This is a genomic window from Ensifer sp. 1H6, assembly GCF_001976035.1.
Taxonomy (GTDB): Bacteria; Pseudomonadota; Alphaproteobacteria; order Rhizobiales; family Rhizobiaceae; genus Ensifer; species Ensifer canadensis.
This window is the reverse complement of the sequence record NZ_MOAI01000006.1, coordinates 110,227-167,897: the sequence shown is the minus strand read 5'-3', so window position 1 is coordinate 167,897 and position 57,671 is coordinate 110,227. Positions and strand designations below refer to the sequence as shown.

At 62.5% G+C, this 57,671-nt stretch carries 48 protein-coding genes and 7 pseudogenes (2 of these 55 only partly in view); 25 read left to right on the top strand and 30 right to left on the bottom strand.

Annotated features, from left to right (window positions below; genetic code table 11):
• The 5 genes from BKP54_RS09520 to mutS form a co-directional block, all read right to left on the bottom strand.
• A protein-coding gene (locus BKP54_RS09520; RefSeq protein ID WP_025425702.1) for a universal stress protein crosses the window boundary here: on the bottom strand, positions 1-403 show its 5' portion. It extends 89 nt beyond the left edge of the window; the window shows 403 of its 492 coding nt (coding positions 1-403); its start codon is at positions 401-403; its stop codon lies off the left edge, out of view.
• 52 nt (positions 404-455) lie between these two features.
• Complete coding sequence (trpS, locus tag BKP54_RS09515) at positions 456-1,520, bottom strand: tryptophan--tRNA ligase (RefSeq protein ID WP_057204292.1); 1,065 nt, start codon at positions 1,518-1,520, stop codon at positions 456-458.
• 155 nt (positions 1,521-1,675) lie between these two features.
• Positions 1,676-3,280, bottom strand: coding sequence for a murein biosynthesis integral membrane protein MurJ (gene murJ, locus BKP54_RS09510; RefSeq protein WP_057204294.1), 1,605 nt, complete (start codon positions 3,278-3,280; stop codon positions 1,676-1,678).
• Positions 3,277-6,120, bottom strand: coding sequence for a [protein-PII] uridylyltransferase (locus tag BKP54_RS09505; RefSeq protein ID WP_025425699.1), 2,844 nt, complete (start codon positions 6,118-6,120; stop codon positions 3,277-3,279). The genes murJ and BKP54_RS09505 overlap by 4 nt, the downstream gene beginning before the upstream one ends.
• A 203-nt stretch (positions 6,121-6,323) precedes the next feature.
• Positions 6,324-9,068 carry a DNA mismatch repair protein MutS gene (gene mutS / locus BKP54_RS09500; protein WP_025425698.1) on the bottom strand — a complete coding sequence of 915 codons (2,745 nt, stop codon included), beginning with the start codon at positions 9,066-9,068 and terminating at the stop codon, positions 6,324-6,326.
• Positions 9,069-9,171: 103 nt separating this feature from the next.
• On the opposite strand from mutS, the gene BKP54_RS09495 reads away from it, so the two are divergent.
• The gene (locus tag BKP54_RS09495) at positions 9,172-11,454 is read left to right on the top strand and encodes an NADP-dependent malic enzyme (RefSeq protein ID WP_084814367.1); all 2,283 of its coding nucleotides are present in this window, start codon (positions 9,172-9,174) and stop codon (positions 11,452-11,454) included.
• Positions 11,455-11,802: 348 nt separating this feature from the next.
• On the opposite strand, the gene BKP54_RS09485 is transcribed toward BKP54_RS09495, so the two are convergent.
• The 5 genes and pseudogenes from BKP54_RS09485 to BKP54_RS09465 all read right to left on the bottom strand — a co-directional run bounded on the left by BKP54_RS09485 (position 11,803) and on the right by BKP54_RS09465 (position 17,635).
• The gene (locus BKP54_RS09485; protein ID WP_025425695.1) at positions 11,803-12,693 is read right to left on the bottom strand and encodes a GNAT family N-acetyltransferase; all 891 of its coding nucleotides are present in this window, start codon (positions 12,691-12,693) and stop codon (positions 11,803-11,805) included.
• Positions 12,694-12,814: 121 nt separating this feature from the next.
• A pseudogene (locus BKP54_RS09480) lies at positions 12,815-15,081 on the bottom strand (ATP-binding protein).
• A gap of 55 nt (positions 15,082-15,136) precedes the next feature.
• Positions 15,137-15,628, bottom strand: coding sequence for a signal peptidase II (gene lspA, locus BKP54_RS09475; RefSeq protein WP_084814366.1), 492 nt, complete (start codon positions 15,626-15,628; stop codon positions 15,137-15,139).
• Positions 15,625-16,485 carry an RNA methyltransferase gene (locus BKP54_RS09470; RefSeq protein WP_025425692.1) on the bottom strand — a complete coding sequence of 287 codons (861 nt, stop codon included), beginning with the start codon at positions 16,483-16,485 and terminating at the stop codon, positions 15,625-15,627. The genes lspA and BKP54_RS09470 overlap by 4 nt, the downstream gene beginning before the upstream one ends.
• Positions 16,485-17,635 (bottom strand): annotated as a pseudogene (locus BKP54_RS09465) (class I SAM-dependent rRNA methyltransferase). The gene BKP54_RS09470 and the pseudogene BKP54_RS09465 overlap by 1 nt, the downstream one beginning before the upstream one ends.
• Before the next feature lie 313 nt (positions 17,636-17,948).
• Between BKP54_RS09465 and BKP54_RS09460 the strand changes: the two are divergent.
• Positions 17,949-18,407: a carbon monoxide dehydrogenase subunit G gene (locus BKP54_RS09460; protein ID WP_025425690.1), complete on the top strand. Its 459-nt coding sequence runs from the start codon at positions 17,949-17,951 to the stop codon at positions 18,405-18,407.
• Positions 18,408-18,428: 21 nt separating this feature from the next.
• On the opposite strand, the gene BKP54_RS09455 is transcribed toward BKP54_RS09460, so the two are convergent.
• The 3 genes from BKP54_RS09455 to sppA all read right to left on the bottom strand — a co-directional run bounded on the left by BKP54_RS09455 (position 18,429) and on the right by sppA (position 20,248).
• Positions 18,429-18,773 carry a hypothetical protein gene (locus BKP54_RS09455; RefSeq protein ID WP_025425689.1) on the bottom strand — a complete coding sequence of 115 codons (345 nt, stop codon included), beginning with the start codon at positions 18,771-18,773 and terminating at the stop codon, positions 18,429-18,431.
• An 83-nt stretch (positions 18,774-18,856) separates the two neighbouring features.
• Positions 18,857-19,159, bottom strand: a complete 303-nt coding sequence (locus tag BKP54_RS09450; RefSeq protein WP_025425688.1) for an integration host factor subunit beta — start codon at positions 19,157-19,159, stop codon at positions 18,857-18,859.
• 129 nt (positions 19,160-19,288) lie between these two features.
• Positions 19,289-20,248 (bottom strand): signal peptide peptidase SppA, encoded by a 960-nt coding sequence (sppA, locus tag BKP54_RS09445; protein ID WP_025425687.1) that lies wholly within the window; start codon positions 20,246-20,248, stop codon positions 19,289-19,291.
• 262 nt (positions 20,249-20,510) lie between these two features.
• On the opposite strand from sppA, the gene lptC reads away from it, so the two are divergent.
• The 6 genes and pseudogenes from lptC (at position 20,511) to ptsN (ending at position 25,787) form a co-directional block, all read left to right on the top strand.
• On the top strand, positions 20,511-21,179 hold the full coding sequence (gene lptC / locus BKP54_RS09440; RefSeq protein WP_025425686.1) for an LPS export ABC transporter periplasmic protein LptC: 669 nt from the start codon (positions 20,511-20,513) through the stop codon (positions 21,177-21,179).
• A gap of 14 nt (positions 21,180-21,193) precedes the next feature.
• Positions 21,194-21,754, top strand: coding sequence for an LptA/OstA family protein (locus BKP54_RS09435; protein WP_025425685.1), 561 nt, complete (start codon positions 21,194-21,196; stop codon positions 21,752-21,754).
• Positions 21,755-21,767: 13 nt separating this feature from the next.
• Positions 21,768-22,586: an LPS export ABC transporter ATP-binding protein gene (gene lptB, locus BKP54_RS09430; protein WP_025425684.1), complete on the top strand. Its 819-nt coding sequence runs from the start codon at positions 21,768-21,770 to the stop codon at positions 22,584-22,586.
• A gap of 142 nt (positions 22,587-22,728) precedes the next feature.
• A pseudogene (gene rpoN / locus BKP54_RS09425) lies at positions 22,729-24,287 on the top strand (RNA polymerase factor sigma-54).
• Positions 24,288-24,580: 293 nt separating this feature from the next.
• The gene (raiA, locus tag BKP54_RS09420) at positions 24,581-25,150 is read left to right on the top strand and encodes a ribosome-associated translation inhibitor RaiA (protein ID WP_025425682.1); all 570 of its coding nucleotides are present in this window, start codon (positions 24,581-24,583) and stop codon (positions 25,148-25,150) included.
• Between the two features lie 172 nt (positions 25,151-25,322).
• Positions 25,323-25,787 carry a PTS IIA-like nitrogen regulatory protein PtsN gene (ptsN, locus tag BKP54_RS09415; protein WP_025425681.1) on the top strand — a complete coding sequence of 155 codons (465 nt, stop codon included), beginning with the start codon at positions 25,323-25,325 and terminating at the stop codon, positions 25,785-25,787.
• A gap of 20 nt (positions 25,788-25,807) precedes the next feature.
• Here the strand turns inward: ptsN and BKP54_RS09410 are convergent, their stop codons facing one another.
• A complete protein-coding gene (locus BKP54_RS09410; protein WP_025425680.1) occupies positions 25,808-26,614 on the bottom strand; it encodes a helix-turn-helix transcriptional regulator in 807 nt (268 codons plus the stop codon).
• 137 nt (positions 26,615-26,751) lie between these two features.
• Here BKP54_RS09410 and BKP54_RS09405 point away from each other — a divergent pair, with 137 nt between their 5' ends.
• The gene (locus BKP54_RS09405; RefSeq protein WP_025425679.1) at positions 26,752-27,519 is read left to right on the top strand and encodes an SDR family NAD(P)-dependent oxidoreductase; all 768 of its coding nucleotides are present in this window, start codon (positions 26,752-26,754) and stop codon (positions 27,517-27,519) included.
• A gap of 14 nt (positions 27,520-27,533) precedes the next feature.
• Positions 27,534-28,769: a D-arabinono-1,4-lactone oxidase gene (locus BKP54_RS09400; RefSeq protein WP_025425678.1), complete on the top strand. Its 1,236-nt coding sequence runs from the start codon at positions 27,534-27,536 to the stop codon at positions 28,767-28,769.
• Between the two features lie 72 nt (positions 28,770-28,841).
• Here BKP54_RS09400 and grpE read toward each other — a convergent pair.
• A pseudogene (gene grpE / locus BKP54_RS09395) lies at positions 28,842-29,462 on the bottom strand (nucleotide exchange factor GrpE); the annotation flags it as partial.
• A 154-nt stretch (positions 29,463-29,616) separates the two neighbouring features.
• Positions 29,617-30,696 (bottom strand): heat-inducible transcriptional repressor HrcA, encoded by a 1,080-nt coding sequence (gene hrcA / locus BKP54_RS09390; protein ID WP_057204296.1) that lies wholly within the window; start codon positions 30,694-30,696, stop codon positions 29,617-29,619.
• 159 nt (positions 30,697-30,855) lie between these two features.
• Here hrcA and rph point away from each other — a divergent pair, with 159 nt between their 5' ends.
• The 4 genes and pseudogenes from rph to hemW all read left to right on the top strand — a co-directional run bounded on the left by rph (position 30,856) and on the right by hemW (position 34,001).
• Positions 30,856-31,575: a ribonuclease PH gene (gene rph / locus BKP54_RS09385; protein ID WP_025425675.1), complete on the top strand. Its 720-nt coding sequence runs from the start codon at positions 30,856-30,858 to the stop codon at positions 31,573-31,575.
• A 17-nt stretch (positions 31,576-31,592) separates the two neighbouring features.
• A complete protein-coding gene (locus tag BKP54_RS09380; RefSeq protein ID WP_025425674.1) occupies positions 31,593-32,012 on the top strand; it encodes a VOC family protein in 420 nt (139 codons plus the stop codon).
• A 41-nt stretch (positions 32,013-32,053) separates the two neighbouring features.
• Positions 32,054-32,689 (top strand): annotated as a pseudogene (gene rdgB, locus BKP54_RS09375) (RdgB/HAM1 family non-canonical purine NTP pyrophosphatase); the annotation flags it as partial.
• Between the two features lie 130 nt (positions 32,690-32,819).
• Positions 32,820-34,001 (top strand): radical SAM family heme chaperone HemW, encoded by a 1,182-nt coding sequence (gene hemW, locus BKP54_RS09370; RefSeq protein ID WP_084814365.1) that lies wholly within the window; start codon positions 32,820-32,822, stop codon positions 33,999-34,001.
• A 141-nt stretch (positions 34,002-34,142) separates the two neighbouring features.
• On the opposite strand, the gene BKP54_RS09365 is transcribed toward hemW, so the two are convergent.
• The 8 genes from BKP54_RS09365 to BKP54_RS09330 form a co-directional block, all read right to left on the bottom strand.
• On the bottom strand, positions 34,143-34,757 hold the full coding sequence (locus tag BKP54_RS09365; protein WP_025425671.1) for a glutathione S-transferase: 615 nt from the start codon (positions 34,755-34,757) through the stop codon (positions 34,143-34,145).
• Between the two features lie 111 nt (positions 34,758-34,868).
• Positions 34,869-35,237, bottom strand: a complete 369-nt coding sequence (locus BKP54_RS09360; RefSeq protein WP_025425670.1) for a DUF1801 domain-containing protein — start codon at positions 35,235-35,237, stop codon at positions 34,869-34,871.
• A gap of 13 nt (positions 35,238-35,250) precedes the next feature.
• On the bottom strand, positions 35,251-35,673 hold the full coding sequence (locus BKP54_RS09355) for a DoxX family protein (protein WP_025425669.1): 423 nt from the start codon (positions 35,671-35,673) through the stop codon (positions 35,251-35,253).
• 41 nt (positions 35,674-35,714) lie between these two features.
• Entirely contained in the window at positions 35,715-36,581 is an 867-nt protein-coding gene (locus BKP54_RS09350; RefSeq protein ID WP_057204298.1) for a nuclear transport factor 2 family protein, read from the bottom strand.
• A gap of 63 nt (positions 36,582-36,644) precedes the next feature.
• Entirely contained in the window at positions 36,645-37,127 is a 483-nt protein-coding gene (locus BKP54_RS09345; protein ID WP_084814364.1) for an SRPBCC family protein, read from the bottom strand.
• Positions 37,128-37,204: 77 nt separating this feature from the next.
• Complete coding sequence (locus BKP54_RS09340; RefSeq protein WP_025425666.1) at positions 37,205-38,479, bottom strand: RNA polymerase sigma factor; 1,275 nt, start codon at positions 38,477-38,479, stop codon at positions 37,205-37,207.
• Entirely contained in the window at positions 38,476-38,850 is a 375-nt protein-coding gene (locus BKP54_RS09335; protein WP_025425665.1) for a YciI family protein, read from the bottom strand. Before BKP54_RS09335 ends, BKP54_RS09340 begins: the two co-directional genes overlap by 4 nt.
• Before the next feature lie 151 nt (positions 38,851-39,001).
• On the bottom strand, positions 39,002-39,937 hold the full coding sequence (locus tag BKP54_RS09330; RefSeq protein WP_025425664.1) for a DMT family transporter: 936 nt from the start codon (positions 39,935-39,937) through the stop codon (positions 39,002-39,004).
• Positions 39,938-40,106: 169 nt separating this feature from the next.
• Between BKP54_RS09330 and gcvA the strand changes: the two genes are divergently transcribed.
• Positions 40,107-40,991, top strand: a complete 885-nt coding sequence (gcvA, locus tag BKP54_RS09325) for a transcriptional regulator GcvA (RefSeq protein WP_025425663.1) — start codon at positions 40,107-40,109, stop codon at positions 40,989-40,991.
• Between the two features lie 61 nt (positions 40,992-41,052).
• On the opposite strand, the gene dnaA is transcribed toward gcvA, so the two are convergent.
• The 4 genes from dnaA to mutM form a co-directional block, all read right to left on the bottom strand.
• A complete protein-coding gene (gene dnaA, locus BKP54_RS09320; protein ID WP_081788833.1) occupies positions 41,053-42,600 on the bottom strand; it encodes a chromosomal replication initiator protein DnaA in 1,548 nt (515 codons plus the stop codon).
• Between the two features lie 938 nt (positions 42,601-43,538).
• Positions 43,539-43,805 (bottom strand): 30S ribosomal protein S20, encoded by a 267-nt coding sequence (rpsT, locus tag BKP54_RS09315; RefSeq protein ID WP_025425661.1) that lies wholly within the window; start codon positions 43,803-43,805, stop codon positions 43,539-43,541.
• A gap of 192 nt (positions 43,806-43,997) precedes the next feature.
• A complete protein-coding gene (locus BKP54_RS09310; RefSeq protein WP_025425660.1) occupies positions 43,998-44,771 on the bottom strand; it encodes an enoyl-CoA hydratase in 774 nt (257 codons plus the stop codon).
• 53 nt (positions 44,772-44,824) lie between these two features.
• Positions 44,825-45,715: a bifunctional DNA-formamidopyrimidine glycosylase/DNA-(apurinic or apyrimidinic site) lyase gene (mutM, locus tag BKP54_RS09305; protein ID WP_057204300.1), complete on the bottom strand. Its 891-nt coding sequence runs from the start codon at positions 45,713-45,715 to the stop codon at positions 44,825-44,827.
• 198 nt (positions 45,716-45,913) lie between these two features.
• Between mutM and ubiE the strand changes: the two genes are divergently transcribed.
• The 9 genes and pseudogenes from ubiE (at position 45,914) to BKP54_RS09260 (ending at position 54,444) form a co-directional block, all read left to right on the top strand.
• Positions 45,914-46,690, top strand: coding sequence for a bifunctional demethylmenaquinone methyltransferase/2-methoxy-6-polyprenyl-1,4-benzoquinol methylase UbiE (gene ubiE / locus BKP54_RS09300; RefSeq protein ID WP_025425658.1), 777 nt, complete (start codon positions 45,914-45,916; stop codon positions 46,688-46,690).
• Positions 46,691-46,694: 4 nt separating this feature from the next.
• Positions 46,695-48,269 carry a 2-polyprenylphenol 6-hydroxylase gene (ubiB, locus tag BKP54_RS09295; protein WP_025425657.1) on the top strand — a complete coding sequence of 525 codons (1,575 nt, stop codon included), beginning with the start codon at positions 46,695-46,697 and terminating at the stop codon, positions 48,267-48,269.
• A gap of 223 nt (positions 48,270-48,492) precedes the next feature.
• Positions 48,493-49,002 carry a GNAT family N-acetyltransferase gene (locus tag BKP54_RS09290; RefSeq protein ID WP_025425656.1) on the top strand — a complete coding sequence of 170 codons (510 nt, stop codon included), beginning with the start codon at positions 48,493-48,495 and terminating at the stop codon, positions 49,000-49,002.
• A gap of 161 nt (positions 49,003-49,163) precedes the next feature.
• Positions 49,164-49,421, top strand: a complete 258-nt coding sequence (locus tag BKP54_RS09285) for a hypothetical protein (protein ID WP_025425655.1) — start codon at positions 49,164-49,166, stop codon at positions 49,419-49,421.
• Positions 49,422-49,596: 175 nt separating this feature from the next.
• A pseudogene (locus BKP54_RS09280) lies at positions 49,597-50,374 on the top strand (SDR family oxidoreductase).
• Positions 50,375-50,684: 310 nt separating this feature from the next.
• On the top strand, positions 50,685-51,278 hold the full coding sequence (locus tag BKP54_RS09275; protein ID WP_025425653.1) for an ankyrin repeat domain-containing protein: 594 nt from the start codon (positions 50,685-50,687) through the stop codon (positions 51,276-51,278).
• A 13-nt stretch (positions 51,279-51,291) separates the two neighbouring features.
• Positions 51,292-51,762, top strand: a complete 471-nt coding sequence (locus tag BKP54_RS09270; protein ID WP_025425652.1) for a nucleoside deaminase — start codon at positions 51,292-51,294, stop codon at positions 51,760-51,762.
• Between the two features lie 282 nt (positions 51,763-52,044).
• A complete protein-coding gene (locus BKP54_RS09265; RefSeq protein ID WP_057204302.1) occupies positions 52,045-53,508 on the top strand; it encodes an MFS transporter in 1,464 nt (487 codons plus the stop codon).
• A gap of 33 nt (positions 53,509-53,541) precedes the next feature.
• Positions 53,542-54,444: a cation transporter gene (locus tag BKP54_RS09260; protein ID WP_084814363.1), complete on the top strand. Its 903-nt coding sequence runs from the start codon at positions 53,542-53,544 to the stop codon at positions 54,442-54,444.
• A 37-nt stretch (positions 54,445-54,481) separates the two neighbouring features.
• Here the strand turns inward: BKP54_RS09260 and BKP54_RS09255 are convergent, their stop codons facing one another.
• Entirely contained in the window at positions 54,482-56,095 is a 1,614-nt protein-coding gene (locus tag BKP54_RS09255) for an ABC-F family ATP-binding cassette domain-containing protein (RefSeq protein WP_025425650.1), read from the bottom strand.
• Between the two features lie 341 nt (positions 56,096-56,436).
• Positions 56,437-56,559 (bottom strand): hypothetical protein, encoded by a 123-nt coding sequence (locus BKP54_RS37090; RefSeq protein ID WP_255569781.1) that lies wholly within the window; start codon positions 56,557-56,559, stop codon positions 56,437-56,439.
• Between the two features lie 742 nt (positions 56,560-57,301).
• Between BKP54_RS37090 and coaBC the strand changes: the two are divergent.
• Positions 57,302-57,671 (top strand): annotated as a pseudogene (coaBC, locus tag BKP54_RS09240) (bifunctional phosphopantothenoylcysteine decarboxylase/phosphopantothenate--cysteine ligase CoaBC); it runs 850 nt beyond the window's last position.

Here is a 57,671-nt window from a genome sequence, read left to right as displayed (position 1 = left end):
ACGACACCAGCGGACCGGGGCCCTCCTTTGCCGAGCCTGCGGCCAGAACCAGGATGGCGATGTCGCGATCCTCTTCGATGGCCGAATGGATCTGCTCGGTTGCTGCCCCTTCGCGGATGACGATTTCGGGTTCTATCCCGATGCGCTCGCGGACGGACTGCGCCACCTTGGCGAGCGTCGCTTCCGCCTCGTCGCGCGCTTCCGCACGCATGATTTCCTCGACCCCCAGCCATTGCTGGAAGTCGCCGTCGGCGATGACATAGAGCAGGACGAGACCGCCATTGGAATTCTTGGCGCGCATGCCAGCATAGTGGACAGCGCGGCCGCATTCCGGGGTATCGTCGATCACCGCCATGAATTTGCGGCGGTGACCTTCAAGTCGTGAGAGTCGGGTCGAGACCATGCGGCGAACATTACACTCCAGATAAGCCGCCGCAAGGCCTCATTTTCGCCTTTTACTGCAGAAATCCGATGATTTCGCGAACCTCGCTCATGGTCTTTTCCGCCCGCGCCCGGGCACGCTCGCCACCATCGCGAAGGATGGCGTCGATGTGGGCCGTGTCGCCCATCAGGCGGCGCATCTCGCCAGTGATTGGCGACAGAACCTCGACCGCCAGGTCGACCAGGGCCGGCTTGAACACCGAGAACTGCTGGCCACCGAATTCGCCCAGCACTTCTTCCTTGGTCTTGTCGGAAAGGGCCGCATAGATGCCGACGAGGTTTTCCGCCTCGGGGCGTCCCTTGAGGCCGTCGAGCTCGCTCGGGAGCGCATCCGGGTCGGTCTTGGCCTTGCGGATCTTCTTGGAGATGGTTTCGGCATCATCCATCAGGTTGACGCGCGAAAGATCCGACGGATCGGACTTCGACATCTTCTTGGTGCCGTCACGCAGCGACATGACACGCGGCGTTGCGCCGCCGATCAGCGGCTCCACCGGCGGGAAATAGGCATGAACAGGCTCTTCGCCGACGACCATGTCGACGCCGTAGCCACCACGACGGATGTGCTCCATGAAGTCGATATTGAATTTCTGGGCGATGTCGCGCGTCAATTCGAGATGCTGCTTCTGGTCGTCGCCGACAGGAACATGGGTGGCGCGATAGACGAGAATGTCGGCGGCCATCAGGCTCGGATAGGCAAGCAGGCCCAGCGAGGCGTTCTCGCGGTCCTTGCCGGCCTTGTCCTTGAACTGGGTCATCCGGTTCATCCAGCCGATACGGGCGACGCAGTTGAAGATCCACGCGAGTTCCGCATGCTGCGGCACGGCCGACTGATTGAAGACGATATGCTTTTCCGGATCGATGCCGGACGCGATGAAGGCTGCGGCGATCGAGCGGATCTGCCCCTTCAGGTCCTCATGCACGAGCTGCGCGGTGATCGAATGCAGGTCGACGACGCAATAGATGCAATCGTTGTTTTCCTGCAGAGCCACGAACTTGCGGATCGCGCCGAGATAATTACCGAGATGGAGGTTGCCCGTCGGCTGCACACCGGAAAATACGAGCGGCTTGAATTCGTTCATGTCGTCCTCAATAGGCTGGTGGAGGGCCCCAGGGTTCATCACCCATGTTGCTAACGGCATGGCTTATGCACGTCGGGCGGGGCGCGATCAAGTGGTGCGAATCCGAGTGGGCGACGCCGATTAAAATAGGCATCGCCGCTTCATCACCGGATGGTTCAGGCGTCTGCGTCCGGCGCTGGAGCAGGGTCTGCCTTGGCCTTCGCCTTGCGCTTGATGTTGCGGCGGATCATGCCGAGATTAGCGCCGCCGATACCGAAGGCGATCGCGAAATAGATCGCCATGGCGACGGCCACCAGACCGCAGAGCGTGGTTGCGCGCACGATCAACGGCGCTGCCGACGACACTTCGTAGGCCAACCACTGAAGAGCATAATGCAAGGCGAGCGCCATGCCGGCCGCGGCAATGACGAGACGGGGAATGCGGGTCAGAAGCGGAATGTCGCGTCCCCAATGGCCACGCCAGACGAGCATGCCGAACAGCAGCACGGCATTCACCCAGCCGGCAACGATTTCCGCCGTCGCGATGCCGCTTGCGCCCAGCCGCGGAAACAGCGTCAGCGCCAGCGACACGTTCACCGCAACCGAAATGCCGGCAAAGACCATCGGCGTGCGCGTGTCCTCGCGGGCAAAGAAGCCGGGGATGAACGCCTTGATCAGCACGAAAGCCGGCAGGCCGAGGCCGTAGATCGCCAGGATATGGCCGACGACCACCGTCGACGACGCGGAGAATTCACCACGTTCGAACAGCAGCCGGACAATCGGCTCCGACATGACAAGCAAGGCCGCCGCCGCCGGCAACGTCAGAAACAGGGTGAATTCCACCGAGCGGTTCTGCAGGTTCGCGGCCTCGTTGACGTTGCCGGAGCGCAGCGCGCGCGCCAGTTCCGGCAAAAGCACGGTTGCGACCGCAATGCCGACGACGCCGAGCGGCAGCTGGTAGATACGGTCGGCATAGACGAGCGACGACACAGCACCTTCCTGCGCCGAGGCGATGTTGGTGTTGATCAGGAGGTTGATCTGGGTGATGCCGCCGGTGATCGCGGCCGGCAACGCCAGCACCAGCAGCCGCCTGACATTGGCCGTCAGCCGCGGGCGGCGAAAGCCGATCTTGATGCCGGCGTCGCGCACCGCGACCCAGACGATCGCCAATTGCACGAGACCGGCCGCCATCACGCCCCAGGAGAGGCCGTAGCCGACCGCAATCGGATCCTGGCCGATGTACCAGGCATAGCCGAGGATGCCGATGAGGATGATATTGAGGAACACCGGAGCGATCGCCGCGGCGAAATAGCGGTGCAGCGAATTGAGCATTCCCGCCATCATCGCGGCAAGCGACATGCAGGCGAGATAGGGAAACATGATCGTCGCGAAGACGATGGTATTGCCGAGCTTCGCCGGATCATTGGCGAAACCGGGCGCGATCAGGTTGCTGACGATGAACGGCATCGTCAGTTCCATCACCACCGTCAGGAACAACAGCACGGTGAAGAGAACGCCGAAGACTTCTTCGGAGAACCGCCGCGCCCCTTCCATGCCGTTCGCCTCGATCTCCCTGGCAAAAAGCGGCACGAAGGCGGAATTGAATGCGCCCTCGGCAAAGAGCCGGCGAAAGGTGTTGGGCAGGCGGAAGGCGGTGTTGAAGGCATCGGCGACCGGGCCGGTGCCGAGGGCCGCCGCCATGAAGGTTTCGCGGATGAAGCCGAACAGACGGCTGCCGAGCGTGGCGCCGCCGACGGTTGCAAATTTCTTGACCAGACTCATGTTTCGGCTTTTGTCGTTCTTTGAGCGGAGGACGTGCCTACGGCAGGCGCGATGATGCCGGATGGCATCCGGTCTCGAACCTCGTCGGCCTCGTCGGCCATGACGGCCTTGAGGCGGGCGGCGATGTTCATCTGGCGGTTTTCACTGGTGACCTTCTGGCCGACGAGATCGGTGATGTAGAAGGTGTCGATGACCTTCTCGCCGAAGGTGGTGATGTGCGCCGAGGCAATGTCGAGCGAAAGGTCCGACAGGACGGCGGTGATCTCCGACAGCAGGCCGGGACGGTCGAGACACTCGACCTCGATGACCGTGAACTTGTTCGACAGCGTATTGCTGATCGTCACCTCAGGCGTAACAGTGAAGGCCTTGTTGCGCTTCTTGACCTTGGTGCGGCTGGCGATCACCTCCGGCAGCCGCTTGCGACCGGACAGCGCGTCCTCGATCAACCTGCCGATGCTGGCCGCCCGGCGCGTCTCGTCGCCGTCGACGGAAAACTCGCGGTTGACCAGGATCGTATCAAGCGCCCGGCCGTCCGAAGTGGTGAAGATCTGCGCGTCGACGATGTTGGCGCCCGCCGCAGCACAGGCGCCGGCGATGACCGTCAAGAGCCGCGGATGGTCGGGCGACAGCACGGTGATTTCGGTGATCGCATGGAACTGGTGCGTGCGCACCATGGTCGACAGCGCCTTGCCGGCGGCATCCGCCTCGCGGATGAAGCGGGCGTGACGCACCTGATCCTCGAGCGCCACGGTCAGCAGATAGGGTTGATAATGCAGCCGCACATAGGCTTCGCGCTCGCTTGCCGGCCAGTCGGTCAGCGCGTCGCTCAGCATCGTTGCCGCATGGGCAGCGCGCTCCTTGCGCGACAGCTCGGAGAAGCCGCCCGAAAGCAGGAGTTCGGTTTCATAATAGAGTGTACGGAGCAGCTGCCCCTTCCAGCCGTTCCAGACGCCCGGGCCGACGGCGCGGATGTCGCAGACGGTGAGGATCAAGAGCATCTTCAACCGGTCGAGCGACTGCACCCGCTCGGCAAAGTCGACGATGGTCTTGCGATCGTTGAGGTCGCGGGTCTGGGCGACCATCGACATTGTCAGGTGCTCGTCGATCAGCCAGGCGACAAGCTCGGTTTGCTTCGGCGTCAGGCCAAAGCGCGGGCAGAGCCGGCGCGCCACCTTGGCACCGGCGACCGAATGATCCTCCGGCCGACCCTTGGCGATATCGTGCAGAAGCACGGCGACGTAGAGCACCTCGCGGTCCTCGATCCCCGGCATCAGTTTGGCGACCAGCGGGTGGGCGTCCTCCTCGATGCCGCGCTCGACGCGCGAGAGAACGTCGACCGCGCGCAGCAGATGCTCGTCCACCGTATAGTGGTGGTACATGTTGAACTGCATCATCGAGACGATCTTGCCGAAATCCGGAATGAACCGCCCGAGCACGCCCGCTTCGTTCATGCGGCGAAGGATCAGCTCCGGCTTGCGGCGCGAGGTCAGGATCGACAGGAACAGCCGGTTCGCCTCCTCGTTCTCGCGCAGCTGCGGCTTGATCAAGCCGAGCGAGCGCGTCACCTGCCGAAGCGCTGCCGGGTGGAACTCGAGATTGTTGATGTCGGCGATGTGGAAGAAGCGCAAAAGGTTGACCGGATCGCGCTTGAACACATCGGGGCTCGAAAGTGCTATGCGCCCGCCGTCATCGACGAAGTCGAGCGTGCCGGCAATCTTGCGGCTGCGATGGGTGAAGCGGCCGATGATGCCGGAAAGGCCGGGCGCGTCCTTGGCCTGCTGGTCTTCGAGTGCGGCGCAGAAGATGCGGGTGAGATCGCCGACATCCTTGGCCACCAGGAAGTAGTGCTTCATGAAGCGCTCGACCGCCGAAAGGCCGGGGTGGTCGTGATAGCCGAGCGCCTCGGCGATCTCGCGCTGAATGTCGAAGGACAGCCGTTCCTCGGCCTTGCCGGTCAAGAAATGCATGTGGCAACGCACCGCCCAGAGGAAATCCTCCGCCTTCTGGAACAGCTTGTATTCCGTGCGGGAGAGGACGCCGAGCTTGATCAGATCGGCCGAATCCTTGACCCGGTAAAAATACTTGGCGATCCAGAACAGTGTGTGCAGGTCTCGAAGCCCGCCCTTGCCTTCCTTGACGTTGGGCTCGACGAGATAGCGCGTGTCGCCGGCCTTGCGGTGGCGCTCGTCGCGTTCGGCAAGCTTGGCGGCGATGAAGTCCGGCCCGGTGTTGCGCACGATCTCATGGTCGAAGCGCGTTTCGAGTTCAGCCGCCAGCGTTTCGGAACCACAGATATAGCGGGTCTCGAGGATTGCCGTGCGGATCGTCATGTCGGCACGCGAGAGCCGGATGCAGTCCTCGATCGTGCGGGTGGCGTGGCCGACCTTGAAGCCCAGATCCCACAGGATGTAGAGCATGAATTCGATGGCGGGCTCGGCCCAGACGGCCTTCTTCACCGGCAGCAGGAAGAGCAGGTCGATGTCCGAGCCGGGTGCCAGCGTGCCGCGGCCGTAACCGCCAACGGCAGCGACAGCGATGCGGCTTGCCGGGGCTGCATTGGCGGCATCGAAAATCTCGTTGAGCACGAAATCATGCAGCACCGTGATCAGCTGGTCCTGAAGCCAGGAGATACGCTCGGCGCAAAGGATACCGCCGCCATCGCCAGCAAACAGTTCGCGCGCCTTGGCGCGGCCTGCAACATTTGCCTGTTTGAAGGCCGCAAGCAGTGCCTGACGCATCGGTTCGCGCTGCTCGGCGTGGGCCGAGGCGATGAAGTCGCATTTCGCCCGAAGCGCCGCGACGTCGAGAATTTCGGGAAAGGAAGTTTCGTGTCTGCCCATGAAGTGCCGAGGGGCGTCCTGTCCGACTGGTTGCGTGGTCCGCTGCATGAAGAGCATTCCTGCATGCTCCCATCCGATCAAGGCCGAACCGGGACGTTGCAGCATTTCAAAATTAATACAGGCTCATCGCCACGCCCTCGAAAGGCGCGCGGCGCTGTATAGCCTTTTTCACCGACGCATGCACAGGAAAAACGGTATGCCCGTCACCGGGCGCTCAGTTCCTTTTTCAGGGCGTAGAGTGCGTCCAGCGCCTCGCGCGGCGTCATATCGTCGGGGTTGAGTGCCTTCAGCGCCTCGTCAACCCTGGAGTTTCCAGCGGGCTTGGCTTCCTCGCGCCGGATCGCCACCTGGAACAACGGCAGATCGTCGATCAGCTGGCTTGCGGGGTTCTTGCGATCGGCGTCTTCGAGCTTGGCAAGCACGTCCTTGGCCCGAGCCACGACCGAAGCCGGCAGACCGGCAAGACGGGCGACCTGAATACCGTAGGAACGGTCGGCGGCACCCGGCCCGACCTCGTGCAGGAAGATCACGTCGCCGTGCCACTCTTTGACGCGCATGGTCGCATTCGAAAGCCGGCCGAGCTTTTCCGAAAGCACGGTCAGCTCGTGGAAGTGGGTCGCGAACAATCCGCGGCAGCGGTTCGCCTCATGCAGATGCTCGACGGCTGCCCAGGCAATCGACAGACCGTCGAAGGTCGCAGTGCCTCGGCCGATCTCGTCGAGGATCACCAGCGAGCGATCGGTCGCCTGATTGAGGATTGCCGCCGTCTCGACCATCTCGACCATGAAGGTCGAGCGTCCGCGGGCAAGATCGTCGGAGGCGCCGACGCGCGAGAACAGGCGGTCGACAATGCCGATATGGGCGCTTGCGGCGGGAACGAAGGTGCCCATCTGCGCCATGATCGCAATCAGCGCGTTCTGCCTGAGGAAGGTCGACTTACCGCCCATGTTCGGACCGGTCAGAAGCCAGATCGCCCCGCCCTCTTCGCCTGTTGGCGGCGACAGATCGCAGCCATTGGCAACGAAGGCGTTGGACGCCTGACGCTTCAAGGCTTGCTCGACGACGGGATGGCGGCCGCCTTCGATGGCGAACATGCGCGTGTGGTCGACGATGGGGCGAGCATAGTTCTGCTCTTCGGCAAGCGTCGCGAGGCCAGCCGAAACGTCGACGGTCGCAAGCGCCAGCGCCGCAGCCTTGATGATTTCGGCCGCCGCCACGACGTCTGATGTCATCGCCTCGAACGCGGCAAGCTCGATCGACAGCGCCCGGTCGGCCGCATTGGCGATCTTGCTCTCAAGCTCGGCAAGCGCTGTCGTGGTGAAGCGCATCGCGTTCGCCATGGTCTGGCGATGGATGAAGCGGGCGCGGCCCTCGTCGGTGTCGGTCATCGAGCCGGCATTGCCCGCCGTCACCTCGATGAAATAGCCGAGCACGTTGTTGTGCTTGATCTTCAGCGACTTGATGCCGGTCTCTTCGGAATATTGCAGCTGCAGCCCGGCGATAACCCGGCGTGACTGGTCGCGCAGCCCCCGCACCTCGTCGAGATCGGCACTTGCCCCTTCCCGCAGGAAGCCGCCGTCGCGCTTCAGAAGCGGCAATTCGTCGGCAAGCATCGTATCGAGGTGGTCGAGGACGGCCGATGGCAGGGCATCGATCGCCGCCCGTGCCTCGACAAGCTCCTCAGACAGATTGCCGGAAGCCATCAGCCGGGAGATCGTTGCCGCTGCCTTGAGGCCCGCCTGGATGGCGCCGAGGTCGCGCGGGCCGCCGCGGCCAAGCGCCAGCCGCGACAACGCACGCGGCATGTCGGGGGCGCGACGAAGAGAATCGCGCAGATCGCCGGCAAAGGAGGGCTGGCTGGCCAGAATCTCGATCGAATCCAGCCGCTGGTTGATGCGATCGGGATCGGTCAGCGGTGACATCAGCCGTTCGGCCAGGAGCCGCGCTCCGCCGCTCGTCACGGTTCGGTCGAGCGCTTTCAAAAGCGTGCCTTCGCGGGCGCCCGACAGGGTTTTGACGAGCTCGAGGTTGGCCCGCGTCGCCGGATCGATGAACAATGTCGAGGCAGCGCTCTCACGCTCGGGTGTGCCGAGAGCCGGACGTTCGGCAAGCTGGGTCTTTTCGACATAGGAGATGGCAGCGGATGCCGCCGCCAGTTCGGCGCGCGAAAAGCTGCCGAAACCATCGAGCGTCTTGACGCCGAAGTAGCGGGCGATGCGGCCCTCGGCCGTGGCGCTGTCGAACAGCACGCCCGGCTGCGGCACGGCCACCCGGCCGAGCACGTCGAACACGGGACGCAGTTCCGGGTCGTGGAAGACGGTGTCGGCGAGGATCAGTTCGCGCGGCTCGATGCGCAGGATGTCGGCGAGCAACCGGCTCTCACCGGTTTCGGCGAGCCTGAAGATGCCGGTCGAGATATCGATCCAGGCCAGCGCATAGGCCGGCTCCGAACCGCTCTTGATGCGGGCGAGCGCCATCAGATAGTTGGTCTCCGAGGGCGAAAGCAGCTTCTCCTCGGTGATCGTCCCCGGTGTCACCAGCCGGACGACGTCGCGGCGCACGACTGATTTGCTGCCGCGCTTCTTGGCTTCGGCAGGATCCTCGACCTGCTCGCAGACCGCGACGCGAAAGCCGAGACCGATCAGTTTCTGCAGATAATCGTCGGCCGCATGCACCGGCACGCCGCACATCGGGATTTCCTGTCCCATATGCTGGCCGCGTTTCGTCAGCGTGATGCCGAGCGCCCGCGAGGCTTCGACTGCGTCCTGGAAGAACAGCTCGTAGAAGTCGCCCATGCGGTAGAAAAGCAGCGAATCCGGGTTGTTCGCCTTGATCTCGATGAACTGCTCCATCATCGGCGTCGCCGTGGAGCGGCTCTCCTCGGTCGCCAGTTCGGCTGCAGAAAACACCTCGCCGGAGCGGCTCGATTGGTCTGTCACGAAATTCATGATTGTCCCGAAAAAAGAGATGGCACACTATCCGCAAGCAATTATAGACGACAACCATAAAGAGACGCCCCGACAGGGTCGCCCACAGGAGGATAGAGGAAACATGCCGGCCACCGACAAGACCGATCGCACTATGACGAGCGTCACCGCGCAGGAAGCGCTCGATTTTCACTCGCAGGGTCGTCCCGGAAAGCTGGAGATTTCCCCCACCAAGGCCATGGCCACGCAACGCGACCTGTCGCTCGCTTATTCACCGGGCGTTGCAGTGCCGGTCCTGGCGATCGCCGAGGATCCCGCCACCGCCTACGATTACACGACACGCGGCAACATGGTCGCGGTCATCTCCAACGGCACGGCCATCCTCGGCCTCGGCAATCTCGGAGCGCTCGCCTCCAAGCCGGTCATGGAAGGCAAGGCGGTGCTGTTTAAGCGCTTCGCCGACGTCGATTCGATCGACCTTGAGGTCGACACCGAGAACGTCGACGAGTTCATCAACTGCGTGCGCTTCCTCGGCCCCTCCTTCGGCGGCATCAACCTCGAGGACATTAAGGCGCCGGACTGTTTCATCATCGAGCAGAAGCTGCGCGAGGTCATGGACATTCCAGTGTTCCATGACGACCAGCACGGCACAGCGATCATCGCAGCCGCCGGCCTCATCAACGCGCTGACGTTGACCGGACGCGACTTCAAGACCACCAAGCTCGTCTGCAACGGCGCCGGCGCCGGCATCGCCTGCATCGAGCTCATCAAGGCGATGGGCTTCAACCCGGAAAACGTCACCCTCTGCGACACCAAGGGCGTGATCTTCCAGGGCCGCACCGAAGGCATGAACCAGTGGAAGTCGGCGCATGCGGTCAAGACCGACCGCCGCACGCTTGCCGAAGCGCTCGAGGGTGCTGACGTGGTCTTCGGCCTTTCGGCCAAGGGCGCGCTGTCGGAGGACATGGTCCGCTCGATGGCGCCGCGGCCGATCATCTTCGCCATGGCCAACCCGGATCCGGAAATCACCCCGGAAGAGGTCGCCCGCATCCGCGACGACGCGATCGTCGCGACCGGCCGTTCGGACTACCCAAACCAGGTCAACAACGTACTCGGCTTCCCCTATATCTTCCGCGGCGCGCTCGACGTGCGCGCCTCGACGATCAACGACGCGATGAAGATCGCCGCGGCGGAAGCGCTCGCAAGCCTCGCCAAGGAAGACGTGCCGGACGATGTCGCGGCCGCCTACCAGGGCAACCGCCCGCGCTTCGGCGCGCAGTACATCATCCCGGTTCCCTTCGACCCGAGGCTGATCTCGGCGATCCCGATGGCCGTTGCCAAGGCGGCGATGGAAACCGGCGTCGCACGCAAGCCGATCGTCGATCTCGAAGCCTATGGCCGCCAGCTTTCCGCCCGCCGCGACCCGATTGCCTCGACGCTGCAACGGATCTACGAGCGCGTCCGGCGCCAGCCGAAGCGCATCGTCTTTGCCGAAGGTGAAGAAGTGCAGGTCATGCGCTCGGCGATCGCCTATGCCAACCAGCAGCTCGGCACCGCGATCCTGCTCGGCCGCGAGGACCGCATGCGCGAGACCGCGGAGCGCGAGGGCATCGATCTCGACCGCCCCGGCATCCAAATCGTCAATGCCCGGGTTTCCAAGCGGGTCGGAGCCTATACCGACTACCTCTACGCGCGCCTGCAGCGCAAGGGCTCCCTGTTCCGCGATGCCCAGCGCCTGATCAACAACGACCGCAACCACTTCGCCGCGTGCATGGTCGCGCTCGGGGATGCCGACGGCATGGTCACGGGCATAACCCGCAACTATTCGACGGCGCTTGACGATGTGCGCCGCTGCATCGACCCGAAGCCGGGCCACCGGGTCATCGGCGTGTCGATCGCCCTCTGCCGCGGCCGCACCGTTCTGGTCGCCGACACGGCCGTACACGACATGCCGTCGTCGGAAGAACTCGCCGATATCGCCGAGGAAGCAGCCGGCCTCGCCAAGCGCCTCGGCTACGTGCCGCGGGTGGCGATGCTGGCCTATTCGACCTTCGGCCATCCCTCGGGCGAACGCTCGGAGCGGGTGCGCGAGGCGGTCAACATTCTCGACAAGCGCCGTGTCGACTTCGAATATGACGGCGAGATGGCCGCCGACGTGGCGCTCAATTCGCGGGTGATGGAGCAGTATCCCTTCTGCCGCCTTTCAGGCCCTGCCAACGTGCTCGTCATGCCGGCGTTCCACTCCGCCTCGATCTCGACGAAGATGCTGCAGGAACTCGGCGGCTCGACCGTCATCGGTCCCCTGCTCGTCGGTTTCGACAAATCGGTGCAGATCGTTTCGATGTCGGCGAAGGATTCCGACATCGTCAACATGGCGGCAATCGCTGCCTACAACGCCGGAATGTAGACTCGGTAATTGATGTCCGATTTCGGGACACACCCTGCTCCAGCGATGAACAGGGTGTGTCGAGCCGATGCAGAAACAGCATGGATCTGCATACAAAAGAAGAGCTCGACACCCTTGGGAAAGGGGTCGAGCTCAATACATGATGGAAGACTTACTTCCAGTGCGATGAAAATAATATGGAGACAGAGCGCAATATACGCCAATCTCATATGAAGCTGGCGGTTCTCTCCGTTATTTATTCTATAATTTCGTCATGAAACCAAATTACTTCTTGACAAGACTAGTCCATCTTTCGACATCGAAAGTCAAACCCATCCTTAATATCTGGTTAATTGCGTCAAGCGCCTGTCAGGATACAGACGTGGCAAACCGCCCGGCATCCGCACCGTAGTAATTGAGATAGCGGCCGGAGATGTTGCTGATCGGCAGAACGATCAGCACGTCGGTGGTGCGGAACGCATGGTCGACCACCGCGCCGTCGCCGACCATGGCCCCAAGGCGCATGTAGCCCTTGATCAGCGGCGGCAAGGCGGCCAGAGCCTTCTTCGGATTGATGGCCTCTACCGGCATCATGTCCATGGTCCGGTGCAGTTCGGGGCGGGCGCCGACGGCCCATTCGTCGCGAGCAAGGATATTGTGGTGAAGGAAGGAAAGCGCCAGCGCATGTTCGGCGGGGACGACGCCTGGAAACGATCCGCAGCCGAACATGGCATCGACACCGTATCTCAGAGCATAGGCCCAGTTACCCTGCCAGAGCAGTTCCACGGTGCGCTTCGTGCGGTAATCCGGCAGCACGCAGGAGCGTCCGAGCTCCATGAAGCGCTTGCTGGAGTGGCGGGAGAGAAGTGCTCCGACATCGAATTCCGAAGCGGAATAGAAGCCGCCGGCGCGCTCGGCCACGTCCTGGCGCAGCAGGCGGTAGGTGCCGACGATCTGGTCTTCCGGATCACCCTCGATCGCCGTGTCGAGCACAAGCAGATGATCACAGATCGCGTCCCAGCTGTCGACGTCGCGCTTGCGACGGTCGGCGTCCGGCCCGACCTGCGCCTTCATTTCCTCGACAAAAACCTTGTAGCGCACCGCCTGCGCCGCATCGATCTCCGATGCGCTGCGTGCAAGCCGGGTCTCAAGATTAGCTATTCGGCCGAGAACGTCGGTCGCCGGGGCGGTCATTGTCTTGCCGACGCAAGCTTGAGAAGTGTCTACCACGCTCGTCGAATCCAGAAGGTCGATCGTCATCCGCGTCATCCCGAATCATTCGTATCTGCCGGGCTTAGACCACGTTTCTGCAACAACATAGTGACATGAAAACGGAGCACAACCCCCCGCTCGGGCGTTGATACCGTTACGACTTGAGCGCTTACCGTATCTCGAGAAGGCGGCTTATTTCAGCCATCAACCACTGCGGATCCGCCGGCTTGGGCAGTACGACGTCGGCGCCGGCCGCGACAAGTCTGTCCCTGATCTCCAGCCGTGCATCGGACGTCAGCACGATCACCGGAAGGCGCCGGCCCGGCCGCATCGCTTCGTTCTCCCGCAGGCGTTTCAGCATCGAAAATCCGTCGCCGCCCGGCATGTTGAGATCGGTGACGACCAGTTCCGGCATCGCCTGGACCTGATCGCCGGTCCCGGAGAGGATCTGATCGACGGCGCCAAAATCCGTCACCAGCCGGACCGTCTGTCCGGCGCGCTCCAGCACCGTGCGCACGATCAGCGCATTGACCGGATCGTCCTCCGCCAAAAGGATGCAGCGCGGGCTCTGCCTGGCGGGCGCAATTGTCGGTTCCTCGCGAAGGATCGGCCGGTTGTCGTTGATGGCATCGCGCTTCTCGATACCCTTCAACCGTCCGAGCAGGACTTCGACCAGCGACTTCTCGCGCAACGGGCGGATCAGCCAAGCCTCGTAACCGTCCATCTGATCGACAGGGTGATTGTTGCGCTCCTCCGGGTTGATCAGGTAGGTCCGGCGCACGTCGAGGCGCGCGACGGCCGGCTGCAAGGCGAGAATCTGCTTGAACTGACCGGCGTGGCGGTGATCGACGATGATATCGGTCAATGGCGCGCCGCCGGAAAGAACATCCGAGATGACGTTCTGGGCGGCGGCCAGCGTCGTGCCCGATGGCAACGCCCGCCGAGCGTGGCGATGGTGGCAGAGAGTGCCGCGGATGCTGGCCCATCCGGCGCCATCACCAGGACATGCGATTGGGCGAGCCTCTGCCGCCGCTCCGGCGCTACCCGCTCGACTTCGGCGAGTGGCAGGCGGATCTCGAAGCGGCTGCCGCGGCCGGACGCGCTCGACGCTGTCAGGCTGCCGCCGCAGGCCTGCATGATCCGGCGCGAGATCGCCAGTCCGAGCCCCGTACCCTTGGCGCGCTGCTCGTGATTGCCGGCCTGTTCGAACTCTTCAAAGATGCGTTTCAGTTCGTCGCCCGACATGCCGGGACCGGTGTCGTCGATGAGGATTTGCACGCAATCCTCGACGATGTCGGCACTGACAAAAACACCGCCGACCTCCGTGAACTTCACAGCATTGCCGATGACATTGAACAGCACCTGGCGCAGGCGGGCTGCATCGAACTCCATCAGCGCCGGCACGTCGGCCGTCACGGTAGCCCCGATCTCGATGCCCTTTTCATGCGCGCGGTTGGAAAGCATCTCGACGACGCTCTCGATCACGCCGCGCGGATCCTGTCGCGAGGGCCGGAACTGGAAACGCCCTGAAGACAGCGACGAGAAATCGATCAGGTCCTCGACGAGCTGTACCAGGGCATGGCCGGACTGCTGCATGCCGGCAAGATAGTTCTTCTGCTCGCTCGACAGCCGGGTCTGGCCGAGCAGATGGCTCATGCCGAGGATGCCGGACAGCGGCGTGCGGATTTCATGGCTGACGGTTGCAAGCAGCCGCGATTTCGCCTGGCTCGCGTCCTCGGCGCGGCGGCGCGCGTCTTCACGTTCACGTGCAGCACGGGCTTCCTCCGTCACATCGCGCGCGATGCTGTGGCGCATCAGCCGACCGTTCGCCGGATCCCGGGCGATGACATCGTGCCAATCGTAGAGGCGCAGCCCTTCGGATGCGGCAATCAGCACGAGGTAGTGATTGGGTTCGATCTTCGGTTCGAAGTTCAGGCCGATGGCGGCACAAGTCAGCCCCCTGGCATCATCGATGCCGCAGGCGCGATGAAAGGCGGCATTGGCATGGACGATCTTGCCATCCATGCCGCGCATGATCGCCAGATCTCCGAGCGCATCGTGGATGGTCGAAAGCAGCGCCGAAGTTTCCTGGCGATCCCAGTCGCCATCGTGCCTTGCCTCCACGCACTGTCTATCGCTGTCGGCGGCCCTGATGCCATCGGCGATCAGGAGCAACACGCCCGCAAGGCCGGCCGCCGCAACCGCCGCGGAAAACAGATAAAGACCGGCGGCGATACCGAGCGCAAGCACGAGGCCAGAGGCGATGACCCCCAAAGATGCCAGCGAAAGACGACGCAGGGAGTAGGCCGATGCCACGGGCTTCGACACCGATCCGATGCCGTCCGCCCTGCCGGCAGCGGACATCGCACCGCTGGTTCGGGCTTGTGCACCGAAACCGGATTCGATCTGCTCTAGCAATCGTGACGGCTCGCTCATGCCATTCAGCTAACACGGCAAGCGTTCCGAATGGCTTCAGCGCATCGATAAAATCTTAGCGGTTTGCCTTTTTCGCCTGCAGCAGCTCGTCGAGAATGATCGCGCCGGCGCCAACGGTGATGAAACTGTCGGCCAGGTTGAAGACCGCGAAAGACCACGTCTGCGTATGGAAGAGGATGTAGTCGATGACGTAGCCGAAGATCAGCCGGTCGACGAGGTTGCCGAGCGCACCGGCAATGATCAAGGCGTAGCCGAAATGCGCGAAGAACCTGTCCTTCGGCGTGCGCCGCCACAGCCACAGAACGAAGGCAACGACGACAAGGCGCATGCCGACGATGAACCAGCCTTCCATGCCCGACAGCATCGAGAAGGCGACGCCGTAATTGTAGGTGCGGTAGAGCGCCAGCATCGGCAAGACCGGAACCGCCTCATTGAACGGCAGATAGGATTCGACCAGATATTTGATCAGCTGGTCGGCGGCGAGCGCGAGGGCGATGAAGACCGCGATCGGGAGCGGCCGCGAAAACAATACCTGCTTTTCGCTCATGCGCCGGCATCCAGCGCCAGCAGATGACGTCGCGCCTCAAACAGCATGATGCCGGTGGCGATCGCCAGGTTGAGGGAATCGGCACGCCCCGCCTGCGGAATGCGGGCCAGCGCTCCGGCCTCACGGGCAAGCTCTTCCGGAAGGCCAGCCTGTTCGTTGCCCATCAGCAACACGACCGGTTTCGACTTGTAGTCGATCGTCCGGTAGTCGACCGAACCGGCCAGATGCGTGGCGACGACCTTTACACCGGCCTGCTTCTGCCATTTGACGAAGTCATCGGCGCTGGCGCGCACGACCGGCATGGCGAAGACCGAGCCCATCGTCGCCCGCACCGTCTCGAGCGAGAACGGATCGGTCGTTTCCCCGACGAGAATGATGCCGGAGGCACCGGCCGCATCGGCCGTGCGGATAATCGTGCCGAGATTACCCGGATCGCGAACACGGTCGAGCGCCACATAGGTTTCGCCGAGCTGCGGGCGGATCTCCTTCAGCGCCCGGTAGCGCTGCTCGAAGATGCCGACGACCATCTGCGGATTGTCGCGCCGGGTGATCGTCGAGAGCACCTTTTCGCTGACCTCGAGCACCAGGCCGCCCCGGGCAAAGGTCTTTGCTGCGACCTGTTCCACATGCGGCTTGCCCTTGGCCGCCTTGGCGTAGATCAGCGTCTTGATCTTCCAGCCGAGATCGAGCGCATCGATCACCAGTTTCAAGCCTTCGGCCATGAAGGACCGTGTCTCGTCGCGGTGCTTCTTCTGCGCCAGCAACTTGATGTCCTTGATAATAGGATTGGTGAGGCTGGTGACTTCCTTCACCTGTCCGACGCGGCCTGCGCCGTGTTCGCTTCTGTCATTGCTCATTACGGCACCCAGCGGCTGAAGAGAGAAGTCGAAAGCGCCCGTCCCGGCTCGTGGCCGTCAAGGCCGCCTTCGCGGATGATGAGTTCGCCCGATTCCACCCGGCCGCCGCGGCCGCGCATCGTCTCGCGCATCAGTTCATGGATCGAGTAGAAGCTGGCGCGGATCGAATAGGCGGTCAGCACTAGGCCGCGCGCTTCGGGCGACAGGATTTCGCGGCAGATGTCGAGCATCGCAGCCAGGTGGTCGAAAAGCTGCCAGACCTCGCCGTTCGGACCGCGGCCGAACTTTGGCGGGTCGGTCAGGATGATGTCATAGCGGCTGCCGCGACGTTCCTCGCGCTGAATGAACTTCATCGCGTCGTCGCAGATCCAGCGGATCGGCAGCTTTTCGGCGCGCGCCAGCGCCTGGTTTTCCCGGGCCCAGCCAATCGCCTTCTTCGAGGCGTCGACATGGGTGACCTCGGCACCGGCCTTGGCGGCGATCAGCGAGGCGACCCCGGTATAACCGAACAGGTTGAGGACCTTCAGGGGGCGGCGGGCCGCCTCTACCTGGTCCTTCACCCAGCTCCAGTGGGCGAGCTGCTCGGGAAACACGCCGACATGGCGGAAGGACGTGAAGCGGCCATGGAATTCGGTGCCGAGAAGCTGCATCGGCCAGGTCTCGCCAAGAACGGCGCCGGGAAAGCGCCAGCGGCCCATGCCGTCCTCGTCGGTGTCGCCGGTGAAGATTGCGTCGGCATTCTCCCATACACTGGCGGGCAGGGTACGCGGCCAAAGCGCCTGCGCCTCGGGGCGCACGATGCGATAGGGTCCGTACTGCTCAAGCTTTTCGCCGGCGCCGCTGTCGATCAGATGATAGCCGGAAACACCCGACGTTTCGAGAATGAGCGGCACCTGTTCGCCCGGCTTGTCGCCGGTGCGCCGTGGGATGACGCGCGCCGGTGCCTCGTTTTCGGGCTGTGCCCGCGGAGGCGCTCGCGCGGCTCTGCAACTTTCGCCGTTGCCTGGATGGTGGCCCGTTCTTTGAAATCGCCCGACTTGGCAAACGGTGGACGCTTCTTTTCATGGCGGCCACCGCCACGCGCCTCGGCACCACGGCCCTTCGCCGTCGTCACGGAGGCATTCTTCGACCGCCGGTCCTTTTCCTTCACGCTGAGATCCCTGGGCTTTGTTTTGTCACGAGGCGCTACCCTCCCGGATATCGGATGTAAACGGGCCTGCACCATGAGGTATGCCGCCGCACCCCGGATTTCGAGGCGAAGCTTTTTCTGTTGGTGCAAATAGCACCGCTCATGCTCTTGGCAAAGCCGTTTCCGATTTGCCAAGATCGGTGCGGAAGCGACACTTGCATAATTCCACCGTCCGGCATCAACTTACGGACAGGATTGTAAAGCGAATTCAAAAGATTACATCAACCTCGCGCGTCCTTGTCGACGCACGGCACCGTCAGTGGGAGGAAAGCGCATGGACATGACCGGCGAAGAACGCATCTCGGCACCGCGCGATGCCGTGTGGCGCGGCCTCAACGATCCGGAAATCCTCAAGCGTTGCATCCCGGGCTGTCAGTCGATCGAGATGAAATCTCCGACCGAGCTTTCGGCCGTCGTCAAGATCAAGATCGGGCCGGTCTCGGCCTCCTTTACCGGCGACGTCATCCTGTCGAACCTCAACCCGCCCGAAAGCTACACGATCTCCGGTGAGGGAAAGGGCGGCATTGCCGGTTTTGCCAAGGGTGGCGCGGATGTGACCCTGGTCGACGACGGTGCGGAGACGCTGCTGCGCTACGACGTCAAGGCGCAGATCGGCGGAAAGCTAGCGCAGCTCGGATCCCGGCTGGTCGATTCGACCGCCAAGAAGCTGGCGCAGCAGTTCTTCACGGATTTCGGCGCAGCGATCGGCGGCCCGGCGGAAGCGGCCGGCTGAAGGGCATGGCCGCCCTGCCATTCAGTTCTGCGGGGCGGCGAGTGTCGCCTGGGTGGCCAGCTTCTCTGCCTGGCTGCGGTGCTTTTCGGCTTCGCGATGCCATTTCAGCGCCTCGGTCGCTTCATTGCGCGCACGCCGACGGTACTTGCCCTGGCTAAACCAGGTCGCGGCGGCACCCAGAATCAACCCGACGACGACGGCAAGAAACAGGAAAACAAAGAACGGCGCGCTCACGGACAGCACGCTGTCTTCGGGCCGGAACGGATTGAGGGCCAGCGTGACGCTCTGGCGATTGGCGACGCTGAGCACGATCAGAATGACGCCGACCGGGATGAGAACGATGATGTTGACCAGTTTCTTGAGCATTCAGCCGCTCCAGTTTTCCGGATCATCGACAGGCCTTGGCAGCGATGGCGACAATCCGGACTCATGACGATCGGGCGGGATGATCAGTCTTCATCGTCCCCGTTCATGCCCGGGTTCAGCCGCTCGCGCAGCTCCTTGCCGGTCTTGAAGAACGGCACCCACTTTTCCTCGACAAAAACCGAATCGCCGGTGCGCGGATTGCGACCGGAGCGCGACGGCCGGTTCTTGACGGAGAAAGCACCGAAACCGCGCAGTTCGACACGGTTTCCGGCAGCCAGCGCATCTGTGATCTCATCGAGCACCGCGTTGACGATGTTTTCGACGTCGCGGTGATAGAGATGCGGATTGCGAGCTGCAACAATCTGCACCAGTTCTGACTTGATCACTGTCGCCCCCTTAAATTCTTGTTTGTTTTGCTTTTTCGGTCTGCATTGTGATTGCCGCAAGAATATGGCCGACGCTCACTTGGCGCGGGCGGCCATGTTACGGATCAGGCTGGGCATATGCTGCCATCCTCATTGAGCATCAACCTGCCAAACCGAAACAAGACCGTCAAGAAACAACTTGTCACCCCCGATTTTTTCGAGACCCCTCATGGCCGGAAAAGCGTCATATCCCAACATCTTGACCCACTCCGAGACGGCCGATCCGAGGCCGAAAGGCAGAGTCCGGCGCGGCGCATCCCAATCAACCAGAGGAAGGTCCTTCGACACTTTCCTGTCGGCCAGGAAGGTGCGGACTTCGTCATCGCCGCCAAGCTTGTCGACGAGCTTCAGGCCCAGCGCCTGGCGGCCGGTGAAAATCCGCCCGTCGGCCAGCAGAAGCGCCTCGTCGCGCGACAGCTTGCGACGCTCTGCCACCATATCGACGAACCAGCCATAGCTGTCATCGATCATCGCCTGGATCATTGCCTTGGCTTCATCGCTCGCGGGATGGAAGGGGGACGGCTCGGCCTTCAGCGGCCGCGACTTGATCGATTCCAGCGAGACGCCAAGCTTGTCCATCAGCTCCTTGACCTGGGGATACTGGAAGATGACGCCGATCGAGCCGGTGATCGAGCTTTCGCCGGCGATAATCGTATCGCCGGCAAGCGCGATCATGTAGCCGGCGGAGGCGGCTAGCGTGCGAATATCGGAAACCACCGGCTTCTTGGCGGCGACCTTGCGGATCGCCTTGTAGATGACCTCGCCGCCATAGGTGGTGCCGCCGGGCGACGATATGGTGACCACCAGTGCCTTGACCGAATCGTTGTCCTCGATCCGTTGAAGCCGCTCCAGCAATTCGCGATCGTCCTGGATCAATCCCGAAATCGTCACACGGGCAACATGATCGCGGGCACGCCCTGCGGTCTCCGCCCAGCCCGACCAGAACAGAATGACCAATGCCACGACGGCGAGCAGGCCGGCGACGATCCAGCGCCAGAAACTCAGCTTCCTGCGCAGGCTGCGGCGATCGGCGATGGCTAGTTCATCCATGTGGGTTTCTCCCGAATTTGTTGGCGCAGCTTCTGTCAGTTTCCGATGGAACATGCTATCTGCGCGGCAGGTGGCATATTCAATAGACGCGGTCGGTCACGGTTAAAAGCCGTGCCCGCCGTTTTCCTGTCTTCACGAAGTTTTTTGCGGCGCCATTGTGCAGCTGCAAAAAGTATCCATATTTGCGACGACTTACACGAATGTATGTAAAATGCGGTTCTCGACGATCCGCGGGAAAGCAACGGAACCAACAGGTCTTCACATGTTAGATCATGCGCCAGCCCCCGGCTTCTTTGCCGATTCGGGTGCGAGCTCGTCGGACGCCTACGCGCTCGCGGCGCGGCATTCGGCGCGCGTCCGGCGTCTGAAGATCATCCTGCCTGTCGTCGCCGGCATCATCGCGGCGATCTTTGCCGCCATTTCCTTCGTGCGCGCCTTCATGCCGGTCGATCTGCAGCTCGACAGTGCAACGATCGAGGATGGCAAGATCGTCATGCAGAACCCTGCGATTGCCGGGCGCAACAAGCAGGGCATCAGCTATTCGATGAAGGCGCAGCGCGCGCTGCAGGATATCGTCAATCCCGATATCATCACGCTGCAGACGATCCATGCCGAAATGCCGGTGAACGAAAAGCTGATCGCCACGGTGGACGCGACCAACGGCATCTACGACCGCGGGGCCAACACGCTCGACATGAACGCCCCGTTCACGATTACAATGAATAATGGCGTCAACGCCGATTTCCAATCGGCCTATCTGGACATCAATGCCGGCGAAATGGAAACAAAACAACCGATTGCGATCAGCATGAAGGGCGGTTCGATCATTGCGCAGCGGCTGCGAATGACGGATAAGGGACGCATAGTAACATTCGAGGGCATGGTGAGGGTCAATCTCGAACCCGCCGCCATCCGCAAGAACACGAATTAGGATCTGGTGCATCCATGTCGGTTTTACCCGCTACTTTTTTCAGGATTTCAGCCAGCCTGGCCGTTGCCGGCATCGGCGCATTGATGATCGTTTCAGGCGCGTCAGCCCAGGCCACATCGAGCAAGATGAAGGGCCTCGAATTGTCGAACGACAAGCCGATCCAGATCGAAAGCGACAAGCTTGAAATCAAGGACCCAGAAAGCAAGGCGATCTTTACCGGGAACGTCAAGGTCGTGCAGGGCACAACGACGCTTCAGGCCGGGAGCATGACGGTCTTCTACAAGTCCGGCGCAGGCTCGGTCTCGAGCGGCGACGCCGACATCGAGCGGATCGAAGTCAGCCAGCGCGTCTTCCTCAGCTCCGGCACCCAGCAGGCAACCGCTGACAGCGGCGAGTTCAACATGACCAAGCAGACCTTCGTATTGAAGGGCGAGAAGGTCGTTCTGTCGGAAGGCAAGAACGTGTTCGTCGGCTGCCAATTGAATGTGCAGATGAACACGGGCGAAGCGCAGCTCGAAGCCTGTGGCGGTCGGGTGCAGATCCAGCTCGACCCGAAGTCACAGAAGAAGAACTGACGTAGACCCGCTCGTGCAACTCCCCTTCCTTCACAAGCGCAAGCGCGTCCGCAAACCGTCGGCGGCCACACCAGCCGCGACCGGTCACGCGGTCGACAAGGCGCGTTATGACGGCACACTGATCGCGCGTGGCCTGACAAAGTCCTATCGCGAGCGGCGCGTGGTCAATGGTGTGTCGCTGGTCGTTCGCCGCGGGGAGGCAGTCGGTCTCCTCGGCCCGAACGGTGCCGGCAAGACCACATGCTTCTACATGATCACCGGCCTCGTGCCTGTCGACGAAGGCTCGATTGAGATCAATGGCAACGACGTGACGACGATGCCGATGTATCGCCGCGCCCGCCTCGGCGTCGGCTACCTGCCGCAGGAAGCCTCGATCTTTCGCGGCCTGACGGTCGAGGACAACATCCGCGCCGTTCTCGAAGTGCACGATAAGAACCTGGAGCGCCGCGAGAGCAAGCTCAACGACCTGCTCGGCGAGTTCAACATCACGCATCTGCGCAAGTCGCCGGCGATCGCCCTTTCCGGCGGCGAGCGGCGACGTCTCGAAATTGCCCGAGCGCTTGCCACCGACCCGACCTTCATGCTGCTCGACGAGCCCTTTGCCGGCGTCGACCCGATTTCCGTCGCCGACATCCAGGCGCTGGTGCGACACCTGACGTCGCGCGGTATCGGCGTACTCATCACCGACCATAATGTGCGCGAGACCCTTGGCCTGATCGACCGGGCCTACATCATCCATGCCGGCGAAGTGCTGACCCACGGCCGCGCCAACGATATCGTCACCAATCCGGACGTGCGCCGGCTCTATCTCGGCGATAATTTCAGCCTCTGATGCGATCCGCGGGCGAATCCGGCATCTCGCCCCGCGGTCGCGCTTGACCAAACCCCTGCAATAAGCAATTTTTGGGCCAATTGAAAAACCGGCCCGCCAACGATGCGACCGGTGGAGATTTCATCGGGAGTTTCACGTCCGCATGGCATTGTCGGCCAGCCTTCATCTGCGCCAGTCACAGTCGCTGGTCATGACCCCGCAGCTGATGCAATCGATTCAGCTGCTGCAGATGACGCATCTGGAACTCAACCATTTCATCGCGCAGGAAGTCGAAAAGAATCCGCTGCTCGAGCTTCACGGCGGTGACGACGAGTTCGGTGGAAGCTCCGAGCACGGCAGCCGCGAAGAAGCGGGGCAGGCATCCGGTGAAGACTTCGGCGGAACGGATGAGGCATCCGGCCAGCGCGATCTCTACGACAATGCCACGGCAACCGATGGGGCGCGGCTCAATGAACAGCTCGATGCGGATTTCGGCAATGTCTACCAGGACGACACGGCGCCGCAACGCGCCGACGCGCCGGAACTGCTCGGCCAGTGGAAATCGATGCCCGGCAGCGGCGAAGGAGGCGACTACGATTTCGACGACTTCGTGGCCGGCGCCAAGAGCCTGCGCGAGACGCTTCTGGAGCAATTGCCCTTTGCGTTGTCCGTCCCATCCGACCGGCTGATTGCCCAGCACCTGATCGACCAGCTCGACGAGGCAGGCTATCTTCAGGCTGATCTGCAGGAGGTCGCCGAACGCCTCGGCGCATCCGGCGCCGACGTCACCCGCGTCCTCCTCACGCTGCAGCAGTTCGACCCGCCAGGTGTCTTCGCACGCACACTCAGCGAATGCCTCGCCATTCAGCTGCGCCTTCGCGATCGCCTCGATCCGGCGATGGAAGCCCTCATCGCCAACCTAGAGCTTCTGGCGCGGCGCGATTTTGCCAGCTTGAAGAAAATCTGCGGCGTCGATGAGGAAGACCTGATCGATATGCTCGCCGAAATCCGCAAGCTCGACCCGAAACCGGGAACGAGCTTCGAGACCAGCGTTAGCGAGGCGATCGTTCCCGATATCGTCGTGCGGGCGGCACCCGACGGAACCTGGCTGATCGAACTCAACCCGGACGCCCTGCCGCGCGTCCTCGTCAACCAAGCCTACTACACCACGTGTCGCGCGGCACCGAGAAGAACAGCGCGGACCAGGCCTTTCTCAATGAATGCCTGCAGACCGCCAACTGGCTGACCCGCAGCCTCGATCAGCGCGCCAGGACGATCATGAAGGTCGCCACCGAGATCGTTCGCCAGCAGGACGCGTTCCTCGTCCATGGCGTCGGGCATCTGCGACCGCTCAACCTGAAAACCGTCGCCGATGCGATCAAGATGCACGAGTCGACGGTAAGCCGCGTCACCTCGAACAAGTACATGCTGACGCCGCGTGGGCTGTTCGAGCTGAAGTATTTCTTCACCGTCTCCATCGGTTCGGCCGAGGGCGGCGACAGCCATTCGGCTGAGTCCGTGCGTCACCGCATCCGCATGATGATCCAGCAGGAAGTCGCCGATGCGGTGCTTTCCGACGACGATATCGTCGACAGCCTCAAGCAGGCCGGCGTCGACATCGCGCGACGCACGGTGGCGAAATATCGCGAAGCGATGAACATCCCCTCCTCCGTGCAGCGACGGCGCGAAAAGCGGGCGCTGGCCAAGGTATCGGGCTTCTAAAGCAGGTCGCGCAACAGTTTTTCAGCGGTTTTGCGACGACGACATGCGAAAGAAAAAGAGCCTAAAGCGACGACGCAAGGTTAAAGCGTATTAACTTTTTTGCGACCTTCAATTGACTCTCCGCGACGCAGGGGATATGAGCCCGCCGCAATTGCCGAGGACACGGTCTTCCTCAGGCGGCCGGCACGACCGGTAGGTGCGACAGAGAGGCTCCCGCAAGCGTGAAAGGCTTGGATGACGAGAGCGCTTGGAATAGACTGGCTACGCAAATCACGAAATAGAGAGGAAACTCCATGAGTGTGCGTGTATCCGGTAAACAGATGGAAATCGGCGATTCGTTCCGCGCCCGCATTGGCGATCAGATCGAGCAGGCCGTTACCAAATATTTCGACGGAGGATATTCAAGCCAGGTCACTGTGGAAAAGTCTGGACCGCGCTTTAGCGCCGACTGCAAGCTTCATCTCGATACGGGCGTGGTTATGCAGGCGAATGGACAGGCCAATGACCCTCAGGCTGCCTTTGACGCAGCGTCGGAGCGCATCGAAAAGCGCCTACGTCGCTACAAGCGCAAGCTCAAGGACCACCACAACGGTAATGGTCAAGGTACCGAGGTGGCATACACAGTGATGGACTCGGTGCCATTCGAGGATGACGAAGTCCCCGAGGATTACGCACCGACGATCGTCGCCGAAAGCTCGAAACACCTGAGGACGATGTCTGTCGCCAGCGCCGTGATGGCGCTCGACATGACGGATGAACCCGTCCTCATGTTCCGCACTCCCGGCAAGGCAGAGTTGAATATCGTCTACAGACGCAACGACGGAAATATTGGCTGGATTGACGCCGCCAATATCAAGGGATGAGTGGAAAAAGGGAGTGCCGGTGCGCCGGCGCTCCCGCCACTTGGATCAGCGGACAGGCCGGAAAATACGACTTTTCTGTGCATGGCACCCGCCAAGACAAAGATGGTTAGAGCCATTGCGACGCATTTATGATGATGTTGTCCGGCTCTAACCGGCGAACGAGGACAAAAGAATGGCATTGGCAGGCTTACTGCACCAAAATGCGATCATCCCGGCCATGAGGGCCAACTCGAAAAAACAGCTCCTTCAGGAATTGGCGGCTAAAGCGGCAAAGATCACCGGCCTTCCGGAACGCGAAATCTTCGATGTCATCCTGCAGCGTGAACGGCTGGGCTCCACGGGCGTCGGCAACGGCATTGCTATCCCGCACGGCAAGCTCAACAACCTGCCGTCGATCATCGGGATCTTTGCGCGGCTGGACACGCCGGTCGATTTCGAAGCGCTCGACGACCAGCCTGTCGACCTCGTCTTCCTGCTCCTGGCGCCCGAAGGCGCCGGCGCCGACCATCTCAAGGCATTGTCGCGCATCGCCCGCGTACTGCGCGACCACGACATGGTGGCGAAGATCCGATCGAGCGATTCCGCCAGCGCGATCTACACGCTGCTCAACGAGGACACGACCTCGCACGCCGCCTGAGCCACGGCCCGGACCGGCCGTCAGTAAAGCTGACGGCGGTTCAAATGATCAATGAAAATTCGAAACAGTGCGCCCTGGCTCGAAATACCGAGCCGGCGATAAATGTTCTTGCGGTGAATGCGGACGGTTCCTTCGGCGATGTTCATCGTCTTGCCGATCGACAGGTTGCTGTGCCCGCGCAGGATCAGGCGGACGATGTTGCGTTGCTGCCGGGTCAGGCGGTCGGCGCAGAGGCTGTCGAAAGCGGTTTCGATCGCGTCGTCGGGCCGAGGCGTCGCCGCCACGGCATGGCTTTGCTGGCGCCAGTTCGAACGCACGGCCTCTCGCACGATCGGCTCGTAGACCCGCAAGCGCTCCAGTTCCTCGTCGCTGAACGGCGTGCCGCCGCGGCCGCGCATCAGCGAATAGGTGGCCTGCACGCTGTCATCGAGCGGAATGACGAAGCCAATCTCTTCGACCAGAACCCCGCTTTCCATCGAGATGCAGGGATGCACCTCGGCCGAGCTTGAAAACTCCGAATGGAAGAACCGGTCAGGCGCAAGTTCGCGCATGCGCCATAGCCCCTGCGGCTGGCCGGAGCTGCAGGCAACATAGAACGGGTCAAGCAGATAGGCGCCGCCGAGATAGGCAGAAAGCGCGCTGGCGGACACCTTGGCGGTGTAGCCGTCATGCAGCACGATCGGTCTGTTATCATAGGGATAGGCGAAGGCAACCGAGAGATCGAAGCTTGCGACCGAGCGCAGCATGCGATCGAGCGCGCCGCCGAAATCCTGTGTTCCGATCAATCCGATCATGGCCGAAATATCGGCCGACTCCCGAGCCAGCATCCGCGTCGAACTCTCCCCTACCCCCGTATCCCGCATGGGATATCGACAGCCCCCTCTTCGTCAACAATAATTCATCCCACGAGGGACCAAGATCGTAGCACGTGTTTAGCCGCGACGCTTGAGCACAGGGGGACACGATGGCAGGCAGACTTTCCGGAAAAGTGGCTTTGATCAGTGGTGGCGCCGGTGGCTGCGGGCTTGCCGCATCCGAACTCTTTGCCCGCGAAGGGGCCAAGGTCGGCATCGTCGATCTGCCACGCAGCAAGGGCGAAGAGGTTGCCGCCGCCATCCGCGCAAACGGCGGCGATGCGATCTTCGCGCCGGCCGACGTCTCGATTTCTGCGCAGGTGAGCTCGGCCGTCAAGGCGGTCGAAGCAGCCTTCGGCGCGATCACCGTTCTCTTCAACCATGCCGGCATCCTGGCGGTCGGGCCCTTTCTGGAGACGGAAGAGGACGAATGGGACCGGCTGATGGCCGTCAACGTGCGCAGCATGTTCCTGATGACCAAGGCGGTGCTTCCAGGGATGCTCGCCGCCGGCGGCGGCAGCATCGTCTGCACCTCGTCGATCTCGGCCGTGGCGGCGACGCCGATGGAAGTGCTCTACGACACGACGAAGGGCGCCTGCCACATGTTCGCCCGTGCCATCGCGGTTGAGTTCCGCGACCGCGGCATCCGCTGCAACGCCGTCTGCCCCGGCTTCATCGCCACCGATCACGGCAAGCGCGAACTGGTGGGCCTCAGTAAATACGGCGTCGATGTCTCGGAAGCGGCGATCGCTGCCCAGCAGGGGCGGATGTGCGACCCGAAAGAGGTCGCCAATGCCGCGCTGTTTCTGGCCAGCGACGAGGCAAGCTTCGTCAACGGCACGCATCTGTTCGTCGACAATTGCTTCACAGCGGTCTGAGAGAGGGGAAAGATATGCTTCAGACGGGCGGCCACTGGCGCAACTGGGTCGGAAACCAATCCTGCATCGTGCGCCAGCGCGGTGCACCCGAGAGCGAGGCGGCGCTCGCCGAAATGGTCCGCGAGGCGACGTCGCAAGGGCTCAATGTGCGCTGCGCCGGCTCCGGCCATTCCTTCACGCCGGTGGCGCTGACCAGCGGGCTCCACCTGACGCTTGCCAACATGCAGGGCGTGGTCGCCATCGACCAGGCGCGCAAACGCGTCTCGGTCCGGGCGGGAACGACGATCAACCAATTGGGCAAGGTATTGAAGTCGAACGGCCTCTCGCTGATCAACCAGGGCGACATCGACAGCCAGGCGCTGGCTGGGGCGCTCACCACCGGCACCCACGGCACGGGAGCAGCACTTGGCAACATGGCCTCGCAGATCGTCGGCATGCGGCTCGTTGAGCCCGACGGCAGCATTCTCGTCGTCGACGAGACGACGCCGGACCTGCTGGAGGCGGCCCGCGTCTCGATCGGCATGCTCGGCGTGATCTCCGAGATCACGCTGCAGGCGATGGACAGCTACAACCTGCATGAAAAGCTCTGGCGCTGCACATTCGACGAGATGATCGAGCAGCACGACGAACTCGCCGCCAAGCATCGGCACTTCGGCTTCTTCTGGTGCCCGGTTTCCGAAAGCCGGCATTGCTATTGCCTGCCGGATACCGCGTCGGTTTCGACGACGGACAAGACGTCCGACGTCTGCGAGATGAAGGTGATCGACATCACCGACCGGCCGCCGATGGAGCAGGGGTTCGAGAAGATCGCCTATTCCTCGGAGATCTATCCGATCGAGTATGTGCCGAACTTCCACGAACTTGAATATGCGGTGCCCATCGCCCACGGCAAGGAGGCTGTAAAAGCTGTGCGCAAGCTGATGCTGGAAAAGCACCCGACCTGCATCTACCCGATCGAATACCGCTTCACCGCAGGCGACACCGGCTGGATCAGCCCGTTCTACGAGCAGGATTCGATCACGCTTTCCGTCTCGGGCGAGCCGGGCACGGACTATTGGGAGTATCTCAAAGACGTCGATACGATCCTGCGCCAATACGGCTCGCGGCCGCATTGGGGGAAGCTGCATTTCCTCGGCGCGGAGGACGTGACTGCGCTCTATCCACGATCCGGCGATTTCCGGGCATTACGGGCGAAAGTCGACCCGGAGGGCCGTTTCCTCAACGATCACCTGCGGCAGTTGTTCGGTTGATATGATTGCCGAAAACAAGAAACGCCGCGCATCCGAGTGGACGCGCAGCGTTGAAATGGATCAGACCGCAGCTCAGGCCGCCGGGCTGTCGCCTTCCGTAGCTGCCGCCTTCGGGCCGCCCTTGGATACGCCGACCATGGCCGGGCGCAGCACGCGGTCGCCGATGGTGTAGCCGGCCTGAACGACCTGCAGCACCGTGTTGTTCGGCACGTCGGCGTTCGGGATTTCGAACATTGCCTGGTGGAAGTTCGGGTCGAACTTCTGGCCTTCCGGCTCAAGCTTCTTCACGCCGTGACGTTCCAGCGCCGACAGCATGGCGCGCTCGGTCATCTCGACACCTTCGATGAGGGCAGTAAGGCCCGCTTCTCCGGCTTCCTTCGCTTCAGCCGGGATGGCATCGAGCGCACGGCGCAGATTGTCGGAGACGGCGAGCATGTCGCGGGCAAAACCAGCAACGGAATAGGACTTGGCATCCTTGACGTCGCGTTCGGTGCGGCGGCGCAGGTTGTCCATTTCGGCGGCGAGCCTTAGATACTTGTCGCGCAGGTCGTTGTTCTCAGCCCTTGCAAGCTCCAGCGGATCGGGCTCGGCAACCGGCGCCGCTTCCACAACCTCGGGCGTATCGTTGACTGCCTCGTCGGTCGCGGCAGCTTCGTGTCCGTGCTTGTTTGTTTCGTCGGTCATGACGTTCTCCGGTGTTCGTCTGTCTTGTCTTCCGCATTCCGACGCCCGCGCGCAACGATGGCCGCATGGCGTAAAATGCCCAGTGACTGGATTTGATGCCGATATCGAGGTTTAGGGCCGAAAAATCAAGGGTTCAATGCTGCCTGTGGCCAAAAGCGCCTGATCAGCGCGAAAGCCGCGACATCAACTGCGCGGTATAATCGACCATCGGCACGATGCGCGAATAGTTGAGCCGCGTCGGACCGATGACGCCGACGGCGCCGACGATGCGATCTTCACTGTCGCGATAGGGCGCAACGATCAGCGACGAACCGGACAATGAAAACAACTTGTTCTCCGAACCGATGAAGATCCTGACACCCGGGCCGCTCTCTGCGAGGTCAAGCAGCTCGATCAGGCTGTCCTTCTTTTCCAGGTCGTCGAAGAGCATGCGCAGGCGGTCGATATCCTCGGTTCCCTCCAGGCCCTCGAGCAGGTTGGCCCGGCCGCGAACGATCAGCCGTGCCGGCTTTTCATCGCCCTCGTTGCCCGACCAGATCGCCAGTCCACGCTCGACCAGATCCTGGGACAGGGCATCGAGTTCGCTGCGCACGGTCTGCTTGACGGTTTCGAGCTGCGAGCGCACCTCGCCGATCGTCTGGCCGGCGAGATGGGCATTCAAGAAGTTCGCTGCTTCCGTCAGTTGCGAGCTCGTCACGCCGGCGGGAAGCTCGATGATGCGGTTTTCGACCTGGTCATGCTCGCCGACGAGCACGGCCAGCGCCTTGGTGGGCGCCAGCCGGATGAATTCGACATGCTTGAGCACCGGATCGTTCTTGGCGGTGATCACGAGGCCGGCGCCGCGCGACATGCCCGACAGCATCTGGCTTGCCTCTGCCAGCAGCGTATCGACCGGCTGGGCATGGTCGCTCAACCGCACGTGCCGATCGATCGAAGCACGATCTTCTGGGGAGAGATTGCCGACCTGCATGAAGGCGTCGACGAAGAAACGCAGGCCCGTCTGCGTCGGCAGGCGGCCGGCGCTGATGTGCGGCGAATAGATCAGCCCGAGATCTTCGAGGTCGCTCATCACATTGCGCACGGACGCCGGCGACAGCGACATCGGCAGCAACCGCGAAAGGTTGCGTGAGCCGAGAGGCTCTCCGCTGTTCAAATAGGTTTCGACGATGCGACGGAAGATTTCACCGGAACGCTCGTCCAGCGCCGCCGCGATATCGGTCACTCCGGGATTGCGCAGTACCATGTCGCTCCATGTTCGCAGGCCAATCCTGCCGCCGGAAATATAGTGATCCCCGCGCCCGATAGCAAAAGGGAAAAATCGCCCCGATCCCCGGCTGTCCACCGGTTCCCTTTGGCTGCGCCATGCTCTAGAAGGCTCACCAGATACGATAGGAGTTTGATGATGCGGCCATCCGGCAGAAAAATCGACCAAATGCGCAAGGTTTCGTTCGAGCGCAATTTCTCCAAGCACGCGGAAGGCTCCTGTCTGGTGCGATTCGGCGATACGCACGTGCTGTGCACAGCCAGCCTTGAGGAAAAGGTTCCGGCCTGGCTGCGCAACGGCGGCAAGGGTTGGGTGACGGCCGAATACGGCATGCTGCCGCGCGCCACCGGCGAGCGCATGCGTCGCGAAGCCTCGAGCGGCAAGCAGAGCGGCCGCACCCAGGAAATCCAGCGCTTGATCGGCCGGTCGCTGCGCGCCGTCGTCGATCTGCCCGCACTCGGCGAACGCCAGATCTCGATCGACTGCGACGTCATCCAGGCTGATGGCGGCACGCGCACGGCCTCGATCACCGGCGCCTGGGTGGCGCTGCATGACTGCCTGAAGTGGATGGAAGCCCGCAACATGGTGAAGGTCGAGAAGGTCCTGAAGGACCATGTCGCCGCCATATCCTGTGGCATCTTCGCCAACCAGTCGATCATCGACCTCGACTACCTCGAAGATTCCGCCGCCGAGACCGACGCGAATTTCGTCATGACCGGCACCGGCGGCATTGTCGAGATCCAGGGCACGGCCGAAGGCAAACCCTTCAGCGAAGCGGAATTCGCAAGCCTGCTCGGACTGGCAAAGACCGGCATTGCCGAGCTTGTCGCACTGCAGAAGCAGGCGATCGCCGGCTGACGAGAAGGACGGAGACGATGGCCCCGGCGCTGGATGGCATTCTTGAGACTGCGCTCTATGCGTCGGATCTCGACGCCGCCGAGGCCTTCTACAGCGGTGTGCTGGGGCTGGAGAAGATTACACGGCGGGAGAACCGACATGTGTTCTTTCGCTGTGGCTCGGGCGTTCTGCTGATTTTCAATCCTGCGGAAACGGTCAAACCGCCTTCGCCGGATGCGGCCCTGCCGGTGCCGCCGCACGGCACCACCGGCCAGGGCCACATGTGCTTCCGCGTTTCCGCGTCGGCACTCGACGCCTGGAGGGCCAAGCTGGAAACGGCGGGTGTCACGATCGAAGCCGATGTTGTCTGGCCGAACGGCACGCGCTCCTTCTACTTCCGCGATCCGGCCGGCAACAGCCTCGAATGCGCGGAACCGGGCCTCTGGTCCATCGAATGAACCGCGGCCTTCGCGCCGCATCTTTTAAGAGACGACACATCATGCGCACACTGGATGACAAGACGCTCATCGTCGCCAGCCACAATGCCGGCAAGATCCGCGAGATCCGCGACCTGATCGGGCCGCTCGGCTTCGAGGCCAAGTCGGCAGCCGACCTCGACTTCGTCGAACCGGATGAGACCGGCACGACCTTCGAGGAAAACGCGACGATCAAGGCGCTCGCCTCGGCCAAGGCCTCGGGCCTGCCGGCGCTTTCGGACGATTCCGGCCTGGCGATCGACGCACTTGATGGCGCACCTGGCGTCTACACCGCCAACTGGGCCGAACGCGAAGACGGCAGCCGCGATTTCGCCATGGCGATGGAAAAGGTCGAAAAGGCGCTGCAGGGCAAGGGCGCAAGTGCGCCTGAAAAACGCACGGCCCGTTTCGTCTCGGTGCTTTGCCTTGCCTGGCCAGACGGCCATGTCGAACTTTTCCGCGGCGAGGTCGAGGGCCATGTCGTGTGGCCGCCGCGCGGCGACCAGGGTTTTGGCTACGATCCGGTCTTTCAGCCGAAGGGTTACGACACTACATTCGGCGAGATGAGCGCGGACGAGAAACACGGCTGGAAGCCGGGCGATGCTGAAGCGCTGTCGCACCGTGCCCGCGCCTTCAAGATCTTCGCCGAAACCTGCCTTGAGCGGGCTGAGGAAACGTGTATGCGGTTTTCCGCAACATCCCGCTCCAATTTGTTAGAAGCGATCGCGGTCATGACTTCGGGTCGATCGGCCCAAGGTCAACGTGATCTACCGCATGAGAGACGCAACGATGCAGACGGCCACGCTATCGGCACTCGGTGACGGCATGGATCCCGGTTTCGGGATCTATGTGCACTGGCCGTTCTGCGCGGCCAAATGCCCCTATTGCGACTTCAACAGCCACGTGCGCCACCCGCCGATCGACCAGCCGCGTTTCGTCGCCGCTTTCCTCAAGGAAATGGCGGAGGCGCGTGAGCTTTCCGGTCCACGCACCGTCACCAGCATCTTCATCGGCGGCGGCACGCCGTCGTTGATGGATCCGGCAACGGTCGACGCTATCCTCTCGGGCATCGCCCGCGAATGGCATGTGCCCGATGGCATCGAGATCACCATGGAGGCGAACCCTTCGAGTGTCGAGGCGACGCGCTTCCACGGCTATCGCGCGGCCGGCGTCAACCGTGTCTCGCTCGGCGTGCAGGCGCTGAACGACCGGGACCTCAAATTTCTCGGCCGGCTGCACAATGTCGAAGACGCGCTGAAAGCGATCCGGCTGGCGCGCGAGATCTTCCCGCGCATGTCCTTCGACCTGATCTATGCCCGCCCCAACCAGACGGTCGAGGAATGGGAACGCGAGCTCAAGGAGGCCGTCTCCTATGCCGTCGACCACCTGTCGCTCTACCAGCTGACGATCGAGGAGGGCACGCCCTTCTTCGGCCTGCACAAGGCCGGCAAGCTGATCGTTCCTGATGGTGAGCAATCGGCGGTCCTCTACGAGGCGACCCAGGACATCACGGCGGCGATCGGCATGCCCGCCTACGAGGTCTCCAACCATGCCCGCCCTGGTGCCGAGAGCCGGCACAACCTCACCTACTGGCGCTATGGCGACTATGCCGGCGTCGGGCCTGGTGCCCATGGCCGCCTCAGCGTCGGCGGCGCCAAGCTGGCGACGGCGACCGAGCGCAAGCCGGAGGAATGGCTGCGGCTGGTCGAAACCTACGGCCACGGCATGGTCGAGCGCGAAGTGCTCGACCTCGAGGCCCAGTCCGACGAATTGTTACTGATGGGCCTGCGCCTCAAGGAAGGCGTCGATCTCGCCCGCTGGCAGACGCTGTCCGGCCGCGATCCCGATCCAGACCGCGAGCAGTTCCTGATCGACCACGGGTTCATCGAGCGGCTGGGAAATTCCCGCCTGCGCTGCACGCCTTCCGGCATGTTGATTCTCGACGCCGTCGTCGCCGACCTCGCCTGCTAGCGCTTTTCCAGGAAAAGTGCGAAGCGGTTTTCCGTCAGGAAATGCGTAGAGCAAGGAAATATCGCGTCTCGATGCCACCGTCTGAGACGCAAATGTTTTAGCGGCCGCCCTGCCTGCATCCAACGCAAGGAAACCGAAGGCTCAATCGTGGGTCTCGCCGGAGAGCGGCGTCGCGCGCATCGATGGTCGTTCCTCGAAGGCATCGAACCAGACGCTCAGCTTCGTCCGGTCACGGAACGACGGCAGGTCGCGGAACGCCATCCAGGACAGGGTCGTGGCGAGCGCGATGTGGCCGATATCAAGCGGCGCGTCGACATCGAGCGTCTGCTCCAGCCAGTCATAGGTCTGCTCGATCTTTTCGGCATAGCCGTCGGCGAGCGCCGGATAGCGCAAGGCTTCCGGGCGTCGCTCCGTTTCCCAACGCAACCCGATCCCCGCCTGCGCCAGCCCTTGCGCCACGGCCTGCAATCTCAGGGCATGCCAGCGCGCCTCGCCGCTTTCGGGGATGAGCTTGCGGCTATCATGCAGCGTATCGAAATAGGCGCAGATGACGTCGGAATCGAAGATCGCCGCATCCTCGGGGCGCAAGAGAACCGGCACCTTGCCGAGTGGATTTTCGGCATGGACCTCTTCATTGCGCAGCGTCGGGCTGGTCTCGTGGTGGATCACCTCCAGTCGCTCAGCGATGCCGACCTCGTGGGCGAAGACGAGTGCCTTGCGGGCGAAAGGGGAATGGGTCTGGTAATAGAGGATCATCGTGCCTCGCGGGTGTTGGAAGGAAATTATCCGGTCCCGCGAAGATGTATTGCATCGGACAAGAGAAAGGCGCTCTGTTTCGGAGCGCCCTTTGCAAGTTTGTTTCGTCGTTCAAGATTTGAACGGATCGCCCTTCTCGGCATTGAGGGCGATACCCTTGGCTACCAGCCGCGCCACCTGGGCGCCGTCGACCTCGCCGGTCGCTTTCACCTTGATGAAGGCCATGTCGCCCTTGCCGCCGCCCTTGGCCAGTCGTGGGTCGAGATCGAGCATATCGGCGCCGCGCCAGAAGCCGAGCGTCACATAGTCCTTGGCAGCCTTGATCAGGCAGACCGGTCCGCCGGCCTCATAGATCGGATGGCCCCATTTCACGCTGTCCCTGGTGCCGCCGGCGGCAAGAATGGCACCGTGCAACTCTTTCGCCACGGCAGCCGGCGTACCGGAAAGGCCTGCAATGTAGTCGCTAACCGTTTTGCTCATCGCGAAATTCTCCTTAGGCTTGCTCGTTCTTGAACGGGATCAGCGCGCGCACGCGACGGTCTCGGAGCCACAGGCCAGCCCAGGCGATGACGCCGAGATAGAACCCGAACAGCAGATGGGTGAAAAGAGGGCTATCCGCGCGCAGATGCGTCGCCATGGCACCGCCGAGATAACCGGTGAGCAGAATGGCGCCGAGGACCGACGTTCTCGGGATCGCATAGAGCAGCGCACACAGAAGCGTGAGTACGCCGAGCAGACGCGCAAGGCCAACATCGGCGGGATAGCCGAGCACCGCCAAAGTCTCAGTCACCACGTCCAGTGGCACGAGCTTGATCGCTCCGTCGAAGGCCAGGAACGCAACAACCAGACCGCTCAGCACGCGGCCGAGGATCACCATTTTTCCAGCCGGAGCCGTCATAACAAGAGCAGTGTTCATTCGGGGAGTTCTCCTCGTTTCCCGTTGTCACAAATCGTTCTTCAGTCTGTCTTCTTGGCCGGTCCGACGATGCCCCAGCGGATGCCAAAGGGGTCACGCAGCTGGCCATAGAGGTCGCCCCAGAAGGCGACCGCAAGCGGCATCGTCACTTCGGCGCCGGCGGCAACCGCGCGATCCCACCAGAATTGCGCGTCCTCGACCACCAGATGCAGCACGACGCCCTGCGGCGCGGCATAGGGCATGCCGTGTTCCGGGAAGGGATCGTTGAGCATCAATGCACCGCCATTGATCGTCAGATGGCAATGCATCAGCCGTTTACCGTCTTCGGCGAGCATCCGCCCGCCATCCGTTGCGGCGAAGGCGCGGACGTAGAAATCAGCGGTCGCGTACGCATCCTCGACGCAGAGGTAGGCGATCGGGCCTAGCATCGGTGGCGGCGCCGGCGCTTGCCCGTCGACCGTCGATTTCGGATTGAGATCGACGGCTGCCTTGAGGCTGCCATCCATGTAGAAAGGCACGGACTCGTGCTGGTGTGCGATCTTCCAGCCGGCAGCCATGCGCTTCAAACCGAGGGTCTGGCGGAACCAGACCGACATTTTCCCGGCATCGATCTTCTCGCCGGAAAGTTCGGTGAGCATACTGACGAATGCGACATCGCCGCTGACCGAGATATCGAGATCCTCGAAGCGATAGCCAAGCGGTCCACGCCAGGTGGAAAACCACTGTTCGAGCCCGCCCTCGCCGGCATCGGACGACTTCAGCGGCGGCGCCAGCGAAAAGAGGACACAATCAGGCGTCCCATGGCCGATGACGCGCTTGGCGTCCTTTACCCTCATGGCATCCGCCCAATCATCGATCACCGTACGGATTTCGGCGACGGCGGCACTCTTGTTGTCGATCACGGACATGGCGGGTCTCCCTTCCCGATGGTGGCAGGCGCGAGGGCGACGGCCGTCGAGCCCTGGGCTTGATCAGAGTTGCCTGGCTACCCCTTCGAGCTGGGTGGCGCATTGGCCCCAGCCTTCGTGAAAGCCCATCTTTTCGTGGGCTTCGCGATCCTCGACGGACCAATGGCGGACCCGTGCGGTGTAGCGGGTCTTGGCCCCGACGTCCTCGAAGGTGATGGTCACGACCATGAACGGCTTGTCGGATGGCGACCAGGCATCGGTGAAGGCGTCTGTGAAGACCAGCTTCTCGTTCGGCACCACTTCGAGATAGACGCCGAGATTGGGATAGTTCTCGCCCTCGGGCGAGCGCATGACGATGCGGTTGGCGCCGCCGGCGCGAACCTCGAGCTTTGCCTCCGGCGTCGTCCACGGCGAAGGCGCGAACCACTTCTTCAGCAGCTTGGCATCCGTCCAGCAGCGGTAGACGAGCGCGCGGGGCGCATCGATCAGGCGGGTGATGACCAGTTCGCGGTCGTCGGCAGGTTTGATTTCAGTGACAACGGTCATTGTTTGTTTCTCCGTCAGCGGGTTCAGTCCAAGGACGAAGTTGCAGCCACGGTTCCGACAACCGCCGACAAGATTTTTTATCTTTTTTCAGTGGCCAGGTTTTTCTCGCCCGCATCCTTGCTCAGATGATCGAGCTGCATGCGGATGTGGGAGGCCTCGGCGGCATTGGTGGCCAGCGCGATCGCCCGGTCAAAGGCGACGCGCGCCTCGCGAACCCGGCCTGCCTGCTTCAACAGCGCGCCATTCAACCCATGGAAGTAGAAATAACCCGCGAGTTTTTCGGCAAGTGGCTCGATCAGCGCGAGCGCCGCTTCAGGCCCGTCCCTCTTCGACACTGCGACGGCGCGGTTGAGCGTGATGACCGGCGACGGTTGCAGCCGCTCCAACGCCTGGTAGAGCAGGTCGATTTCTTCCCAATCGGTTTCTTCCGGGCGCGTCGCACGCGCATGCAAGGCGGCGATCGCGGCCTGGATCTGGTAGGGACCCGGCTGGCGATGGCGCACCGCCTTGTCGATCATGGCCAGCGCCTCGATGATCAGAGGCTTTTTCCAAAGGCTGCGATCCTGATCATCGAGCAGGATGATGCCGCCATCGGCATCGAAACGTGCGCGCGAGCGTGAGTGCTGCAGCAGGAGCAGAGCCGTCAGCCCCATCATTTCTGGCTCGGAGGGGAACAGCCGCAGGAGCAGCCGCGCGAGCCGGATCGCCTCCTCACAAAGATCGGCCGAGACGCTGTCCGGCCCGTTCATCGCCGAATAGCCCTCGTTGAAAACCAGATAGATCATGGTTGCGACGGCCGCCAGCCGCTCCGACCGATCGGCCGCGTCAGGCGTTTCGAAGGCGATGCCGGCGGCGGTGACCCGGGCCTTTGCCCGGGTGATGCGCTGCTCCATCGCCGCCTCGCCGACGAGAAAGGCACGGGCAATCTGCTTGACCGACAGGCCGGAGACGATGCGCAGCGCCAGCGCGATCTGCTGCGTTGCCGGAAGGACCGGATTGCTGCAGACAAACAAGAGCTTGAGAATGTCGTCCCGGTAGTGGGAGCCATCGAGACGTTCGGCAAGATCGCTCTCCTGATCCTCGAGATCGGAGAGCAATTCTTCCGGCGGCAACGCGGTCTCGCGAGATTGCCGGCGCACCTTGTCGATGCCGCTGTTGCGACCGACGAAGATCAGCCAGGCGGCCGGGTCACGCGGCGGGCCGCTCTTCGGCCAGGTCTTCAATGCCCGGATACAGGCCTCCTGGAATGCTTCCTCGGCCGTATCGAGATTGCGGAAATAGCGCAGAAGCGCGCCCATTGCCTGCGGCCGAGCGGAAACAAGTGCGAGGTCGATCCAGGTCGTGTCTGTCATGAGGGAAACTCACTTGGCTTGTAGATGGCAAGGGGACGAATTTCATAGGAGCCGTCTGCAGGATTGGCCGCACTGAGCTCGCGGGCGAAATCGAGCGCTTCGTCCAGTGAAGCGCAATCGACGACATAGAAGCCGAGCAGCTGCTCCTTCGTTTCGGCAAATGGGCCATCGATGACGACGGTCTCGCCAACGGCGTGGCGGAGCGTCGTTGCCGCCGTGGTCGGCAACAACCGCGCCACCGGCCCGAGCTTGCCGGCATCGCCATATTTGCGTTGGACGGCAGCAAGGTCACGCATGACCTTGTCGTCCTCGTCCTTGGTCCAGTTGGCAGTGACGTCTTCCTGGTTGTAACAAAATACGGCGTAAAGCATTGGAACTCTCCTGCTCCTGTAACAAGGACGATCTGGAGAAGAGATAGTCGACAAGACCGCCAAAAAAAAATACCTGCAATCACGGGCCCAAACGCAATGATCGCGGCAGGTGCCTGCGCACCGCCGCGATCGTTCATGAGCTTGCCTGATTTCAGATATTTTCGCCGCAGGCGAGATCCGGATCGACCGTTTGTTTGCGACGGAAACGCCGGACCAGGCGACCGTCGATAGCGGCGAGGCCGGCGGCGATCAGCACCATGCCGAAGAAATGCTTGGGCTCGAGGTTTTCGCCGAGGAACAAGGCGCCGAGCAGAATGGCGCTGACCGGGATCAGAAACGTCACCAGCATCAGATTGGTGACACCCGCCGTTTCCAGGATGCGGAAGAACAGCACATAGGCAAGCGCGGTCGAGATCAAGGCAATGCCGATGATCGCTCCCCATACTTCAAGGCCCGGCACGGTCAGGGTCCAGGGGTGATCGACGAGCAGCGCGATCGGCACGAGCATGATGCTCGATGCACTGACCTGCCCGGTCGCGGTGACGATGGGCGCAACGCCCATCCGCTTGAAACGACGGGCGAAAACGCCGGCAAAGGCGTAGGAAAGGGCAGCTCCCAGCACGGCGAACTGCGCCAGCACATTCGAGCCGAGCCCGCCGAGCGCTGCAGGCCCGATCATCACCGCCACGCCGAGAAAACCGATCAACACGCCGGAGAGCTTGTTGGCGGTCAGCTTCTCGTCGTCGGTCAGCAGATGGGCGACGACGACGCCGAAGAGTGGCGTGGTGGCATTGAGGATGGAGGCAAGGCCGCTGGCGATATGAGTCTGGCCCCAGACGATCAGCGAAAACGGGATCAGGTTGTTGAGCAGACCCATGCCGAAGAAGGCAAGCCAGATGCGGGGATCGCGCGGCATCGCGCGGCCGGTGAAGCGCAGGAAAATCAAAAGCGCCGTCGCCGCGAGGCTGACCCGCAGGGCAACGATGGTGAACGGCGGCAGCGCCTTGACCGCAACGCCGACGAAGAAAAACGAGCCGCCCCACAACAGGGACAGTGTGATCAGCATGGCCCATTCACCGGGTCCCATCACCTTCGCCTTAAGTGTTTCCGGCATCTCCATACCCTCCTATGATTTAGTTCTTCGCCTTCATCTGAAACAACCATATTGGTTGACTTCGATTTACATAAATAGTGTCAGCATGTTAGTGTTTGCACAAACGAGCATTTCTCTTTCCATGATTGAGTATGGCTAAATCATAATGACACCTCTTCCTTCCCTTGCAGCACTGCGCGCATTCGAGGCCACGGCCCGACACCTGAGTGTGACGCTCGCGGCGCGCGAGCTCAGCGTCACACCTGGTGCGGTCAGTCTGCAGGTGCGTGAACTGGAGCAGACGCTGGGTGTGATGCTGTTTGAGCGACGGCCGCGGCAACTGGTTCTGACCGAGGATGGCAGCACCTATTTTTCGACGCTGCGCCGCGCCTTCCGGATGATGCGGGAAGCGACAGAGGAACTGACGGCGCGAAATCGCGCGCCGGTACTGACGGTGAGCTGCACGCCAACTTTTGCGGCGCAATGGCTGGTGCCGAGGATCAGCGACTTCGAGCAGCGTCTCAACGGCATCGACATCCGCATCAGCGCCTCGAACCGGCTGACCGACTTCGTGTCAGATGGCGTCGATATCGCTATCCGCCACGGTTTCGGTCGCTATGAGGGTCTGACGAGCGAGCGGCTGATCGATGACGAGCTGGTGCCGGTCGTCAACGCGGCCCTTGCCCGCAAGCATCCGCTCACCACGCCGGCCGATCTTTCGGCCCATGTGCTGTTGTATGACGTTCAGAGGTCGGATTGGCAGCTGTGGCTGGAGGCCGTCGGCGCCGAAGGCATAGACACGACGCGCGGTCCGGTGTTCGTCAACAGCAATGGCGCCATCGAGGCGGCAAGAGCCGGCGATGGCGTCGCTCTCGTGCGCCTGTCGCTGGTTTCGCGCGAGCTTGCCGAAGGCGTGTTGGTCGCGCCGTTTCCAACCGGCATCGCCACCGATCTCGCCTATCACCTGGTCTATCCGCCATCGGCCCTCGACCGGCCGGCCGTCACAGCATTCCGTGCCTGGATCGTCGCGCAGGCACGCGGCGCCTGAAACGAAAAAAGCCCGGTTTCCCGGGCCTTTCTCGCAATCGGAAAGTAAATCTATCTCGCGCCTATTCGTTGATCAGGCGCTTCAGAAGCTCGATCTCATGGCTGAGCTTGGTATCGCCGGAGATCAACTCCTCGATCTTGCGCACCGCATGCAGAACGGTCGTGTGGTCGCGACCACCGAAGCGGCGGCCGATTTCCGGGAAAGACCGCGGCGTCAGCGTCTTCGACAGATACATCGCGATCTGACGCGGCTTGACGATGACGCGGGTGCGGCGGTTCGACACCAGCTCCTGGCGCGATACGTTGTAATGCTTGGCAACGACACGCTGGATGTCCTCGATACGGACACGGCGCGGTTCGCCGGCATTGACGAGATGCCCAAGCAGTTCGTCAACGCGTTCGATCGACAGATGCGGTTCGAACGAGCGACGGAAGAGCAACTGGTTGAAGGCGCCTTCGAGTTCGCGGCCGCTGGCGGTGATGTTGCGTGCAACATGGCTCAGGATATCGCCGGGAATGTCCAGCGAAGTATCGTCCTGACGAGCGGAGTCGAGACGGCGCTTCAGCATTTCGAGGCGCATGTCGTAGTCCGGTCCGTCCATTTCGATGGCGACACCGCCCTGAAGACGCGAGCGAACACGGCTATCGAGCGATTCCAGCTCCCAAGGAGCGCGGTCGGCGGCGACGACGACCTGTTTGGCCGAGTCGAGAAGCATGTTCAGCAGATGGCAGAACTCGTGCTGGATCGACTTGCCCTGCAGGAACTGCATGTCGTCGATGACGAGGAGGTCGATGTTGCGCAGCGATTCCTTCAGCGACAGCGCGTCGTTGTCGCGGATTGCGGTGGCAAAGCGCCACATGAAGTATTCGGCCGTCAGATAGACGACGCGTGGAGCGCGGGCGCTCTGCAGCGCCTGGATGGCGATCGCCTGCAGAAGGTGGGTCTTGCCGAGCCCGACGCTTGAATGAATGAACAGCGGGTTGAAGCGCACGGCACCGGCGCCGGCTTCCGCAATCGTGCGGGCGGCTGCAAGCGCAACGCGGTTGGAAGAGCCCTCGACGAAGCTGTCGAAGGTGTAACGCTGGTCGAGCGGCGAGCCGAAAAGCGGCGCCTGGGTCGGCCGCTGAACGCTGGCAACCGCAGAGGCTGCGACCGAAGCCACGGACTGCGCCGTCGTCGGACGGCGTGCGGGCGTTGCAGGAGCCGATTCCGTTGCCTGCGGCAGCGTCTCTTCCTGTGAAACCGGACGGGCGCCACGGGTCGCGGTCCGCACCAGGATCTCGACCTTCAGGATTTCGCCGTCTTCCTGCTGGAAGATCTGGGTGATGATATCGAGATAGCGGTTGTTGATCCAGGACTTCAGGAATGTCGTGGGCACCGAGAGACGCACGACGCTCTTGGAAACCGAATGGAGCTTCAGACGCCCAAACCAGCTGGCGAAGACATCGGGACCGACCTGGGCTTTCAAACGCGCACTCACTCGTTCGAACAGTGCGTCATGCCTCATGTCGTGCTTATCTCCCGCCGCCTGAGATAGATTGCTTCCGGCCTGAAATACGTCGCCGTTCTTTTGAAACGCGCCCGCCGCCGTCACCAAGTTCATCCGCATTTTGCCGCCTTCCGATTATGTTCAGACGCCGTCATCTCTGCCGGCCCCATCTCTTATGTCCGGCACCCACGGCTTCCTCATCGAGGTCATGCCGCTTCACCGAACGTCACAGTCGCAATCCAACCGGGCTCCTCATCTCCCGACCGGGTGCGCGCTACGCGCATCTGCCAGGCCTTGCCGGCCGGCTGATGTCCCCTCGCGCCTCATTGTCAACAAATCCCCCAGTCCGCTCTGGACCGTGCCGGATCCTCCTCCTCGCCGACAACTGTCTCGCACCCTCGTACGAAGCGGACAGCCGAGCGCTGGATTCTATCTCTCGTCAGGCACCGCTTGCACCTGACTTTGAGCAGTGGCGCCACCGGCAACCAGAAGTCGAAATGTCCTCGTCCGGAATGGTTGGGCCATCCGGTTTTTCGTTCTCGACTTGTCTGATTGAACGACGTGGAGCCGCCCTGATACAGGGAACAGAAAGCCTGAAACCATCTCGTTGAAATGGCCTCCGTACTTCCCTTTACAGATATGGTCTGTGTCCCCTGTGGAGGGCATTTAGGCAGGATCGATGGGCAAGATCAATCGCGATTTTTACGCAACCTTAAGCGCTGCCCGTTGACTCTCATGCTGCCTTTTGCTTGCCGCAATCCGAGTCCGGGAAGAATCGCTTTTGAATCAAGGGTTTTGATTTTCGGCTCTTTGATTAGCTGGCGAAAAAGAAAAAAAATAAAAATTCGCTTGACTCATCACGGGCCCAGAAGACCCCCAGCCAGAGACACCCTATCACCAAGGACCTCTCGTAAGTCTCTGAAATTCCTATAGAAATTCTGTCATCGCATTGACACGAGAAATGTCGTGCAGGTTAACCATCGTGATGACACATGTATGAATCGGAAAAGCCCGACGCAAGGGTCGGGCTTTCAATTAACAGATTTTTATTAGCCGGATTAGGCCGAAAGTGCCTTCACGCGCTGTGCAAGGCGCGAAACCTTGCGCGAAGCGGTGTTGGAATGCAGCACGCCCTTGATGGCAGCGCGCATCAGCTCGGGCTGAGCGGCCTTCAGGGCTGCGGCTGCGACCGCCTGATCGCCGGTTGCGATCGCTTCTTCGACCTTGCGGACGAAGTTACGGACGCGCGAACGGCGGGCTTTGTTCACTGCAGTGCGGCGTGCGATCTTGCGGGTCGCCTTTTTCGCCGAAGTTGTATTGGCCATTGATGCCTCTCTTCGAAAACTGACATGAACTCCGCCCTCGCCGTGCCGGGTCACTGCGACCTGTCATCAAAGCAATTCGGGAGCATTATCGGAAAGCCCAGATTTGGCGTTCCAAACTGAGGGCGGCATATAGCGAGAAACGGCCGCCCCGTCAACGCGCAATTTGGAGAAAACTGCGCGTCGCCCCTTGATCTACCTGTGTTTGAACTCCGGCTTGCGCTTCGCTGCGAAGGCGGCCATGCCTTCCTTCTGGTCTTCAGTGGCAAACAGCGAATGGAAAAGCCGCCGTTCGAACCGCAGGCCTTCGGCAAGCGTGAGCTCCAGCGAGCGATTGACGGCCTCTTTTGCCATCATCACCGCCGGCAGCGAGAACGATGCGATCTTCTCGGCCGCAGCCAGCGCTTCCTCCATCAATTTCTCCGGCGCCACCACACGCGAAACGAGTCCTGCGCGTTCCGCCTCGGTCGCGTCCATCATCCGTCCGGTGAGGACGAGGTCCATCGCCTTCGCCTTGCCGACGGCACGGGTGAGGCGCTGCGACCCGCCCATGCCGGGGATGACGCCAAGGGTAATTTCCGGTTGGCCGAACTTTGCCGTCTCGGAAGCGATGATGAAGTCACACATCATCGCCAGTTCGCACCCGCCGCCGAGCGCGTAGCCGGAAACGGCTGCAATGACCGGTTTGCGGGCAGCAGCCACCTGATCCCAGCCGCCGATGAAATCGCCGAGATAGCTTTCGACGAAGTCCAGCGTCTGCATCTCCTTGATGTCGGCGCCGGCCGCAAAGGCCTTCTCCGAACCGGTGACAACAACGGCGCCGATCTCGTTATCGGCATCGAACGCTTTCAGCACCGCGGCAAGCTCGCGCATAACGGTCGAGTTCAGCGCATTCAGCGCCTGCGGGCGATTGAGCGTGACCAGGCCCACGCGTCCGCGCGTCTCGACCAGCAGCGTCTCGTAACTCATTGTCGTCTCCTCCGAATTCGTGTCAGCGGTCGGGTCCGGCCGGACCCGGATGTTCATTTCTGGCAGCGCGGGCAATGAAACGTCGAGCGTCCCGCCTGCACGATGCGGGCGACCGTACCGCCGCAACCCGGCGTGCGGCAAGCCTCCCCTTCCCGGTCATAGACGGAAAAGGAATGCTGGAAATAGCCGAGCGATCCGTCGGCCTGGATATGATCTTTCAGCGACGAGCCGCCCGCGGCGATGGCATCGGCAATGACCTCGCGGATTGCAACGGTCAGGCCCTGCAGTTCCGGCTTCGACCCACCTTGGCTGTCGACGAGGGCGCCTGCCGGCTTCAGCGGCGACAGGCCTGAACGCCAGAGCGCCTCGCACACATATATATTGCCGAGGCCGGCAATATTCTTCTGGTCGAGCAAGGCTACCTTCAGCGGTTGCGCCTTTCCGGCAAAGCGTGCCGCCAGATAGGCGGCGTCGAGCGCGTTGCCGGTCGGCTCTTCCCCGAGTGCGCGGAAGAAGGCGTGGGCCGCCACCGTGTCCCGTCGGGCGAGATCCATGAAACCGAAACGGCGCGGATCGTTATAGATGACACGGGCGGGGCCGACGGCACCTTCCAGATGGAAGATCACATGATCGTGCTTCTCATCCTTGGCGCGTGGGTGGTGAAATTCGTCCGGCGTTTCTGGCAGCGCGCCCTGTTCGATACGGAACGAACCTGACATGCCGAGATGGGCAATGATGACGTCACCGGCCTCCAGATCGATCATCAGATATTTTGCCCGGCGCGACAGCGAGACGATGCGCTGACCGGCAACGGTGGCTGCAAAATTGACAGGGAAGGGAAAACGCAGATCCGGCCGACGCAGTTCTGCACTGACGAGGAGCGCGCCTTCCATGGTCGGCGCCAGACCCCGTTTTACCGTTTCGACCTCCGGCAGTTCCGGCATGCGTCGTCTCCTTCTTTCTTAACCACCACACGCCCGGCATTCTTAACCACCATAAGCCCGGCCGTTGGCATTTCCTTGGCGGGCTACTTATCCTATAGGGGTGCGCTATGCCGCAGCCATGGCCCTGCCCCCGAGATAGCGCGGGTCGGACGATTTCGCTATGGTGCCGGAAAAATTGGTTCAGGTGGAGTTCTTCGTATGACGGATCAGCGGGTATCGGCCAATGGCGGAATGGAAACCTCCTTCGGTTTCCGCAACGTCGGTACGGGCGAAAAGCAGCCGCTCGTCAACGACGTCTTCCATAAGGTGGCCAAGCGCTACGACATCATGAACGACGTGATGTCGGCCGGGCTGCACCGCGCCTGGAAGGATGCGATGATTGCCGCGCTCAATCCGCCGCGCCGCGAGGGCTACAGGACGCTCGACGTCGCCGGCGGCACCGGCGACATCGCCTTCCGCATCATCGAAGCCTCCGACCGCAAGGCGCATTCGACGGTTCTCGACATCAACGGCTCGATGCTCGCCGTCGGCGCGGAACGGGCGGAAAAGAAGAAGCTTTCGGCCAATCTCGATTTTGTCGAGGCCAATGCTGAGGAACTGCCGTTCGACGCGAATTCCTTCGACGCCTATACGATCGCCTTCGGCATCCGCAACGTCCCGCGTATCGATGTCGCGCTCAAAGAAGCCTATCGTGTGTTGAAGCGCGGCGGGCGACTGCTGGTGCTCGAATTCTCCGAAGTGGAGATGCCGCTTCTCGACCGTTTCTACGATGCATGGTCGTTCAACGCGATCCCGAAATTCGGCAAGCTGATCACCGGCGACGAAGCGCCCTATCAGTATCTGGTGGAATCGATCCGCAAGTTCCCGAACCAGCGCGATTTTGCCGCCATGATCAAGGAGGCGGGCTTCTCGCGCGTCTCCTTCACCAATTACACCGGCGGCATCGCAGCGCTGCATTCCGGCTGGAAAATCTGATCTTATGAGCACAGCTGGAGCATATGTCCGCCTCGTGCGGATCGGCTGGGTTCTCGTGCGCGAAGGCGTCGTCTCGGCGGTCCCGACCGAACACCTGCCGCCCTTTGCCCGTTTCGCCCAGAAGGCAGCCGGGCTTTTCGCCCGCCGCAAGGTGCTAGGCGAGGAGCGCAGCGACCGGCTGTCGCGCGCCGTTGCACGCCTCGGCCCCTCCTATGTGAAAATCGGCCAGTTCCTGGCAACCCGCCCCGACGTCGTCGGCGCGGAATTTGCCGCTGACCTGTCGCTGCTGCAGGACCAGATGGCGACCTTTCCGCAAAGCGAAGCCAAGGCCGCGATCGAGGGATCGCTCGGCCGCAAGGTCGAAGACCTCTACGCCGAATTTTCCCTGCCGATGGCGGCCGCCTCGATCGCCCAGGTTCATCCGGCCATCGTCATGCGCGACGGCCGGCCCGACAAGGTTGCCGTCAAGGTCATCCGCCCCGGCATCCGCCAGCGTTTTGCCTCCGATATCGAGGCGATGTATCTCGTCAGCCACATGCAGGAGCGTTTCCTGCCCTATACGCGGCGGCTGAAACCGGTCGAGGTCACCAAGACGCTAGAGCAGACGACCAAGATCGAAATGGATCTTCGGTTGGAAGCAGCCGCCCTTTCCGAACTCGGCGAGAACACCAAGGAAGATTCCGGCTTTCGCGTACCGAAGGTCGATTGGGAACGCACCGGCCGCGACGTCGTCACCATGGAATGGATCGACGGCGTCAAGATGTCGGATATCGACGGGCTGAAGGCGGCGGGCCACGATCTCGACGCGCTGGGCGACACCCTGATCCAGTCCTTTCTCCGCCACACATTGCGCGACGGCTTCTTCCACGCCGACATGCATCAGGGCAACCTGTTCGTCGACGATGCCGGCCATATCGTCGCCGTCGACATGGGCATCGTCGGCCGTCTCGGCAAGAAGGAACGCCGCTTCCTCGCCGAGATCCTGTTCGGCTTCATCACCCGCGACTACCAGCGCGTCGCCGACGTGCATTTCGAGGCAGGCTACGTGCCGTCGCATCATGATGCCGCGAGCTTCGCCCAGGCGATCCGCGCCATTGGCGAGCCGATCCACGGCCAGCCGGCCGAGACCATCTCGATGGCAAAGCTGCTGACGCTTCTGTTCGAGGTGACCGAGCTCTTCGACATGCAGACACGGCCGGAACTGGTCATGCTGCAGAAGACCATGGTCGTCGTCGAGGGCGTCGCGCGCACGCTCAATCCGCGTTTCAACATGTGGAAAGCATCCGAGCCTGTGGTCGGCAAGTGGATCCGCGACAATCTCGGACCGAAGCGCATCGTCACCGACCTGCGCGACGGCCTGCACGCGGCCCTTCGTCTGGCCGAAGCAGCACCGGAAATCGCCGCCCGCACGGAAAAATTCTCCAGCGAGATCATGGCCATGAGCGAAAACGGCCTACGGTTCGACGCCGAGACGGCGCATGCCATCGGCAAGGCCGAGGCACGCCACACGCGCTCCGGCCGCCTGGCGCTGTGGCTGATTGCCGCCACGCTCGTCTATATCGCCTGGCAGGTGACCTGAGCGCCACCGGCAATCCGGTCGCCGAACCGGCTTGCAATTCCACTGCCGCTTGTTATCGTTCCGACATGGACAATCGTTCGATGATCGCAATGGTGCTTTGCACGCATATCCAGGGGTGTGCGGGAGACCACGTGCGTTAAACGGACTGTCCCCCGACCAACCCTGCCGAGGCGAGCAGGGTTTGGTCCTGTTTCCTCGGTGCCAGCGAGCTGATGAGGAAACAATGACCGAAGCCACCCCCTCCCCGACACTCAGGATTCGAGCGGCGCGCGTCGTCGACTGGGAAGCGATCGCCGCACTTATGAGCCAGCCGGGCATCCGCTCCGGCACGCTCAGACTGCCCTATTCGACACCGGAGCAGACGCGCAAGTGGATGGAGGGCCTGTCGGAGGACAACACTGTGATCGTGGCCGAGCGCGACGGCCGCATCGTCGGCATGGCCGGTCTGCACCGCAATAAGGGGCGCCGGCATCACTCCGCCGTGCTCGGCATCAGCGTCGATGACAACCACCGCGGCGAAGGCATCGGTAAGACACTTCTTACATCTCTGATCGATGCTGCCGATAACTGGCTTGGGATCAGCCGCATCGAGCTGACCGTCTTTACCGACAACGAAGCGGCAATCGCGCTTTATCGCAAGACCGGCTTCGAACCCGAAGGCACGCACAGGGCCTATGCTCTGCGCAATGGCGTGCTGGCCGACGTGCTGGCGATGGCGCGCATTCGCGCCTGATCGCGGCCGGACCATGCGTCCGGGTGGTGAGGAAGAGGTGGCAGGGCTTTCGGTTCTGCCGCCGGCTGCAACCATGTTCCATCCGGAACTGCGAATAAGCAGACGACATGCGATCTTCTCCCCATGGATGACGGGAGTTCATCCCTGGAGGAGAGAACACCATGCGCAAGATCATCATCGCCGCGGCCGTCGCAATCACCGCAGCCGTTTCCTTTGCCGCGCCGTCACAGGCTGGCGGTGTGACGATCGGCTTCAGCAACGGCGCCTACGGCCATGGCTGGAGCGGCCAGATCGGCTATGTCGACGGCTATTACGGTGGCTACTACGACGAGTATCGCCCCTATTGCTTCATCAAGAAAGTCAGGCGCTACGATCACTACGGCAATGTCTACTACGAGCGTATCCGCATCTGCCGTTAATAATAGCAAGGGGCGAGGGACACGAGGCCCGGCCGGTTTCCGGCCGGGCTTTTCGACGTCTGGCGCTCATCACCTTCATCCGAATTGCCGGTTCCCATCCGCTTACCCCATTGACGCCGCGTCGCTGCCGGGCTCCAAAAGCAGCAACGCAAATCGCATGGGAAGGTAGACCGTCATGGATCTCGGCATCACAGGCAAGAAGGCGCTCGTGCTCGGCGGCAGCAAGGGGCTTGGACGCGGCATCGCCGAAGCACTCGCGGCTGAAGGCGTTGCCGTCGCGGTGACCGGTCGCGACGCAACTACGGCCGAAAAGGTCGCAGCAGAGCTCAGTTCGAGCGCCCGCGGTTTTGCGCTCGATCTTTCCAAGCCCGAAAGCCTCGACGCGCTGCTCGATCGGCTCGCCGCCGATTTCGGCGCGATCGACATTCTCATCCTGAATGGCGGCGGGCCGCCGCCGTCGCTTGCGTCCACCATCGAGCCGGAGTTCTGGCGGACGCAGTTCGAGACCATGGTGCTCGCCGGCATGCGCATCACCGGCCGGGTTCTGCCCGGCATGAGGGAGCGCGGTTTCGGCCGCATCATTGCCGTCGCTTCGACCAGCATCCGCGAGCCGATCCCGGGCCTGACCGCCTCCAACGCGCTTCGAAGCGCTGTTGCCGGCTGGCTGAAGACGCTGGCCGGCGAAGTCGCCGCCGACGGCGTGACCGTCAACATGCTGTTGCCGGGGCGGCTTGCGACCGACCGCACCTTGGGCTTCGACCGCATGGACGCCGAGAACGAAGGCGTCGATATCGCCACGGTTGCCGCGCGCAGCCAGGCGGATATTCCAATCGGCCGCTATGGAACGCCGGCGGAATTCGGCGCTGCCGCCGCATTTCTCGCGGCCGCCCGCGGCCTATGTCACGGGCGTGGCACTTCCCGTCGACGGCGGTCTCAGCCGATCGATGCTCTGAGTTGCCGCGTCTGTCCGCCCTGCCCCTCCCTTGAAAATACAAGCGACCGGCTCAAGGCGGTCATTTATTATTGCATCGTGCGTCAGACATGGCGTTCAGAAGCTTCAATTTCGCAGGTGAACTTCACCGCAAATTGATGCTGGTTTCAGGGGTTATGCAGTAAAACCTGCAGCCGGGCGCCGTTTGCCCGGCTGACCATACGACTGGCTAAACGACTGGAATGACCCCCATGAACTCACCATCGACCGGGTGGCTGCTCGGGATTGCACTCTTCGCCTCAGCCCTTCTTCCCGCCGCTGCAGGAGCCGCCATGCTTGAAAAGGAAATGATTGCCGCAGCTTCGGCCGGCAACGCCGCCGAACTGCGCGAATTGATCAAGCGCGGAGCAACGCTCGACGCGCGTGACGCAAGCGGCGCGACCGCTCTGCTCGTCGCCACACACGAAAACCGCATCGACGCTGCCCGCGCGCTCATCGAAGCCGGCGCGGATGTCAATGCGAAGGACAAGATCGAGGACAGTCCCTACCTCTATGCTGGCGCGCGCGGCCATCTCGAAATCCTGAAGCTGACGCTTGCCAACGGCGCCGACCTCAAAAGCACCAACCGTTACGGCGGCACGGCGCTGATCCCTGCGGCAGAACGCGGCCACGTCGAAACGGTGAAGACGCTGATCGAGGCGGGCGTCGATGTCGATCACGTCAACCGGCTGGGCTGGACGGCGCTGATCGAAGCCATCATTCTCGGCACCGGCGGCGAAAAGCATACGGAGATCGTGCGATTGCTGATCGACGCGGGCGCGAACGTCAATCTTGCCGATGGCGAGGGCGTGAGCCCATTGAGCCACGCCCGGCAGCGCGGCTATGGCCGGATTGAAAAGCTGCTTACCGCCGCCGGCGCCCGTTGAAATCGGAGGGGACATGAAGCAGGAAAGACGCTTTCTCGGCGAGGCTGTCGCCCTTGCCCGCGCCAATGTCGAAAAAGGTGGCCGTCCCTTCGGCGCGGTTGCCGTTCGCAACGGCGAGGTTATCGCCAGCGGCGTCAACGAGATGCTTGAAACCGGCGATCCGACATCGCATGCCGAGATGAATGCCCTTCGCCTGGCGGCAAAGCGCCTCGGGTCTCCCCGTCTTGAAGGCGTTGCGATCTATGCCAGCGGCCAACCCTGCCCGATGTGCATTGCGGCCATGCGCATGGCCGGCATCACCGAGATCGCCTACGCCCACTCGAATGCCGACGCCGAACCCTACGGGCTGTCGACGGCGGCAGTCTATGCCGAACTGGCAAAACCCCTTGGCGAACAGTCGATGCGCTTTCGCCATGTGCCGGTCGACGATAACGACCTGGCACCGCTCTATGCGGAATGGCAGCATCGTCAAAAAGAGGGCTGACAAGCGGCCGGCACCGGTCAAGCCCAGCCACAGCTTGGGCAGCCCCCTGCGGCGGCCACTGCCAGCGCCGGCCGGTGGTGCCTCCGACGGGCGGACGGGCACGGCAAAGGCAGTGAGGCGCCGGAACAACCCGCCTGCTCACGCCGACCGACGGTGTCTCGACAACCAGAGCCCTTGCCGAACACACGCGGCGAGTGTAATCGCGAAGGTGAGATTGCCCTCTCCTCCCTGCCGCCCAGCGTTCCTCGGAGAACGTCGGCGGCCCAGCCCGCGGGTGCTGCGATGAATGCCTTTTCCGAACGCACGGGCCGCCTGGTGGCGCTGCTTCTCATCGCCGGCTCCGGCGTGGTGACGATCGCCAAGGGCATGAGCCTGACCTTCCTCGCGATCCGCCTGCAGCGGGATTTTGGCCTTACCCCGGCAGGTATCGGCGTCCTGATTGGCGCGGGCCCCCTGCTCGGCGCGATCATCAGCCCGTTTGCCGGCAGCCTGTCCGATCGCATCGGCCGAACGGGTGTGCTGACCATAGCGCTCTTCATGGCCGGACTGGCGCTGGCGGGGCTCGGGCTGGCGCACTCGATCGCCGCCTTCGCGCTGGCGCATATCGTCTCTGCGGTTGCCGCCGCCGTCTATGAACCGGTTTCGCGCGCATTGATGAGCGATGCCGCGCCAGCGCATCTGCGCCTGCGGGTATTCTCCTGGCGCTATCTGGCGATCAATGCCGGCTGGGCCGTCGGGCCGTTGATCGGCGTCTGGGTCGGCGCTGCCTATTCGACCCTATTCATCATTGCCGGCATCATGCATGCGGCCTTCGGCCTCGTGCTGTTCTTCACCGTGCCGGAAGCGAGCAACAGACGGGCGGTCGAGACGGGACCGGGGTCCAACACCACGGGCGGCTGGCGCGGGCTTGTCGCTGCCTTGCGCGACCGCCGACTGATCTTCTTCGTCATCGGCGGCACCCTGCTTTTGGCCGTTCATGGTCAATGGTCGGTGACATTGTCGCAATATCTCAACACCGGCTTCGAGGATGGCGTCACCCTGTTCGCGCTGCTGGTTTCGACCAACGCAGCAACGGTGCTCGTCGCCAGCACGCCCGCCCGCTTCGTCATTGAAAGGATCGGCGCGCTCAAGGCGCTGTCGCTCGGCTGCCTGCTGTTCCTGCTTGGTGAAATCGGCTTTGCAGCCTCGTCCGGCGTCGAAATGCTGGTCGCCTCGATGATCCTCTTCACCATCGGCGAGGTGCTCGTCGTGCCCTCGGAATATGTGCTGGTCGACGGCAGGATGCCGGCAATCGCGGCACCTATTTCGGCGCCCATTCACTGTCCACCGTCGGCAATTTCCTTGGGCCGCTCATCGGCGGCCTTGCACTCGGCGCAAGCGGCGGCGCCGGCATGTTCCTGCTGTTCGCGCTGCTTTCAGCGGCAAGCGCGCTCCTGTTTGCAATCGGCCATTCCATGCCGCCGCCCCGCCCGCAGGCGGCACGCACCGATGCGCTCGATGGCAGCGCCGTCGGCCGAGATCTCATGCGCTTCGGTCAATTCGCCTAGGGCCGGAGGCAGCATTGCCCCACGCAGGGGTGGTATTCGTGTTCACAATCATCATGCTTGGGCTCATCGATCGCCTCCCTGGTGCGACACGAGATCGCCGCAGGGCAGCGCTGCCGCCGCTTTTTCTTGCCAACCGGAAGCGCTACCATCGCCTCGTCTGCGTGATCACCGTCACCATTTCGTCACTGGCACAGCCTAAGCACCGCGTCGAAACAGGAGTGAATACAAGATCATGACCACCGCCACCGAACAAACCGTCCTCAAGCGATCGATCGCCGCCACCATCGTCGTCGGCGCGACAGGCGTGCTGTTCGGCCTGTTGTCCGGATCGGTGTCGATCGTGTTCGACGGGGTGTTTTCCGTCGTCGACGCCGCCATGACGCTGCTGGCGCTGGGAGTGACGCGGCTGATCCCACGGGAAAGCAGCCGCTTTCAAATGGGCTTCTGGCATATCGAGCCGATGGTCCTGCTGTTAAACGCCGGCCTACTCACGACGCTCTCCTTCTACGCCCTTATCAACGCCGTCGACTCGCTGCTGTCGGGCGGCCGCGAACTCGCCTTCGACTGGGCGATCGCCTATGCCGCCGTCGTCGTCGTCATCTGCATCGTGATGTTCATCTACGGGCGGCGGGCGAACCGCACGATCAGCTCGGAATTCCTGGCGTTGGATGTGCGTGCCTGGGCGATGTCGGGCACGATTACCGCAGCCCTGCTTGTTGCTTTCGTGGTCGCCGCGATGCTGAAGGGCACCGCCTATGAAGACTGGACGCCCTATGCCGACCCGGCAATTCTGGTGGTTCTGACACTTTGCCTGATCCCGCTTCCGCTGAAGACCGTCTATGCCGCGCTGAAGGAAATCTTCCTAGTCGCCCCGGCGGAACTGGACGAGAAAGTGCGCGAGGCAGCGCGCAATGCCGCCAGCCGCCACGGCTTTGCCGATTATCGCACATACGTCGCCAAGGTCGGCAGGGCCCGGCTGATCGAGATCTACCTGATCGGATCGGCCGAAACCCGGGTGGATACGCTTGCGAGCCTCGATGCGATCCGCGCCGAGATCGGCGCGGAAATCGGCGAGGCCGGGCGCGATCGCTGGCTGACGATCGCCTTTACCGGCGACGTGAAATGGGCGCAGTAGCGCCCACTGCCGGCGTGCCGCCCGAAATCATCCGCCTTTAACGAACGTTCGAGCGACGACCTGCCGACGGGGTCGTCAGATCGATCCGGCGCGTTATGCCGATCGCCTCCAGAAACGCCTCGTCGTGGCTGACGACGATGAGCGCCCCGTCGAAAGCCCGCAGTCCCGCCTCCACCGTCTCGATGGAATCGATATCGAGATGGTTGGTCGGCTCGTCGAGAATCAGGAGATCAGGCGGGCTCTCGCCGCCAAGCACGCAGGCGAGCCCCGCACGCAGCATCTGCCCGCCACTCAGGCTGGAGACGCGCTGCAGTGCCGCGTCGGCGCGGAACATGAACCGCGCGAGCGCCGCCCGACAGGCGTTTTCGCCGGCGCCGGGATGGAGCCGGCGGAAGTTGTCGCGGATCGACACCTGCGGATCGAGCAGGCTCACCTGTTGATCCAGAATGGCAAAGTCCGTCAGAACCCGAACCTGACCCGACCAGGGAGCAAGCTTGCCTGACATCAGCGACAGAAACGTCGTCTTGCCTGAACCGTTGCGGCCGGTGATCGCCACCCGCTCCGGCCCGGCAATCGTCAGCGACAGATTGGCGAGCACCGGACGGTCCGGGATATAACCGGCGCTGACATCATCGACCTGAAGAACGGCACGGCCGGGCGGCAGCCCGGTCGAAGGCAGCCGGACCGAAAACGGCTGGAGGATCTCGATGCGTTCGCGGGCGGCGGCAAGATCGCCGAGCGCCTGATCGCGTCGCCGCTCGGAAAGCCGCGCGTTGTCGCCCGCCGTCTTTTCGCTGCGCTCCTTCTTCGCATCGAGCAGCAGAAGCGGCTCGTCACCTTTGGCGCGCTTTCTGCGGCCGGCGCTATCCTTTCGGGCCTTGCGCTCCGCGAGCTCCTGCGTCTTGCGGTCGACCTCCGCAAGGCGTCGTTCCGCGTCGGCAAGATCGTGCCGGGCCGATGCGAGTTCGATCGCCTTGCGCTCGCGATAGTGGCTCCAGTTGCCGCCGTAGCTGGTGGCGCCGAGAGAGGTGAGTTCGACGATCACATCCATCGTGTCGAGAAGCTCGCGATCGTGGCTCACGACGATGGCGCCGCCACGCCAGTTCGCCATCAGCTCGATCACTGCCTCGCGCCCGGCGCGGTCGAGATTGTTGGTGGGTTCGTCGAGCAGGATGAAATCGGGATCGGCAAAGACCAATGCCGCCAGCTTGGCACGGGTCAGCTGCCCGCCGGATAGCGATGAGAGCGGCGTCTGCGCTTCTGCCTCCAGCCCGAGGCGAGCGAGCGCTGCGGCCAGTCGCGCCTCCAGCGTCCAGTCGGCAATCGACAGCTCGTCGATGCTGGCGGTGCCTTCCTCCGCTCGGCGTAGAAGCGCCAGCGCATCGGCAATGCCGAAGAGGTCGGCGACGCTCTCCTGTTCGGCGACCTGCACCGTCTGGCGCAGGATGCCGAGGCTGCCGTCGACCGAGACTGTGCCGGCCTGCGGCTGGAGTGTTCCCGCAATCAGCTTCAGCAGCGTGCTTTTGCCGACGCCATTGCGCCCGACAAGGCCAGAGCGCGCCGGGCCGAACGTCAGGCTCAGGTCGGAAAAGAGGCTGCGGCCGTCAGGCGTTGACCAGGTGAGATGGGAGAGCGAGATCGAAACAGGCATGGATACGGATTTCCCTGATGGCAAAAAGAGTGGGCTTTGCTGTCAGGTGGAAATCCATCGATGCGTGTATCCTGTGGTAATTTCTATCGATGCAAAGATAACATCGATCGTGTTTTCTTCAAGGGAAGGATGCCATAGCCGCTCGCCGCGAACCGTGAGCACTTGGTCGCCGCTCAGTCTGGAAACATCCTTGGCGCCCGTGCAACCGGCATTCTGCTTGCTTTGAAGCCAGATCCGGCCGCGTTCGGCACTGATCGATTGGAGATGGTATTGGAACACAGTGTGGGCGGCACACGAGCGTGGTCGCCCGGTCTGGAGCAGATGGTGCCGCCTTTGGACGATTACCAGACGAGACCGTTCAGCGTGATCAGCGCGATCACCAGCAGGGACAGGATGAGCGACATCTTGATTGCGGCAAGCGCGTAGTCATAGCGGCGAATATGCATTGCAAAGGTATGAAGCATGGCATTCTCCCTGGCGTCGAAATGCCCGACGGCCGTTGGGGCCGGGCCACGCGATCGCCTGCGTGTCATCTTATGAGGTGCGGGAGGCCCGCGCGGAAATCTGGAGCGGCATCCGCGACGCGTTTTGGCTGCTGAGGACGGCAGATCCGAAGGTCGACAGCTATTGGACCAGGGGCAGCCGACTTTCGACACGGCTGTGGTGCAAGTCCATGAGTCGGGCCAGGATTGCCTCGCCCTCTTCGCGATCAAGCGCCGGGTATCGCACCCGGACGGCATCCCGAAAAACATCGGCAACCATCGGGAATTCCTCGGGAAGGATCGGTCGCCCACGAAATCCGTCGATGGGGTGCATCACGCGATCTCCTCAGTTGGGGCGAAAGCGTAACGATCTCTCAGCCACCGACGCCCGTTCGATCGGTCGATGATGGATGCACTATGCGCCTTCGGCAGTGAGATACCAAGGGATATTCGCCGCTAGAAAGGGAACGCGGCCAGGCGCGCCATCTGGATCGGGTGATCTGCTGCCGGCGCGCAAGGATCGCCGAACGCCCCTCCAGGCGTGCGCCGCCACGGCTGCAATTGTGGCGTTCGGCCAGACACGTTGCGCCCGATGAAACGCTCAAGTAGGGTCGCTGCAACCGCGTCCCTCCGCCGGCGAAGCCGTCGAAAGGGATGCTGTTGAACACCATGGCTGAACCGGAAAGAACTCCGGTTAAGAAGGCGGCCGCAAGGCTGGGACGCAATGACACTGTCGGGCAAACGCATTCTCCTGATCATCTCCGGCGGCATTGCGGCCTATAAGAGCCTGGACCTTATCCGCCGGCTGCGCGAGCGCGGCGCCAGCGTCCGGCCAGTCATGACATCAGGTGCGCAACAGTTCGTGACACCGCTTGCCGTCGGCGCGCTTTCCGCCTCGCATGTCTATCTCGAGCTGTTTTCGCGCGAGGACGAACAGGATGTCGGCCATATCCGGCTGGCGCGCGAATGCGATCTGATCGTCGTCGCCCCTGTTACCGCCGACCTGATGGCGAAGATGGCGAACGGTCATGCCGACGATCTCGCCTCGACCATCCTGCTGGCCACCGACCGTCCGGTGCTGGTCGCGCCGGCGA

Coding starts and splice junctions, on each gene's coding strand:
- trpS (WP_057204292.1), bottom strand. CDS start 1,520: ATGAACGAATTCAAGCCGCTCGTATTTTCCGGTGTGCAGCCGACGGGC.
- murJ (WP_057204294.1), bottom strand. CDS start 3,280: ATGAGTCTGGTCAAGAAATTTGCAACCGTCGGCGGCGCCACGCTCGGC.
- BKP54_RS09505 (WP_025425699.1), bottom strand. CDS start 6,120: ATGGGCAGACACGAAACTTCCTTTCCCGAAATTCTCGACGTCGCGGCG.
- mutS (WP_025425698.1), bottom strand. CDS start 9,068: ATGAATTTCGTGACAGACCAATCGAGCCGCTCCGGCGAGGTGTTTTCT.
- BKP54_RS09495 (WP_084814367.1), top strand. CDS start 9,172: ATGCCGGCCACCGACAAGACCGATCGCACTATGACGAGCGTCACCGCG.
- BKP54_RS09485 (WP_025425695.1), bottom strand. CDS start 12,693: ATGACGATCGACCTTCTGGATTCGACGAGCGTGGTAGACACTTCTCAA.
- lspA (WP_084814366.1), bottom strand. CDS start 15,628: ATGAGCGAAAAGCAGGTATTGTTTTCGCGGCCGCTCCCGATCGCGGTC.
- BKP54_RS09470 (WP_025425692.1), bottom strand. CDS start 16,485: ATGAGCAATGACAGAAGCGAACACGGCGCAGGCCGCGTCGGACAGGTG.
- BKP54_RS09460 (WP_025425690.1), top strand. CDS start 17,949: ATGGACATGACCGGCGAAGAACGCATCTCGGCACCGCGCGATGCCGTG.
- BKP54_RS09455 (WP_025425689.1), bottom strand. CDS start 18,773: ATGCTCAAGAAACTGGTCAACATCATCGTTCTCATCCCGGTCGGCGTC.
- sppA (WP_025425687.1), bottom strand. CDS start 20,248: ATGGATGAACTAGCCATCGCCGATCGCCGCAGCCTGCGCAGGAAGCTG.
- lptC (WP_025425686.1), top strand. CDS start 20,511: ATGTTAGATCATGCGCCAGCCCCCGGCTTCTTTGCCGATTCGGGTGCG.
- BKP54_RS09435 (WP_025425685.1), top strand. CDS start 21,194: ATGTCGGTTTTACCCGCTACTTTTTTCAGGATTTCAGCCAGCCTGGCC.
- raiA (WP_025425682.1), top strand. CDS start 24,581: ATGAGTGTGCGTGTATCCGGTAAACAGATGGAAATCGGCGATTCGTTC.
- ptsN (WP_025425681.1), top strand. CDS start 25,323: ATGGCATTGGCAGGCTTACTGCACCAAAATGCGATCATCCCGGCCATG.
- BKP54_RS09410 (WP_025425680.1), bottom strand. CDS start 26,614: ATGCTGGCTCGGGAGTCGGCCGATATTTCGGCCATGATCGGATTGATC.
- BKP54_RS09405 (WP_025425679.1), top strand. CDS start 26,752: ATGGCAGGCAGACTTTCCGGAAAAGTGGCTTTGATCAGTGGTGGCGCC.
- BKP54_RS09400 (WP_025425678.1), top strand. CDS start 27,534: ATGCTTCAGACGGGCGGCCACTGGCGCAACTGGGTCGGAAACCAATCC.
- hrcA (WP_057204296.1), bottom strand. CDS start 30,696: ATGGTACTGCGCAATCCCGGAGTGACCGATATCGCGGCGGCGCTGGAC.
- rph (WP_025425675.1), top strand. CDS start 30,856: ATGCGGCCATCCGGCAGAAAAATCGACCAAATGCGCAAGGTTTCGTTC.
- BKP54_RS09380 (WP_025425674.1), top strand. CDS start 31,593: ATGGCCCCGGCGCTGGATGGCATTCTTGAGACTGCGCTCTATGCGTCG.
- hemW (WP_084814365.1), top strand. CDS start 32,820: ATGCAGACGGCCACGCTATCGGCACTCGGTGACGGCATGGATCCCGGT.
- BKP54_RS09365 (WP_025425671.1), bottom strand. CDS start 34,757: ATGATCCTCTATTACCAGACCCATTCCCCTTTCGCCCGCAAGGCACTC.
- BKP54_RS09360 (WP_025425670.1), bottom strand. CDS start 35,237: ATGAGCAAAACGGTTAGCGACTACATTGCAGGCCTTTCCGGTACGCCG.
- BKP54_RS09355 (WP_025425669.1), bottom strand. CDS start 35,673: ATGAACACTGCTCTTGTTATGACGGCTCCGGCTGGAAAAATGGTGATC.
- BKP54_RS09350 (WP_057204298.1), bottom strand. CDS start 36,581: ATGTCCGTGATCGACAACAAGAGTGCCGCCGTCGCCGAAATCCGTACG.
- BKP54_RS09345 (WP_084814364.1), bottom strand. CDS start 37,127: ATGACCGTTGTCACTGAAATCAAACCTGCCGACGACCGCGAACTGGTC.
- BKP54_RS09340 (WP_025425666.1), bottom strand. CDS start 38,479: ATGACAGACACGACCTGGATCGACCTCGCACTTGTTTCCGCTCGGCCG.
- BKP54_RS09335 (WP_025425665.1), bottom strand. CDS start 38,850: ATGCTTTACGCCGTATTTTGTTACAACCAGGAAGACGTCACTGCCAAC.
- BKP54_RS09330 (WP_025425664.1), bottom strand. CDS start 39,937: ATGGGACCCGGTGAATGGGCCATGCTGATCACACTGTCCCTGTTGTGG.
- dnaA (WP_081788833.1), bottom strand. CDS start 42,600: ATGCGGATGAACTTGGTGACGGCGGCGGGCGCGTTTCAAAAGAACGGC.
- rpsT (WP_025425661.1), bottom strand. CDS start 43,805: ATGGCCAATACAACTTCGGCGAAAAAGGCGACCCGCAAGATCGCACGC.
- BKP54_RS09310 (WP_025425660.1), bottom strand. CDS start 44,771: ATGAGTTACGAGACGCTGCTGGTCGAGACGCGCGGACGCGTGGGCCTG.
- mutM (WP_057204300.1), bottom strand. CDS start 45,715: ATGCCGGAACTGCCGGAGGTCGAAACGGTAAAACGGGGTCTGGCGCCG.
- ubiE (WP_025425658.1), top strand. CDS start 45,914: ATGACGGATCAGCGGGTATCGGCCAATGGCGGAATGGAAACCTCCTTC.
- ubiB (WP_025425657.1), top strand. CDS start 46,695: ATGAGCACAGCTGGAGCATATGTCCGCCTCGTGCGGATCGGCTGGGTT.
- BKP54_RS09290 (WP_025425656.1), top strand. CDS start 48,493: ATGACCGAAGCCACCCCCTCCCCGACACTCAGGATTCGAGCGGCGCGC.
- BKP54_RS09285 (WP_025425655.1), top strand. CDS start 49,164: ATGCGCAAGATCATCATCGCCGCGGCCGTCGCAATCACCGCAGCCGTT.
- BKP54_RS09275 (WP_025425653.1), top strand. CDS start 50,685: ATGCTTGAAAAGGAAATGATTGCCGCAGCTTCGGCCGGCAACGCCGCC.
- BKP54_RS09270 (WP_025425652.1), top strand. CDS start 51,292: ATGAAGCAGGAAAGACGCTTTCTCGGCGAGGCTGTCGCCCTTGCCCGC.
- BKP54_RS09265 (WP_057204302.1), top strand. CDS start 52,045: ATGAATGCCTTTTCCGAACGCACGGGCCGCCTGGTGGCGCTGCTTCTC.
- BKP54_RS09260 (WP_084814363.1), top strand. CDS start 53,542: ATGACCACCGCCACCGAACAAACCGTCCTCAAGCGATCGATCGCCGCC.
- BKP54_RS09255 (WP_025425650.1), bottom strand. CDS start 56,095: ATGCCTGTTTCGATCTCGCTCTCCCATCTCACCTGGTCAACGCCTGAC.
- BKP54_RS37090 (WP_255569781.1), bottom strand. CDS start 56,559: ATGCTTCATACCTTTGCAATGCATATTCGCCGCTATGACTACGCGCTT.